The 57671-nt window shown below is 45.3% G+C and carries 48 protein-coding genes and 2 pseudogenes (2 of these 50 cut by a window edge); 24 read left to right on the top strand and 26 right to left on the bottom strand.

Translation table 11 applies throughout. The annotated features are described in order from the left end of the window. Together iadA and AC1HDP_RS16260 are read right to left on the bottom strand one after the other, a co-directional pair. Positions 1-1012 carry the 5' portion of a beta-aspartyl-peptidase gene (gene iadA, locus AC1HDP_RS16265; protein ID WP_479639547.1) on the bottom strand. Its footprint begins 161 nt before the window's first position, so only the first 1012 of its 1173 coding nucleotides appear in the window; it begins with the start codon at positions 1010-1012; the stop codon falls past the left edge of the window. Between the two features lie 96 nt (positions 1013-1108). Next, on the bottom strand, positions 1109-1492 hold the full coding sequence (locus tag AC1HDP_RS16260) for an MAPEG family protein (RefSeq protein WP_479639546.1): 384 nt from the start codon (positions 1490-1492) through the stop codon (positions 1109-1111). A 156-nt stretch (positions 1493-1648) separates the two neighbouring features. On the opposite strand from AC1HDP_RS16260, the gene AC1HDP_RS16255 reads away from it, so the two are divergent. Together AC1HDP_RS16255 and AC1HDP_RS16250 are read left to right on the top strand one after the other, a co-directional pair. Beyond that, positions 1649-2614, top strand: a complete 966-nt coding sequence (locus tag AC1HDP_RS16255) for a patatin-like phospholipase family protein (RefSeq protein ID WP_479639545.1) — start codon at positions 1649-1651, stop codon at positions 2612-2614. 135 nt (positions 2615-2749) lie between these two features. Next, the gene (locus AC1HDP_RS16250; protein WP_479639544.1) at positions 2750-5149 is read left to right on the top strand and encodes a Lon protease family protein; all 2400 of its coding nucleotides are present in this window, start codon (positions 2750-2752) and stop codon (positions 5147-5149) included. A 660-nt stretch (positions 5150-5809) separates the two neighbouring features. Here AC1HDP_RS16250 and mtgA read toward each other — a convergent pair. Beyond that, positions 5810-6547 (bottom strand): monofunctional biosynthetic peptidoglycan transglycosylase, encoded by a 738-nt coding sequence (mtgA, locus tag AC1HDP_RS16245; RefSeq protein WP_479639543.1) that lies wholly within the window; start codon positions 6545-6547, stop codon positions 5810-5812. Between the two features lie 421 nt (positions 6548-6968). Here mtgA and AC1HDP_RS16240 point away from each other — a divergent pair, with 421 nt between their 5' ends. The 3 genes from AC1HDP_RS16240 (at position 6969) to AC1HDP_RS16230 (ending at position 11042) form a co-directional block, all read left to right on the top strand. Beyond that, complete coding sequence (locus tag AC1HDP_RS16240) at positions 6969-9164, top strand: FUSC family membrane protein (RefSeq protein ID WP_479639542.1); 2196 nt, start codon at positions 6969-6971, stop codon at positions 9162-9164. Positions 9165-9426: 262 nt separating this feature from the next. Next, entirely contained in the window at positions 9427-9594 is a 168-nt protein-coding gene (locus AC1HDP_RS16235) for a hypothetical protein (protein ID WP_479639541.1), read from the top strand. 11 nt (positions 9595-9605) lie between these two features. Further along, positions 9606-11042: a disulfide bond formation protein B gene (locus tag AC1HDP_RS16230; RefSeq protein WP_479639540.1), complete on the top strand. Its 1437-nt coding sequence runs from the start codon at positions 9606-9608 to the stop codon at positions 11040-11042. 130 nt (positions 11043-11172) lie between these two features. On the opposite strand, the gene AC1HDP_RS16225 is transcribed toward AC1HDP_RS16230, so the two are convergent. Then, positions 11173-12438: a glycerol-3-phosphate dehydrogenase/oxidase gene (locus AC1HDP_RS16225; RefSeq protein ID WP_479639539.1), complete on the bottom strand. Its 1266-nt coding sequence runs from the start codon at positions 12436-12438 to the stop codon at positions 11173-11175. A 205-nt stretch (positions 12439-12643) separates the two neighbouring features. Between AC1HDP_RS16225 and AC1HDP_RS16220 the strand changes: the two genes are divergently transcribed. The 3 genes from AC1HDP_RS16220 (at position 12644) to AC1HDP_RS16210 (ending at position 14895) form a co-directional block, all read left to right on the top strand. Beyond that, a complete protein-coding gene (locus AC1HDP_RS16220; RefSeq protein ID WP_479639538.1) occupies positions 12644-13054 on the top strand; it encodes a hypothetical protein in 411 nt (136 codons plus the stop codon). Between the two features lie 125 nt (positions 13055-13179). After that, positions 13180-14565 (top strand): cytochrome C biosynthesis protein, encoded by a 1386-nt coding sequence (locus AC1HDP_RS16215; RefSeq protein WP_479639537.1) that lies wholly within the window; start codon positions 13180-13182, stop codon positions 14563-14565. A gap of 144 nt (positions 14566-14709) precedes the next feature. Further along, entirely contained in the window at positions 14710-14895 is a 186-nt protein-coding gene (locus AC1HDP_RS16210) for a cytoplasmic protein (protein ID WP_479639536.1), read from the top strand. Between the two features lie 73 nt (positions 14896-14968). Here AC1HDP_RS16210 and AC1HDP_RS16205 read toward each other — a convergent pair whose 3' ends face one another. Continuing rightward, a complete protein-coding gene (locus AC1HDP_RS16205; RefSeq protein WP_479639535.1) occupies positions 14969-15850 on the bottom strand; it encodes a glucosaminidase domain-containing protein in 882 nt (293 codons plus the stop codon). Between the two features lie 247 nt (positions 15851-16097). Between AC1HDP_RS16205 and AC1HDP_RS16200 the strand changes: the two genes are divergently transcribed. From AC1HDP_RS16200 to AC1HDP_RS16185, 4 genes and pseudogenes are all read left to right on the top strand, one after another. After that, positions 16098-16727 carry an MliC family protein gene (locus AC1HDP_RS16200; protein ID WP_479639534.1) on the top strand — a complete coding sequence of 210 codons (630 nt, stop codon included), beginning with the start codon at positions 16098-16100 and terminating at the stop codon, positions 16725-16727. A 108-nt stretch (positions 16728-16835) separates the two neighbouring features. Then, on the top strand, positions 16836-17219 hold the full coding sequence (gene crcB / locus AC1HDP_RS16195; RefSeq protein WP_479639533.1) for a fluoride efflux transporter CrcB: 384 nt from the start codon (positions 16836-16838) through the stop codon (positions 17217-17219). 9 nt (positions 17220-17228) lie between these two features. Next, on the top strand, positions 17229-17636 hold the full coding sequence (locus AC1HDP_RS16190; RefSeq protein WP_479639532.1) for a CrcB family protein: 408 nt from the start codon (positions 17229-17231) through the stop codon (positions 17634-17636). Between the two features lie 135 nt (positions 17637-17771). Beyond that, positions 17772-18455 (top strand): annotated as a pseudogene (locus tag AC1HDP_RS16185) (urea transporter); the annotation flags it as partial. Positions 18456-18467: 12 nt separating this feature from the next. Here AC1HDP_RS16185 and tnpC read toward each other — a convergent pair. The 6 genes and pseudogenes from tnpC to AC1HDP_RS16155 all read right to left on the bottom strand — a co-directional run bounded on the left by tnpC (position 18468) and on the right by AC1HDP_RS16155 (position 25234). Then, positions 18468-20110 (bottom strand): annotated as a pseudogene (tnpC, locus tag AC1HDP_RS16180) (IS66 family transposase). An 83-nt stretch (positions 20111-20193) separates the two neighbouring features. Beyond that, positions 20194-20541 carry an IS66 family insertion sequence element accessory protein TnpB gene (gene tnpB, locus AC1HDP_RS16175; RefSeq protein WP_479639531.1) on the bottom strand — a complete coding sequence of 116 codons (348 nt, stop codon included), beginning with the start codon at positions 20539-20541 and terminating at the stop codon, positions 20194-20196. After that, positions 20535-20864: an IS66 family insertion sequence element accessory protein TnpA gene (gene tnpA, locus AC1HDP_RS16170; RefSeq protein ID WP_479639530.1), complete on the bottom strand. Its 330-nt coding sequence runs from the start codon at positions 20862-20864 to the stop codon at positions 20535-20537. Before tnpA ends, tnpB begins: the two co-directional genes overlap by 7 nt. 394 nt (positions 20865-21258) lie before the next feature. Further along, positions 21259-22800, bottom strand: coding sequence for an alkyl hydroperoxide reductase subunit F (gene ahpF / locus AC1HDP_RS16165; protein ID WP_479639529.1), 1542 nt, complete (start codon positions 22798-22800; stop codon positions 21259-21261). Between the two features lie 112 nt (positions 22801-22912). Next, the gene (ahpC, locus tag AC1HDP_RS16160) at positions 22913-23482 is read right to left on the bottom strand and encodes an alkyl hydroperoxide reductase subunit C (protein WP_479639528.1); all 570 of its coding nucleotides are present in this window, start codon (positions 23480-23482) and stop codon (positions 22913-22915) included. Positions 23483-23719: 237 nt separating this feature from the next. After that, entirely contained in the window at positions 23720-25234 is a 1515-nt protein-coding gene (locus AC1HDP_RS16155; RefSeq protein ID WP_479639527.1) for a leucyl aminopeptidase, read from the bottom strand. 938 nt (positions 25235-26172) lie between these two features. Between AC1HDP_RS16155 and AC1HDP_RS16150 the strand changes: the two genes are divergently transcribed. After that, on the top strand, positions 26173-27564 hold the full coding sequence (locus tag AC1HDP_RS16150) for an aminotransferase class V-fold PLP-dependent enzyme (RefSeq protein ID WP_479639526.1): 1392 nt from the start codon (positions 26173-26175) through the stop codon (positions 27562-27564). A gap of 29 nt (positions 27565-27593) precedes the next feature. On the opposite strand, the gene AC1HDP_RS16145 is transcribed toward AC1HDP_RS16150, so the two are convergent. The 3 genes from AC1HDP_RS16145 to AC1HDP_RS16135 all read right to left on the bottom strand — a co-directional run bounded on the left by AC1HDP_RS16145 (position 27594) and on the right by AC1HDP_RS16135 (position 32674). Then, a complete protein-coding gene (locus AC1HDP_RS16145; protein WP_479639525.1) occupies positions 27594-29909 on the bottom strand; it encodes a putative bifunctional diguanylate cyclase/phosphodiesterase in 2316 nt (771 codons plus the stop codon). Then, positions 29899-30801, bottom strand: coding sequence for a transporter substrate-binding domain-containing protein (locus AC1HDP_RS16140; protein WP_479639524.1), 903 nt, complete (start codon positions 30799-30801; stop codon positions 29899-29901). Before AC1HDP_RS16140 ends, AC1HDP_RS16145 begins: the two co-directional genes overlap by 11 nt. 775 nt (positions 30802-31576) lie before the next feature. Then, on the bottom strand, positions 31577-32674 hold the full coding sequence (locus tag AC1HDP_RS16135; protein WP_479639523.1) for a peptidase C39 family protein: 1098 nt from the start codon (positions 32672-32674) through the stop codon (positions 31577-31579). A 73-nt stretch (positions 32675-32747) separates the two neighbouring features. Between AC1HDP_RS16135 and AC1HDP_RS16130 the strand changes: the two genes are divergently transcribed. After that, complete coding sequence (locus tag AC1HDP_RS16130) at positions 32748-34199, top strand: RimK family protein (protein ID WP_479639522.1); 1452 nt, start codon at positions 32748-32750, stop codon at positions 34197-34199. 78 nt (positions 34200-34277) lie between these two features. On the opposite strand, the gene AC1HDP_RS16125 is transcribed toward AC1HDP_RS16130, so the two are convergent. Together AC1HDP_RS16125 and AC1HDP_RS16120 are read right to left on the bottom strand one after the other, a co-directional pair. Beyond that, a complete protein-coding gene (locus tag AC1HDP_RS16125) occupies positions 34278-34859 on the bottom strand; it encodes a DUF2390 domain-containing protein (protein ID WP_479639521.1) in 582 nt (193 codons plus the stop codon). 3 nt (positions 34860-34862) lie between these two features. Then, positions 34863-36758, bottom strand: coding sequence for an ABC transporter ATP-binding protein (locus AC1HDP_RS16120; protein WP_479639520.1), 1896 nt, complete (start codon positions 36756-36758; stop codon positions 34863-34865). Between the two features lie 125 nt (positions 36759-36883). On the opposite strand from AC1HDP_RS16120, the gene AC1HDP_RS16115 reads away from it, so the two are divergent. The 3 genes from AC1HDP_RS16115 (at position 36884) to AC1HDP_RS16105 (ending at position 38037) form a co-directional block, all read left to right on the top strand. Continuing rightward, the gene (locus AC1HDP_RS16115; RefSeq protein WP_140931053.1) at positions 36884-37081 is read left to right on the top strand and encodes a YheV family putative zinc ribbon protein; all 198 of its coding nucleotides are present in this window, start codon (positions 36884-36886) and stop codon (positions 37079-37081) included. 136 nt (positions 37082-37217) lie between these two features. Next, a complete protein-coding gene (locus AC1HDP_RS16110; RefSeq protein ID WP_479639519.1) occupies positions 37218-37841 on the top strand; it encodes a cysteine hydrolase family protein in 624 nt (207 codons plus the stop codon). Between the two features lie 10 nt (positions 37842-37851). Next, a complete protein-coding gene (locus AC1HDP_RS16105) occupies positions 37852-38037 on the top strand; it encodes a hypothetical protein (protein ID WP_140931049.1) in 186 nt (61 codons plus the stop codon). A 57-nt stretch (positions 38038-38094) separates the two neighbouring features. Here the strand turns inward: AC1HDP_RS16105 and AC1HDP_RS16100 are convergent, their stop codons facing one another. After that, positions 38095-39684 (bottom strand): GMC family oxidoreductase, encoded by a 1590-nt coding sequence (locus AC1HDP_RS16100; protein WP_479639518.1) that lies wholly within the window; start codon positions 39682-39684, stop codon positions 38095-38097. Then, on the bottom strand, positions 39681-40199 hold the full coding sequence (locus tag AC1HDP_RS16095) for a TAT leader-containing periplasmic protein (RefSeq protein WP_479639517.1): 519 nt from the start codon (positions 40197-40199) through the stop codon (positions 39681-39683). Before AC1HDP_RS16095 ends, AC1HDP_RS16100 begins: the two co-directional genes overlap by 4 nt. 332 nt (positions 40200-40531) lie before the next feature. Between AC1HDP_RS16095 and AC1HDP_RS16090 the strand changes: the two genes are divergently transcribed. The 3 genes from AC1HDP_RS16090 to AC1HDP_RS16080 all read left to right on the top strand — a co-directional run bounded on the left by AC1HDP_RS16090 (position 40532) and on the right by AC1HDP_RS16080 (position 42694). Further along, the gene (locus tag AC1HDP_RS16090; RefSeq protein WP_479639516.1) at positions 40532-41509 is read left to right on the top strand and encodes a hydrolase; all 978 of its coding nucleotides are present in this window, start codon (positions 40532-40534) and stop codon (positions 41507-41509) included. Continuing rightward, complete coding sequence (locus tag AC1HDP_RS16085) at positions 41493-41726, top strand: YheU family protein (RefSeq protein WP_479639515.1); 234 nt, start codon at positions 41493-41495, stop codon at positions 41724-41726. The genes AC1HDP_RS16090 and AC1HDP_RS16085 overlap by 17 nt, the downstream gene beginning before the upstream one ends. A gap of 80 nt (positions 41727-41806) precedes the next feature. After that, positions 41807-42694 (top strand): phosphoribulokinase, encoded by an 888-nt coding sequence (locus AC1HDP_RS16080; protein ID WP_140931039.1) that lies wholly within the window; start codon positions 41807-41809, stop codon positions 42692-42694. A 329-nt stretch (positions 42695-43023) separates the two neighbouring features. On the opposite strand, the gene AC1HDP_RS16075 is transcribed toward AC1HDP_RS16080, so the two are convergent. Continuing rightward, positions 43024-43803 carry a tetratricopeptide repeat protein gene (locus AC1HDP_RS16075; protein WP_479639514.1) on the bottom strand — a complete coding sequence of 260 codons (780 nt, stop codon included), beginning with the start codon at positions 43801-43803 and terminating at the stop codon, positions 43024-43026. 492 nt (positions 43804-44295) lie between these two features. Between AC1HDP_RS16075 and crp the strand changes: the two genes are divergently transcribed. The 4 genes from crp (at position 44296) to AC1HDP_RS16055 (ending at position 47369) form a co-directional block, all read left to right on the top strand. Continuing rightward, positions 44296-44931, top strand: a complete 636-nt coding sequence (gene crp, locus AC1HDP_RS16070; RefSeq protein ID WP_140931035.1) for a cAMP-activated global transcriptional regulator CRP — start codon at positions 44296-44298, stop codon at positions 44929-44931. Between the two features lie 89 nt (positions 44932-45020). Further along, positions 45021-45368 (top strand): PepSY domain-containing protein, encoded by a 348-nt coding sequence (locus tag AC1HDP_RS16065; protein WP_479639513.1) that lies wholly within the window; start codon positions 45021-45023, stop codon positions 45366-45368. Beyond that, complete coding sequence (locus tag AC1HDP_RS16060) at positions 45349-46035, top strand: response regulator transcription factor (protein WP_479639512.1); 687 nt, start codon at positions 45349-45351, stop codon at positions 46033-46035. Before AC1HDP_RS16065 ends, AC1HDP_RS16060 begins: the two co-directional genes overlap by 20 nt. Next, on the top strand, positions 46035-47369 hold the full coding sequence (locus AC1HDP_RS16055) for an ATP-binding protein (RefSeq protein WP_479639511.1): 1335 nt from the start codon (positions 46035-46037) through the stop codon (positions 47367-47369). The genes AC1HDP_RS16060 and AC1HDP_RS16055 overlap by 1 nt, the downstream gene beginning before the upstream one ends. Before the next feature lie 62 nt (positions 47370-47431). Here AC1HDP_RS16055 and AC1HDP_RS16050 read toward each other — a convergent pair whose 3' ends face one another. The 7 genes from AC1HDP_RS16050 to AC1HDP_RS16020 form a co-directional block, all read right to left on the bottom strand. Further along, the gene (locus AC1HDP_RS16050) at positions 47432-48229 is read right to left on the bottom strand and encodes a 2-oxoadipate dioxygenase/decarboxylase family protein (protein WP_479639510.1); all 798 of its coding nucleotides are present in this window, start codon (positions 48227-48229) and stop codon (positions 47432-47434) included. Positions 48230-48362: 133 nt separating this feature from the next. Continuing rightward, the gene (gene astD, locus AC1HDP_RS16045) at positions 48363-49823 is read right to left on the bottom strand and encodes a succinylglutamate-semialdehyde dehydrogenase (RefSeq protein WP_479639509.1); all 1461 of its coding nucleotides are present in this window, start codon (positions 49821-49823) and stop codon (positions 48363-48365) included. A gap of 10 nt (positions 49824-49833) precedes the next feature. Then, the gene (astA, locus tag AC1HDP_RS16040) at positions 49834-50868 is read right to left on the bottom strand and encodes an arginine N-succinyltransferase (protein ID WP_479639508.1); all 1035 of its coding nucleotides are present in this window, start codon (positions 50866-50868) and stop codon (positions 49834-49836) included. 55 nt (positions 50869-50923) lie between these two features. Next, a complete protein-coding gene (locus tag AC1HDP_RS16035; protein ID WP_479639507.1) occupies positions 50924-52138 on the bottom strand; it encodes an aspartate aminotransferase family protein in 1215 nt (404 codons plus the stop codon). A 312-nt stretch (positions 52139-52450) separates the two neighbouring features. Next, on the bottom strand, positions 52451-53602 hold the full coding sequence (locus AC1HDP_RS16030; protein WP_479639506.1) for an HDOD domain-containing protein: 1152 nt from the start codon (positions 53600-53602) through the stop codon (positions 52451-52453). Positions 53603-54001: 399 nt separating this feature from the next. Then, complete coding sequence (locus AC1HDP_RS16025; RefSeq protein ID WP_479639505.1) at positions 54002-55279, bottom strand: nucleotide sugar dehydrogenase; 1278 nt, start codon at positions 55277-55279, stop codon at positions 54002-54004. Positions 55280-55649: 370 nt separating this feature from the next. Then, a protein-coding gene (locus AC1HDP_RS16020; RefSeq protein ID WP_479639504.1) for a S9 family peptidase crosses the window boundary here: on the bottom strand, positions 55650-57671 show its 3' portion. 462 nt of this gene lie beyond the right edge of the window; 2022 of the gene's 2484 nt are visible here — the last part of the coding sequence; its start codon lies beyond the right edge, outside the window; the stop codon is at positions 55650-55652.

The raw sequence follows: 57671 nt of genomic DNA, 5'->3' as shown, positions 1-57671 counted from the left end.
TTGCCGCATTAGTGCTCACTAACTTAATAGCATCAGACAATGGCAGGTTAGCTTGCACTAACTCACAAAAGGTTTCGTATAAACTCGCAATGCGGCCCATTTCTAACCCAATTAACTGACCTAACTCATTAAATACTGGCAGGCTGGCATGGCCATCAGAACTTAAGCTGATGTTGTTTATGCTAACGCCAGCATCAAGCGCCTGAAACACCGCGTCTACTACTGCCACTTCACCACTGTCTAAACAGGCTTGATTGGTTGAGGTGGTAAAATCAATCACGCCGCCCGCTTTGGCAAAAGTGAAACCTTGCTCTAAAAGAGCTTGGCTGCGATTAATATGGGTGGGATAAAACTGCTGCAACGGAATATCTGTCTCGCTCGCCACTTGATGTAAAGGTTGTAATCCGCCCTTACCATCCCCTACATGCACAAAAACCTTGCCGGCCTTATTGGATAACATGCCGCCCACTCGCGCTTCAGAAGCCACGCGCGCCAGTTCAGTGGTAGTTAACTGCGAGCCGCGGTGATCGCTAATAGCGATTTCACCTATGCCTATCATGTTATCAATCAACATTAAATCGCGGCTAATAGAGCCTGTTAATGTCACCACAGGATAGGCGTAAGAGCCGGTATAACAAAAGACATTCAGCCCTTCATGCTCAAGCCCTTTGGCTTTAGCCAGCATATCTTCTAAGGTGCGACTAATGGCATCAGTGCCTAATGCGGCCACTAAGGTCGTGACGCCATAGCAACTAGCATCGGTTAACTCCATTGCCCTGGTGCGGGTATGATAACCACCCTCGCCGCCGCCACCTGTGATGTGCACTAATGGGTCAACTAAGCCTGGGATCAATAACTTACCCTGTGCATCTAAGGTGTGATGCACGTTACCGCTAATCGCTAAGTCTTTACCTATGGCGATTATTGTAGAGCCTGCCACCAGCACGTCCACGCAGCCTAAAGGCTCTGGGCTGTATACATCAGCATTTTTTATTAACAACAATGAGGCCATCTTGCCATCCCTTTTCTTACGTTGCGCTGAGCCTAGCGGCCAGGCGCTTAAAAGTCATCTAGCGACGAGTGGAGTGTGGTGGATATCACCAAAGTCTTACATGGCTTGGGCGAAAATCCAAAAGGTAGCAATAATGCCAATAAACCAGCTAAGGCTACGCAGCTTATCTAAATTGCATAAGTAACAAGCTTGATAGGCAAGACGCGCTAGCAAATACACCACGGCCGCAACTTCAGCCTGCGAATTAATAGTATTTGTAGCAATCACTAATAGTACCGCTGGCGCAAATAAGATTAAAGATTCAAAGGCGTTTTGATGGGCAGCTAGCGCTCGCGCGCCCAAACCAGTTAAACGCGCTTGCTGGGCGCGCGGATGAGCATTGTCATATCGCCCCTCTTTTGCCATCGCCCAACCTAGCGGTATTTTGGCAAAATAAGGTAGTAACATGGCTATGAGTAAACAGATGATGAGCACTGACATAATTATCCTTTGTTATTATTGGTATAAGATGATGATTTCTTAGAATTGAGCGCAGATCCTACACTATTAATCCGCCTAGATTAACTGCCATTAATTGGTCTAGCTAGCGCCGCAGAGGTACATTAATCGCCTTCGCAAAAGTAATGTCGCCGCCTTATGGCATTTCTAGCTCAGATCAACAATACTGGTACTTCCTTTAGTCATGGTAGTTTTCAACACTATAGCAAACCTATGCATTCACCTAGCCGCAAACATATAGTTGCTGGGACTGCGCTGATAGTTGAGGGAGGTGGGCAAAGAGGGATTTTTGGTGCAGGTATTCTCGACAGCTGGTTAAAGGCCGACTTTAACCCTTTTAAAATCCTCATAGGTACATCCGCTGGGGCGCAAAACATTAGTGCATATCTCTCTGGCCAACACGGTTATGCCAAGCAATGTATTCAGGTACTTTCTCGCGATAAACACTTTTTCAATGTCAGTCGCCGCTTACTTGGCAAAAGCATGTTGGATTTAGATTGGTACTTTGCCCAAGCTAAAGAAAAAGGCATGGAGCTCGACTTGCAGCAAGCCAGCCTTAACAGCCAAGACCGCCAAGTCTTATTTACTGCCACTCGCGCCGCGGGGCTGAAAGCAGAATACCACCAACCTCAGGCTCACAATTGGTATGATGTGCTCAAAGCCAGTAGCGCCTTGCCATTTCTTTATAACCAAGATGCCATGTTAAGTGGGCGCAAGTATTTTGATGGCGGCGTTACCGCGCCGCTCCCAGTAAGAAAAGCCTATGAATTAGGCGCACGTAAAATTGTGGTCATTCGCTCTACCAACGCCCAATATCAAGCCAACTCACCTGCCTTACATCATTTAAAAGAATGGTTGTGTCAGCATGGCTCTTGCCCTGCCCCCATAGGCCTACTTGATATGCATGAGCAGTCTTATCGTCAGGAACTCGATTTTATTGAGCATAAACCCAAAGATGCTGACATCATCCAAATCTTTGCAAGGGAGCCGCTAGAATCCAGTTTAATCGGCAGCCAATTGCTGCAACTAGAACATGACTATCAGCATGGCGCTGAGCAAGGCCGACAAGTATTGGCGCAGCTCAAGCAACACCTTTGCAGCTAACATTGGTCAAAGGTTAGCGTTTACGCCTGATTGATATGTCATTAAATATCGCCGATAGATACATTTATTCTTTGCCTTAATCAACTGGCTATCTTATTGTCATTGTTAAGGTTATTGCATAAATAAGGACATGCTATGGCGATACAACTCTTAAGCGGCGAGCAAGTATACCGCAAGACTAAGCTCACAAACGCCCATACTGTTCCAACCCATTCAGATATTGCCTCCAGCGCCGATTTTTTAGCGATTGATGAAATCTTAGGTCAGCAGCGCGCGCGCCAAGCGCTTGAATTTGCTATGTCGATTAAAGATAAGGGCTATAATATTTATGCCATAGGTGAAAATGGCCTAGGCAAGCGCACTATGGCGCTGCGTTATTTAACTAACCACACGGCGCCCTCTAGCCCATTATTTGACTGGTGCTACATTAAAAACTTTGATGAAGAGCGCAGCCCCAGCGTATTAAAACTGCCACTTGGCAGCGCTAAACAATTTAGAAAAGACATAGAATCCCTGCTATTTAAACTCGTCAAAGCCCTGCCGCTGGCCTTTGATAATGACCTGTACCATAGCCGCGCCGACCAACTAAAAAGCCAGTTAGGTTTACAGCAAGAAACCTTAATGCAAGAGCTTAATGATGCCGCTAAAGCGCGCCACATTGAGCTCACCATTAGTAATCTCGGTGATTATCAGTTAACCGCGCTCAACGGCGAAGAAGCGCACACGGAAGAGAGCTACAACGCCTTAACTGAGGCGCAGCAAAAACAGTTTGAGCAAGATATTCAATATCTTGAAAAACAGTTACGCTCAGTAATTCGCACCTTAACAGAGTGGGAAGATGAGTTTAGTGAGAAACAAGATCAGCACGATGAGCAAGTGGCTAAAGGGGTATTAACCCATTATTTACGGCCTCTGAAAAAGCGTTATCGCGAGCAAACCAGTGTTCATGACTATCTCACCGCCATGGGCAAAGATATTCTAGAAAACTTAGATATATTTCTTGATGCCAATGAAGAAGACTACTCACTGGCACTCGCCTCATTAGAGAAAAAACTGCCGCGGCGCTATCAAGTCAATGTGTTAGTCGCTGGCGATAGCTCAGCTGGGCTGCCCATCATAGTGGAAGATAACCCTAACTATCACAGCCTCTTTGGCTATATCGAAAATGCGAGTTTTAAAGGCACTGTCTTTACCGACTTTACCCTTATTCGCCCCGGCAGTTTGCACAAGGCCAATGGCGGCGTATTAATGATGGATGCCATTAAGGTATTAGATCGCCCCTATGTGTGGGATGGCCTTAAGCGCGCCTTGCGCGCTAAACAGTTAGATTTAAGCTCCTTAGAGCGTGAAGTCAGTTTATCCGGCGCTATTTCTTTAGCACCTGAACCTATCCCATTAGAAGTAAAGATTATTTTGTTTGGTGATCGCCAAACTTATCAGTTATTGCAGCATTATGATCCGGATTTTTCCGAGCTCTTTAGAGTGACAGCTGACTTTGAACATACCATGACGCGCAATCAAGAGACTGAGCATCAATATGCGCGTTTTATTGCCTCCATCATTGAAGACAATCAGCTGTTGCCGTGTTCTATAGCAGCCATGGAGCGAGTCATAGAATTTAGTAGTAGGCGCGCCGAACATCAAAATAAACTGTCGCTCTATTCAGTAGAAGCCGCCAATTTACTGCGCGAAGCCAACTATTTTGCCCAGTTAGGCGCAGATAAGATGATCCACTCAGAGCACATCAGCCAAGCCATTAGCGCTCATGAATATCGAATATCAAGATTACGCAGCCAGATCATGGAATCCTTTGAAGATGGCACCACCTTAATTCAAGTCAGCGGCAGTAAAATTGGCCAAGTGAATGCGCTCTCGGTAATGAGTAGCGGCGATCATGAATTTGGTGTGCCTAATCGCATAACGGCAACTACCTCTTATGGCACAGGCGAGATTTTAGATATAGAAAACAAAGTCAAACTCAGTGGTAGCCTGCATTCCAAAGGCGTGTATATCTTAAGCGCTTATTTAAATACCATGCTTGCCAAAGAGCAGCAGTTACCGATTAACTGCCATCTGACCTTCGAGCAATCTTATGGCGGCATAGATGGAGATAGCGCCACTATGGCCGAATGTTGCGCCTTGCTATCAGCCATTAGTGAGCGCCCTATTAATCAACACATAGCCATCACAGGCTCTATGGATCAGTTTGGGGAAGCTCAGCCCATAGGCGGCGTGAATGAAAAAATCGAAGGCTTTTTTGATGTGTGTGCGCTTAAAGGCCGCACGCCTTTGCAAGGGGTCATAATACCGCGCACCAATGTGGCTAACTTAATGCTACGCAGTGACATAGTGGCCGCCATAGCCGCAGGCGACTTTCAGGTGTGGTGCGTAGATAACGTTATGGAGGCTATGAGTTTATTAGCTGGCACCCATAGCGATAGCCAGGGAGACATGCACATTTTAAAACTGGCAGAAGCCAAACTTAACCTTATTCGCGCGAATCAAGCTGAAAAAGAGTCAAAAAAAAGCCGCTGATAACAGCGGCAAACCTGGGTAAGAGAATCGGGCTATAAGCCCTAATAAAGGCAAGGAAATCATGATGTCAAACTTATCGAACATAAATAGGATGCCAAAGGTTTAGCCCTTGGTGTCCTTGAGCCTCAATTAATGGACAAGTAGTCACTACTAACCGATTGCCGCGCTGATGAGACGCCTGCCAAGTGTGTCTAAGGCTCAATTGCCTCCGGCGTCTTTGTCTGGCAAGTAACTGATGATGGGCAAATCGCACAAAGTGATGTCGAACCACTATCATTACTCCTGACAAATCCAGTCAAAAACAACTAAATTAACTTAAATCAATCAACCACTTAAATAGCTAATGAGTTAGAGTTCATTTCGATAACTGAAGATTACTCCCCACATAAGGCAGCGTAAACCCCTTGCCGGTTTGAATTAATCTTGCAGCCTTAATTCCCCTGTGCCGCCCTGATGTGAGCGGTTGCGATTTAGTTCATCACTCCTAAGCCATCAAGACTGCGCGCCGCCGGCCCATCAGGGTTTCAGGGCTATTTTTGGTCATCACTCAATATAAAAACCATCAACAGTAAACGCTAATGTAAACGCTTAACGTGAACTTGAGTTCATAAAGGATTCATTGCCGTTAACAAGGCAAACACGATGGACTCAGTCTTGCGCTTAAGGATGTGGGGCGATGCGGATTTGCTGCAATGGTTCATCCCCTAATTGGCGCATTTGTTTGCGTATCCACGCAGAGCGCTTAATCACATAAGGCGATGGCGGTTTAACCTTATAGCGCACCGGATTAGGTAAAATCGCCGCTAACAGTGAGGCTTGTTGGCTTGAGAGATTACGGGCAGAGACGCCAAAGTAGTGGCGAGCCGCATCTTCAACGCCATAAATATCTGGGCCTAATTGGACAATATTTAAATACAATTCCAGTATCCGCGACTTAGGTAAAATCGCCTCTATCCAGAGGGTTAACCAAGCGCCTAACGCCTTTCTAAAATAGCTGCGATCTGGCCAGAGAAATAAGTTTTTGGCTAATTGCTGGGTAATAGTGCTGCCGCCGCGAATTTGTTTACTGTGCTGATTATGCTCAAAGGCCGCAATCATTGCGGCATAATCAAAGCCGTCATTGCTGGCAAATGTTTGATCTTCGGCGGCAATCACAGCAAGCTGCATAGAGGGATTAATCTGACTCAGGCTCACCCAAGTGTGCGGCGCAGCATTAATGCCTTGCTGCTGTAAGCGCCAACTCCAAGTCGCTGGATCGCAAAACTTAATCCCTAGTACTAAGGCAAAAGTCAGCGCGATAAATGCCAGCAACAACCAATAAAGGCTATGCATTAGCGTGCGCGCAAGCGGGCGTTGACCCCGACCTTGTGACTCGTGATTAGCCAGAATGAACCTCATTCATCATCCAACACCTACTCCAATATTGTCAGCTCCCTTATGCATTCATAAGTGAGTCAACCGTGCGTTAACAAACCATTCGTTTCAAGCCTGCTCTTCCAAGAGCCGTGCAAATATTCAAGTTCATCATAAATATCATCTTTTACACTGGCGAGCCATGCTATTTGTTTAGCTAGTAACGCAATTGTTACTAATAAGCTTTGAGGCGGGATGGGCCGATTGACAACTAAAATACAAACAAGAGGGAAGCAAGAGAGACACAACTAGCGAAATGAGTTGCGATACCGCCCCCATTGACGCTTAAGACTCTGTAAATCGGTACCATGCAGCAATCATCGCAGCAATAGTTACAAAAAACTTGCCCGCCCACTAAGCATTTGCGGCTAAAGTAAATAGACTAACTCACTGAGATAACTCAACTATGCATAAGTTTCGCGACTGGTTATCGTCATTCAAGCAGCCGGCATTATGGCGCTACAGCATGAATATTCGCGCCAATGTCGCCGCATTGAGTTTTATTTCGTGTACATTGCCGCTGTTTTATATAAACCAAGTGACCTTAGGCATAGCGGCGTCGCTTGGGTCAATTGCTTGCGGTTTAGCCGATAGCGCTACCTTAACTCGCCATAGATATCGTGATATCTCCCTTGCCATAGTGGTATTTTTTTTCGCGGCGCTGGCAGTCACTTTACTCTTTCCCCACACCTTAGTGTTTGTGGCTTATCTCGCCCTCAGCAGCTTTGGCTTATTAATGCTAGCCGCCTTATCGCCACGCTTAGGCGCTCTGGGGTTTGCCAGTATTTTGCTCGGCATTTACGCCATGATTTTATATTCAGCCAAGCAAGCGCCTTGGCATATTCCACTGATGTTAGCCCTCGGCGCGCTCTGGTATGGATTGTGGCAAGGGTTGGCAAGCTTAGTGTTCCCCCATCAGCAAGACAAAGATTTATTGTTTGATGTCTATCGTCAGCTGGCCAAAAAATATCAGGCCCATGCCGCGCCACTCAATGAATACCCAAGCCAACAGACCCATGCCAAGCTAGGCAGTAGCGCAACTCGCTTCGGGCCTAAGGTCTTTATCGATACCGCCAAGGCGCGTTCACGCTTTACGCAATCGTTTAATGAATTAAGCCATCGCCTCTATCAAAAAATGAGTGCGGGCGAAATAAACCTCGCCTTAACTCAGTTGCAAAGTCAGTTAGATCTCGCCGCTATGCTGGCGGAACATAGCCGCCTGCTGGACTTTATTCCATCGATTGAATTTAGAAGCCAATACCCAGTGCAACTGGCGCAAATGCATAAAGCTTGCAGCGCGATTGCCGATTACATCAGTCGCGGCGCCACTCATGATAAGCGCCCGCTTGAAGCCATAGATATTCATGGGTTGCAACTTTGGGCGGCGCGTCAGCAGGCAGCTCTTATAAACGCCCAACTTAATCCACAAGCTATGGCTGATTTGCAGGCTGAGCTGCAATTAGCAAAAAACTTTATTGAGCAACTCGCCCTCATTATCAATTTATTAACTCAGCGCGAGCCGGGGGCAAATTATCACACGCCAAGCCATTACCAGCCGCAAGTCAGCAGCAATAATTGGCAAAATCAATGGCAGAAATTTATTCATCAATGTCACTGGCAATCAAACGTGTTTCGCCATGCCATTCGCGGCGCCTTATGCTTGGCTTCAGGCTTAATACTGGTGCGCACCTTTGATTTAGAGTTTGGCTTTTGGACCTTAATGACGAGCTTATTAGTGCTAAAACCTAATGTGGCTATGACATGGAAGCGATTGTTAGACCGCTTTATTGGCACTATGGCAGGCTTATTGTTAGTGGCTGTTATGCTTAAATGGCAGGCGCCTATGGGGCTGCTGCCTTGGGTGTTTTGCTTAGCTGCTACGCTATTTTTTCATACTTCTGCGCGCCATTATGCGGTGGCAGTTTGCTGCGTGACCTTATTTGTATTTTGCGGGTTTTCCCTGAATGGCGAAGGCGACATCATCTTATTGCCGCGCCTTGAAAATACCTTACTAGGGATTTTATTGCCGCTTGTCTGGGTAATTATCATAGCGCCAGGTTGGCACAAGCATGACTTCCCTAAGCAGTTGCACTTAACCTTAGTGGGATATCAGCAATTGTTAACTCAATTACAAGGGATGCTAGATGCCAGCGATAACAACCACCAAGCACAATTAACCGCGAGCCTTAATACTTGCGTGAGTAATGACGTCAATCTATTTGATTTATGGCAAGGCTATTTGGCTGAACCCAATCGCAATACTCGCATCATTGAGTCCATGCTAGTGTGCAGTTACAGCAGTAATTTAATGCTGCGCTTACTGACTAGATTACAATCTCGCGCCCATGAGTTAGCAAGCGCTGAAGGTCGCAAAGAACTACAAGCCACCATTAGCTTAATTGCCAAAGCCGAAACACGTTTGGCACATTTGAGCAAGTCACGATTATTTTATCCCTATATTGCCCGCCACCATCAGCAAGTCCATGGTCAGCTTGAGGCCATGATTAAACAAGGCGATCTTAACGCTTTAGCATTACTTAAGTTATTGCAGGCCGAAATCAACAGTTTTACCTTGCTTCACCCCGCCAAAAACCGTGTTTGATCACGCTAATATTAAACGCAAGCCGCAACAACTCACACTTTTGCATCGTTTGAAATTATTCTTCACAGTTTACGCAAAACACCAACTACTACTTTAGGGTTATGCGACATCCCCCCCATTTTGGTAGTTAGCATCCTGCTAATTTAGCTACATGGTTGCGCCGTGAAATTAATTTAATACAGCACGGTCGACATTTATTACTAGGCACTGGCCATTGGGTGTTAGCCATTTTCTAGCCATTAACCTTGCAACGGAGAGAACCGTGGAGTTTCTATTATTTTGCATTATTTTTGTGACAGCACTGCTAGTCGCCTTAAAACCACAAAAACAAAAGCTGGCTCATATTTTATTGACTATCAGTATCTTATTAAGTCTTTTCATTTGGTTAATCGCGACTTGGGGCATGTTAGTCCCGGCTGGTAATCTGTAAGGGAACTCATCATGAACGAAATTATATTAAATCGTATAGTGTCCTTCGCAGCACTGGTCTTAATCGCTTTCCCTGTGGGTATTGCCTGTATCATTTTAGGCTTTGGCATGGGTGATACCCCATGTATTTTATGCTGGCAAGAGCGTACCGCCATGGTACTGGTGTCCTTGATTGCCTTATTCATCATGCGCTACGGCCTTAAGCCTAAATATATAGGCGCGTTGATCTTAACTGCCGTCTACGGTTTATGGGCTGGCTATCGCCACAGCTCAAACCACATTATCCGCGATATTGGCCAAGGCTTTGGTCCTGCCATTTTCGGCGTACATACCTATGTATGGGTAATTGTAGTATTTGCCATTATCTTATTGTTCGCTGGCGCATTATTGCTGCTGCAAGGTGACAAGCTGAGCGACAAGCCGGCGCCATGGAGCCTGTTTAACAAGGTAACCATCAACACTTTCTTAGTGATCATTGCCTTCAACATAGTGCAAGCCTTCACCCAAACTGGCCCGTTCCCATTCATTGGTCAGAGCGATCCGGTGCGCATGAGCTTTAATAGCGACAACATCATTTGGTCAACGGCTAACTGGCCGAGCCCATCTAAGTTGTCTGTTCGTGGTGCTTATACCATTGAAAAGCCAGACTTTGCCGCTATGACTAGCGATATGGCGACCAAAATGAACAGCGATAAGTCGCTATCTGCTAGCCAACAATTAAGCTTGCCTGCGGCCATTGAAGGCGTTGTTACTGGTATTTCTTATCAAGCAAGTTCAGGTTTATATGCCTTAGTCACCAGTGATAACTGGGTGTATTTCTTATCTACCGATTTGAATACTATTTTGGCGCAAGTAAAAATTGACGCGGCCTTCTCAACTGAAATCTCAAACTTAGCTGGTGTGGCTTTTGATGGTGATAACAGCGTGATTGTGACTGCCGATCACAAGAGCTATGCTCGCGTGGCTTACGATCCAAGCGCTAAGATTGCTAATTACTATGCCAACTTTATGGCTGGTACCGATGGCGTGAAAGAATTACGTCGCGGCCGCTTTGAAACCACTCGCGCCAAGTTCAACTATATAGGTGACATTGGTTATGATGCTGACAAGCAAGAATACCTGATGGTGACCTTGCCAGTGGCTGCCCGCAATAACTTAGTCGTGACTCGCATGAGCGCTAACGATCTTAAGTTAAACAGCGAAGCCGTGATTGGTTTTGATGGCAATACGTTACCACAAGTAACTGGTATCGCTTTGGATAGCACTAACATCTACCTGCTGAGCCGTTCAGGTGAGCAAGTATTAGTGATGAACCGCGATAACCAAGTGGTAGAAGCTATCAACTTAACGGCGACGTCTAACCCACAAGCCATGGCACTGGTTAATGGTCAATTGGCCGTAGTAAATGCCAAAGAAGGCCAAAACAGCATCAGCTTTTACGCCCTGTAAGCTCAAATTTTATGAGTTAACAGCTTAATAGCTGCCTCTGTTGGTAATAAAAAAGCGCGATAGTTTATATCGCGCTTTTTTTATATCTAATCATTAGCCTTTATATCGTCTTTATAGCTAACACGGCCCGCTAGATAGCAAGCTCTTGAACTATGCCATCAGCACTATCGTTGCTTACTGTCACTCCAGCGCTACTGGTGCGGCGAGTAAAAAAATCTGCGGCAACACTATCAATAACGCGGGTATTCACATCAGTAATAGCGCTGCGTTTGCCAAGCTGCGTCTTAATCAGCGCCAATGTATCGGCAGCTATCGGCATAAACTCAGTTAATTTGCCACCATAAATACTCACTAGCCTTGGGCTATTAGCTTGCTGCACTAACAAGGTGTCACGCGGGCGACTAAAGGCGCTGCCTTCATTTTTAGGTAAAGCGCGCACGCCGCAAAAATGGCCAAGGATTAATCCTGCTAAACTCGCGCGGTTATGATCTGAAAAATAATGATGATAGTTAGTCAGTAAATATTCTTGCTCTGCCGGAGTGATTTGCGGCTGCGGCGGCATCACAGCTAATGGTACTTCGGTCGTTCCCACTAAGGTTTTACCCTGCCAAGGCATCACAAAAAACAGTCGCTCATCGAGCTGAGATTGCAAATAATACACCCCAGGGGGCGCCGGAATATCTAACCAAAGATGCGAGCCTTGCACCCAATCGACCGCCGGCGGCAGTTGTTTAGGGGTAACATGTTCTAATAAATCATTGGCCCAAGGGCCGGCGGCATTAATCACCATACTTGCACGCACACTGCCTTCATTCCCTAAAGGGTCGCTATAGCACACTTGGCACACGCGCGCGCCATGATAAATTTCAACGACTTGTCTATGTTGATGTATGTCTGCGCCAAGTTTTTCAGCGTCCGCCGCCACTGCTAATGTCAACGCCTTGTCATCGGTTTGTGCGTCCCAATATTGCAGCATATGGCGTAAGTTATGCTGATTTAGGCCTTGATGATCATCTGTTTCATTCAATTTCACTTTAGTGAATTTCGCCAGCGCATCCCCTTGAGCCAATAAGGCATATAAGCCTAAACCCGCGGTTAAGGTCATCAGGCCGCGCTGACTGTCCCTATAAATCGGAATATAAAAAGGGACTGGCTTAACTAGGCTTGGGGCTAATTGCAGTAATTGTCGCCGCGCTTGCAGGCAGCGCCGCACTAAGGATAACTGACCGGATTCTAAATACCTGAGGCCGCCATGAATTAACTTACTGGAATGCGATGAGGTGCCGCTTGCTATCTCGTCGCGCTCCCATAAGGCCACAGAATATCCAGCAGCCGCCGCAGCCTGCGCTATACCAACGCCTGTGATCCCGCCGCCAATGACCAGCACATCCAACATAACCTTCTCCTTAATGCCGCGTTTACAGCCGCTAACTCACTGAATTAACTGTAACAGGCTTTAGCTTATACTGCCGTTTTTTAGTCGCGAAAACTTAACTGCGGCGCCATCATCAAGCGTTAGCTTTAGCGCTAATAATCTGGTTTGCATTTAAGTAAGCTTTGCCTTAGATTAATCGGCTTTAATGCTTATAACGATAATAACTATGCGCATCTTTTCTGTTTTATTGGCTTGTGTGGCCATGTCAGCCAATGCCTCTTGCCTTAATGGCGAGCATCTTGGCGAAGTCGAATTTAGTATCAACAGTTCCTATTTTTCTGGCCAAGGGCAACAACTGTTAAATCAAGTCAATAGCCCGACGGCCAGTAAAGCTAGCGCCGATGGTTATTTATTACTGCAATTTTCAGCCGGCCTAGACACCAGCGATGAAAAACTAAAAGACTATAACAAGTGGCTCGCCCAGCGCCGCATTGAGCGCATCAAACACTACCTCACCACTCAGGCTTTTAATGCCCCGATTATTAGCCGAATTTTAACGGTGAAAAACACCCAAGAGCGCAGCGTTCAATTGTATTGGTGCCCAGCATTAGCGCCTGACATATCGCTGGCGGAATAAGTTCCCTCGCAGATGATTAATTCTGACAATTTGGAGCTAGCTAACATTTCCTTAATAGCAAGATGAGCTGCCTCACTGATAAGCGTAATCTAACGTTATGAAAATAAAGTTATTACGGTTTTATTATGCGGAACATTTATACCTTTTTGTTAGTTGCCATCATGGCTATCTTCAGCGGAACTAGCTCAGCTGACACCCTAGCGTGGCAACAGACGGATGCCAAAGGCCAAGTCACTATTCCCGTCTATTTTTTCTGGTCACAAACTTGCCCACATTGCGCTAAAGCCCATCCATTTGTAGATAAGTTAGCGGCTCATTACCCTTGGCTAGCGCTGCAATCGTATAAAGTGACCGACCCTGGCGCCTTGGCCTTATGGCAACAAGTGGCTGAAGCTACTGGACAAAAAACTACCTCGGTTCCCTTTTTTGCGTTCTGCGGCCAATCAAGCGTGGGTTACTCGAGCGATGAAGTCTCGGGCGCCTTTATTGAGCAGCAATTACGCCAATGTTATCAAGCGGCGGGCGGCACTATTAGCCAAGATAATATGCTATCGCCTGCGGTCATAGAGCAAACCTCAGGTACTAATGAAGCCCCGCTATTTGCCACTTGCAGCCAAAATAGCCTTGCCGGCGCAGGTAGCTGCGACGCCCCAGCTATTACCTCAGTGCAACCTGTGACTATTCCTTTTATTGGTACTATCGCTCCAGAGACCTTATCGCTGCCACTACTCACAGTGGCATTAGCGGGGGTCGATGCTTTTAACCCTTGCGCCTTCTTTGTGTTGTTGTTTTTACTCTCAATCATGGTTAACGCCAAAAGCCGCGCACGCATGTTGTTAGTCGGCGGGATTTTTGTGTTCTTCTCTGGCTTTATTTATTTTTTATTCATGATTGCTTGGCTCAATATTTTTGAGCTGCTTGGCGCCGGCGGTGATGGCGGCACCATAATTTTAATTGCAGGCTTATTGGCCTTGGTGGCTGGCGTTATCAATATCAAAGAATTCTTCGGTCAGAAAGGAAAAATTAGCTTATCTATGTCCGCCAATAACCGCACGGGCCTGATTAAACGCATGGGTAAATTATCCAGCGCTACCTCATTAGGCGCCATGATAGTCGGCACTACTGTGCTTGCCATTTTAGCCAATGCCTATGAGCTGTTATGTACTGCAGGCTTTCCTATGATTTATACCAGCGTGCTCAGCATGCATGACTTAAGTAGCCTTGAGCGCTACTTATACTTAGTGCTTTATAACTTAGTGTATGTGATACCACTGGCCGTCATTGTGATTGTATTTAGCTTAACCTTAGGCAAACGTAAGCTCAGCGAGAAAGAAGGCGAAGGTCTAAAGCTGATGTCTGGAATTATGATGCTAGGTTTAGGCAGCATGTTGGTGTTTGACCCGACGTCAATGCAAAATCCTGTGCTCGCTATTGGCCTCATTATTGGCGCAATATCCCTGACGTGTAGCATTATCTGGCTGCGAAAATGGCGAGCTAAGTTCACTCGTTAACTGTAATAACTAAGCTTGCTCGTTAAGGACCAATGATGCGTTTGAGGCTGGCGTGAATACGTGAGTAAATGCCACTAAACTTAATGGCAAAGCCGCCGATAAGCTAGATACCGCTTATCGGTAAGACAACCTAAGGAATAGACAATGGCAGATATTAGCAGCATAAGCCAAAACAACACTGTGGCTCACATCAGCAAAGTGGCGCAAATGGGTAAGGAGCAACAGCAAGCCGAAGGCAAGATCGTTATGGATTTGATTGCCGCGGCCGATGCGCCAGCGCCAAGCCCGCCATCCGCCAGTGTCGGCCAAAACATTAACACCCGCGCCTAACTAAGCCACCTTCTAAGTTCACAGTTAACAGCCCCACGGGGCTGTTAATCATTCACTTACCCTAGCACTACCTCTAGCGACTAAATTCAATCCACTGCCATTGATGACTCGATAATTTAGCCTTGTTATAACTATCTAAATGATGGTGTCTTATTAAAGCTTTAAGATCATTCGCATAGTGCCAGCCGCGAATCGAGTAATGCTGTAAACCATCCACCAATTGATACCCAGTCGCGCCGCCTCGCGCTGAATATTCAGCGCGTAATCGTCGCAGCTCGGCATAACTCACTTGGGTATTAATGTTATACATGTAAGCAGCAACGCCTTGATAAACAGTGTTATATGCCGCCAATTTGATGCGGCCATGATCGGTTGAAATATAATGCGGCCAGCCCCGAGGTAGATGCTCACCAAATATAGCGTCCCCTTGGCGTGCAAAACGGCTGCGCCCCCAGCCACTTTCATCTATGGCTTGCGCGAGCACCATACCAATAGGCAAGCTATTCACATGATTCAGTAGCTGTTTTATATCAACCTGCTGCAAGCCGTAATGCTGAGCTAATTTTTGCAGCCACGCCTGCTCATCGGGTGTGTAATCGCCAGCGCGCTGCTGTAAGTCAACTAATGCTTGGCGCACCAGTAACAGTTGATCATTGACTGCTATGACGCTTGGCAAAATTAACTGAATAAAACCTAAATCCGCCTTGGTTGTTGATAACCGGCGTGAATTTTCAGGTAAATTCTTGGTTAATATTGGCGGAACTAAATTGCTCGAAGCTAAGGGAAGTTGATAATTTAGCTGTGTAAAATACTCATTCATGGCGGCGCCACCTGCGAGCATTTGGGCATTAGTGACTGGCATTGCCAGCAATTCTGGTGGCAGTGGCAAGGCATCATCAGCATAAGCCCAGGCACTCATAAGCCAAACTAAAAATATTAATGTTCTATTTTTCATGAACTTACCCATCTTGTCGGCAAAATTATAATACTTAAGTTTACTGATAAAGCGCGCAATACTCCAACGAGGCGCCAAAGTCGGCCTTAAGCTTGGGCGCACGCTCAATAAACACGCGCACTTATTGAGCAAAGTCAAAGATAAAAATACCTTAATTTTTATCTTTTTAGGCTCTTAAAGGGCGATTGCATTATAACGGCCGTTTGCTAGTCTAAAGAACTATCCCTCCCCTTTAAGGAAGTGTGCAATGCTCAAATCCGTTTCATCTATCGCGCTTATCGCAACCAGCCTACTATGTAGTGTTAATGCTAATGCCGCCGCATTTGATTGCAGTAAAGCTCAAGGGGCTGTTGAAGATTATATTTGCCAACATCCTGAATTACGGCAATTAGATAGCAAGCTCAATGACAGTTTTAGCCACTTACTCAGTCAACTTAAAGGCGCCGAGCAATCAACCGCCGAAGCGATTCAGCGCGGTTGGGTTAAAGGCCGCAACGACTGCTGGAAAAGCGATAACTTAGGTCAGTGCATTAACGATAGCTACCAAAGCCGCATCACTGAATTGCAAATTGCCGGCGGCAAAGTCGTGGTACCGGCGCCGGTATTTTACCAATGCAATCAAGCCCAACTGGAAGTGTACTTTTACAATGACACTGAAGTGCCAGCCGCCGTTATCAATCTATTACCTAAAGGCCAAAGTGATGAGCAGCTAATAGCAATGCTAACTCGCGCTGCCTCTGGCGCTAAATATGAGGCTCAAAATTTAACCCTTTGGACCAAAGGCGATGAAGCCACTTTGATTCAATACGGTAAAAGTGATGAGCAGTGCCGCGCCCTTGATGCTAAAGCCTTAGTCGATACTAAAATCCCAAATTGAGTGTAAGCCGCTAAAACACATTCGCGCGCACAAGTAATTTTACTCATGCCGATTAATTAACGGTAATAAGCAAAACAAAGGCAAGCCTAATCGATGTTGGAGCACACTATGACTGCGTTAGATGTGATGTGGGTAGGGATAGGTGGCGGCATAGGGACTGTAATACGTTGGCTAGTCGGTAAGTGGGTTGCGGCGCGCTTTTCTTCTAGTTTCCCCATAGCGACTTTTGGCCTCAATATCACCGGCGCCTTTGTGATTGCTTTCTTGTCGGTACTTATGAGTATCCACTGGCAATCGCGATTCGGCGAGCCGCTTAATGCCTTGATCATCACAGGTATTTTAGGCGGTTATACCACGTTTAGCTCAATGCAAATGGACGCCCTTAAATACGTTGAAGCAGGTCACATGGCTAAAGCGTTAGGGTATCTGTTGCTATCGACAGTGGCTGGGGTAATAGCGGCATTTTTAGGCATTGCGCTTGCGAGTATTTAGGGAGGCACTATGTACAGCACTATGATTTTGGTTTTTCTTGGCGGCGCTTTTGGCGCTATGGTGCGAGAATTTATTATGCTGCTGATCCCAAGTATGCATAACGGTTTTCCGCTAGATATTCTGGTGGCAAACGTGATTGCCGCTTTTCTGCTAGGGCTTGCCACCGCCCACCATCGCTTAAAAAACTTATCCGATGATGTCATCTTACTGTTTGGCACAGGCGCGCTTGGCGGTATGTCGACCTTTTCAAGCTTTGCCTATGGCGTGGCGCACGAAAGCATGCAACCTGGCGGCATGTTAGTGTCACTCTGTTATGTCATTATTAGCTTAGTGCTTGGATTTATTGCCGTATGGCTGGGGCTAACTATGGCTAACCGCCTTAGTAACTCAAAACAACCGCCCAATTCACCGCAGTAAAAGCTAAATCACAACAGAAATACCAAAACCCAGTTCCAAAACAATAAGCGCCACAATCAATAAGTACCGCAAACACATAGCCAAACCTGAGCCGCAGCCAATATGTCTCGTCATTTTTAAACCACTACGCTTGTTAGCGTGAGCCAGATTTTCTTTATTAAGCAACCTGTGACTGGGTTGCTATTTTTATTGGCGATTAGCTATAACGCTTGGCTCAACCATCATTGGCTGCTTTTATTTGGCGCGCTTATCGCAACCTTAGTCGCTAACAGTTATGCCAATTTTCGCCGCTTTGATGGCGATATGGTTATTTCAGGCCTGTATGGCTTTAATGGCGCGCTCATAGGTTTAGTCTTAACGACTTTTCTGCAACCTAGCCCGACTCTCTGGGGCTATCTTATCCTTAGCGCTATCGTTAGCACTGAACTTACCGCCCTCTTTACACGCAGTCAGCGGCCATTGGCTATTGCCGCATCCACGGGACCCTTTGTACTAACTACTTGGTTAGCTTTGCTATTAGCTGATGGCTTGCACTTAATGCCCGCTATCACGCCAGCCGTAACTGGCGATTCAGTCGCAGATACCATCACTCAGATAAACATGTCGCAATTAATGGCAGCATGTATATCCACCCTCTTTAATAATATTGCGCAGGTGATGCTACTTAATAATCCCATAAGTGGCGCCATGATTTGGCTCGCAATACTGCTGGCTGATAAACGCGCCGCCCTAGCAGCAATACTGGGCTCAAGCGCCGCTTTACTTCTTGCCTTTAACGTCACCGGCATAACGCCAGCCATGACATCAGGCTTATTGTAAACGTCCGGTGATCTACACCTTGCCTAGATCAACCTGCCAAGGTAAGAGGCTATTGAGGTCGCAGTGAGGGTGAGATAATTGCTCTAAACAGTGTTCAATGTAATCGAATGGCGTTAGCCCATTTGCCTTGGCCGTTTCTATGATGCTGTATAAAATAGCACTCGCCTCAGCACCACGATGGTTGTGGTTAAACAGCCAGTTCTTACGCCCTATCACAAACGGTTTTACTGCGCGTTCGGCACGGTTGTTGTCGATATTCAGTCGGCCGTCTTCTGTATAAAGACTCAGCTTTGACCATTGATTGAGGCTGTAATGGATGGCTTGGCCTAGAGGGCTTTGCTTTGACACTTGCTGCGCTGATTTATCCAGCCATTGCTTAAATAACGCCAGTTGGGCAGCTGAGTGCGTGCGCCTAAAATACAGCCGTTCCTGTAAACTCAGTGATTGTATTTGCGTTTCAATCCGGTACAGCTTGGCTATCATGCTCAGTGCCATATCTGCTTTACTGACTTTGCCTGTTTTGTTTTTTCCTTGTGCCACTATCGCTTCTTTGAACTTACGCCGCGCGTGTGCCCACGACTGCATGGATGCAGGAGGTAGAGCGACTCAGGAGACTAAGCCCAACAGCCCACAAGTTTATGACTTACCTGCTGGTAAGCTGCGTAACCATCGACCTGTAAATAACCATTAAACACCGTTTGCTCGGTGGCAAGAAAATGACTCACGTACGAGCTCGCACGGCTACCGTCTTGATAGTCGTACAGTACAATGCTGCGTAAACCTTGATATCTAGGCTCAGTGCTTGGTCCATCCGCACCAGCGCAATACACCCACATATAGGATTTTACCCGCTCATCGTTAATCACGTTGAGCGTGGTTTCGTCCACATGGATGACTTCTTGTGTTAACAAATGCTGGTGCAGTAAATCATATAAGGGTTTAAACAGCGCGGCCGATTTCATCATCCAATCTGCCATGGTTTGCCGACTTAAGGCGATACCATGTTGCTTGAACAAGGTTTCTTGCCGGTACAGTGGTAACGCATATTGGTATTTGCTAGTAATAAGTTGGCTTAATAGACTTGCCGTGGCAAAGCTTTTAGGAATAGGGCTGGCTGGCACCGGCGCTTGTTTGATATTGGCCTGAGTGCCTTGCGTTTCGCAATGCTTGCAGCTGTATTTTAATCTAACGTGTTCAATCACACTGATTTGTGCCGGAATAAACTGAAGCTTCTCGCTGCTATCTTGGCCCATTAACGCCAGCTGATGTCCACAGCAATCACACTGCTTATCTTCATCACTGATGTCATGGATAATAATTTCTCGCGGCAGGTCTTTAGGCAATAATTTACGCTTGGCCCGTTGTTTAGACGGTACTGACACATCAGCATCTGCCGTTAATTCAGCGGGCTCATCAACCGTGACTTCAACTTCGTTAAACAACTCACCTTGATAATCATGGCTTTCACTGCTGGCACCAAAACGCTTTTGCTGGGCTAACCTAAATTGCTCAAGTAACCGTTGCACCGATTGTTTGAGCGCCGCGATTTCCGCCTCTTTTAACGCGAGAGCCTTATCGTTAGCCGCCAACGTCTCAAGCAATAATTGCTTAAGTAAATCAACGTCGTTGGGTAGGTTTTCAGGGCTTAATTTCATGGTGTGATTGTACCAAAACGCTCCTTAGATAAGGGTGGAACAGTGATCTAATTATGGGAAACAGCATACGTAATGGCGATCAATTAACTGTAACTCAAGCCCTTAATATGCTGATGGCCTAATACGTCAAATCCTGAAAGTAGCCAATGAAACTGCTGCTCAGATAAGCGCATACACTCATCTTCGCTTTGAGTTGGCCACTTGAATTTAGCCTGCTCTAGGCGCTTGTACCACAGTGCAAAACCGGTGTTATCACAATACAAAATCTTGAGTTTGTCACGGGCTTTATTACAAAACACAAACACACTGCCATCGGTGGCTGATAGCGACAATTGTTGCTCAACGATAACGGCTAAGCCATTTATTGATTGACGAAAATCCACTGGCGCTCGATGCAGGTACACGCGAGGAAGCTCACGAAACATCAACATGCTTGCAGGCCTTTGATGATATCAAGCAAATAAGTTGCGGGTAATGAACAGGGAAAAGTCCATAAACCTGTTTGATGTTGTAAGCAGATACTTTGTTGAGGAGGGCCAGGTTGAGCTTGGGTCGTCATCGCTGTCGGCGAGGTCACGGTGGCCTGAACAAACGGCGTAACCTTTGGACTGCTTGTTTTAGTCATATCGGCTTTACGGGCGTAAAATCCGCTAAGACTAAGCTTATACTGACGGCAAAAAGCGGTAATCGTTAAGCCGCTAGCGGGTTGCTGTTGTATCAAAACAGCCCAGTCTTCATGGGAACGTTTAGCCATATTAACTCCTGATATAATAGTCAGTCGTTAAGATAGAGGTTCAACGATATAAGCTGAAGATGTACTTGCCCGGACGCTTACGGCTTATTAGGATTTAGCTGCGTATTAACCGCTATGGCCATAGGACAAGTGTTTTAGATACCAAGTTGGCGGCAATCCCTATGGGCATTAGTAGCCTTGCTAATGACCTTTGGCTTAGTGATGACTGCTGAGCTTTGGTTTAAATCGAACTTGCCTTTGTTAACCGCGCCTTATGTAATCACCTTATACCTCTTTGGTTTAATCCATTTTTTATGGCAAAAATTCAGGCGCTTTAGCCCAAAAATCTAAGCGCCAAAAACAAACAAGGCCCTAAATGGGCCTTGTGGTTTTATTGAGTTAAGCGAATCGCTGATTAACTATTACGAATAAGATAATCAAAGGCGCCTAAAGATGCTGTTGCGCCGCTCCCCATGGCAATAATAATCTGCTTATAAGCAGAATTAGTCACATCGCCTGCCGCAAATACACCTGGCAGAGAAGTTTGGCCATGATTATCAACGATAATTTCGCCGCGAGCAGTCATCTCAATGGTGCCTCTTAACCATTCACTGTTAGGCACTAAACCAATCTGCACGAAGATACCGGCTAAGGCCACATGATGGCTTTCATTGGTGGCGCGATCGGTATAGTTTAAGCCGGTAACGCGCTGACCATCACCAACTACATCGGTAGTCATGGCTTGAGTAATAATGGTGATATTACCCATAGAGGCGGCTTTACGTTGCAACACGTCATCGGCGCGCAGCTTGCTATCAAATTCCAGCACAGTCACATGCTCAACTATGTTGGCTAAATCAATGGCGGCTTCAATACCTGAGTTACCACCACCAATTACCGCAACGCGCTTACCCTTAAATAATGGGCCATCGCAATGTGGGCAGTAAGCCACACCTTTACCGCGGTATTCTTTCTCACCAGGCACATTCATTTCGCGCCAGCGGGCGCCGGTAGCCAGTAATACGGTTTTAGTTTTCAGTACTGCGCCGTTCGCCAGTTCAACCTGATATAAACCGTCTTGCTTCAAAGACACGGCCTTTTGGTTGTCCATGATATCAACGTCATATTCGCGAACATGAGCTTCAAGATTGGCGACTAACTTAGGGCCTTCGGTTGCTTTCACTGAAATAAAGTTTTCAATGCCCACAGTTTCTGATACTTGGCCACCGAACTTATCGGCTAACACGCCAGTACGCAGACCTTTACGTGCGGCATAGATAGCCGCTGATGCGCCAGCTGGGCCGCCGCCAATCACTAACACTTCATAAGGCGCTTTTTCTGACAAGGCTTCGGCTTGACGAGCCTCGGCGCCGCTATCTAAACGGTTGAGTATTTCTGCCAAGCTAATGCGGCCTTGAGCAAAAATTTCGCCATTTAAATACACAGAAGGCACGGCCATGATGTTGCGATCGGTCACTTCCTCTTGGAACAAGGCACCATCAATCATCACGTTGGTAATGTTAGGGTTAATCGCCGCCATCATGTTGATAGCTTGCACTACATCAGGGCAGTTTTGGCAGCTTAAAGACACGTAGGTCTCAAACTTGAATTGGCCTTGCAGACTCGCGATTTGCGCTATCTGCTCAGCAGTAATTTTGATTGGGTGACCACCCGTGTGCAGCAGTGCTAACACTAACGAGGTGAATTCATGTCCCATAGGTAAACCAGCAAAGCTAATATTGCTGCCAGTGTCTGGGCTGATAACTTGCATTGACGGCGTGCGCTGACTGGTAACACGTTTAACTGTCACCAAGGCAGATAAGGAGGCAATATCGTCTGCTAAGCTAATGATTTCTAGGCTCTTTGGAGCATCGTCAGCCGATACGAGCAGCTCAACAGGCCGCTTGAGATTCTGTAAATAAGTTTGCAGTTGTTGTTTTAAGTTCGCATCTAACATGATGACTCCTAATATTCGAAAATGTCTAATACACAACAGAAAAAAAAAGCCCGGATAGTTAGGGGAGATCCGGGCCTTAGGAGAATAATGAATCTAGTTAACTAGTGGAAAATTAAATTTTACCAACTAAGTCTAACGATGGAGCTAAAGTCGCTTCACCTGGCTGCCATTTAGCAGGACATACTTCACCATCGTGAGCTGCTACATACTGAGCCGCTTGAACTTTACGTACTAATTCAGAAGCGCTGCGACCAATACCTAAGTCATGGATTTCAGCTACTTTAACTTGGCCTTCTGGGTTGATTACGAAGGTACCACGCAGTGCCAAACCTTCTTCTTCAATCATCACGCCGAAGTTACGAGTGATAGCGCCAGTTGGGTCACCAATCATAGGGAACTGAATTTTCTTGATGGTGTCAGAAGTGTCGTGCCACGCTTTGTGAGTAAAGTGAGTGTCAGTTGACACTGAATACACTTCAACGCCCATGGTTTGTAACTTCTCGTAATGATCAGCCATGTCGCCTAATTCAGTTGGGCAAACAAAGGTAAAATCGGCTGGGTAGAAGAATACTACAGACCACTTGCCTAACAGGTTCTGCTCAGACACTGGTACAAATTCACCATGGTGGAAAGCAGTGGCTTTGAAAGGCTTGATTAGGCTGTTGATGATTGACTGAGTCATGTAAATCTCCATTTAATTTACTAAGTAATTTATTGTTCAGGACCTAGTGCCCTGTCGTTGATGAGCATAATAGCCAATCGACAGAACCAATTAAAGCGAATAAAAACTATAGCCGCAATCGGTTGTGGCGATTACTCGTGACAATTGAGTAACTTAAGGCAAGTGAGGTGTGCTCACCGCTTAAGCAACCCATTTGCCAGCAGATAGCTATCAGGCCTAAATCTTCTGGCTTGGCCATTATTGCGCTTGCGTTAACCAATAGCTAAGTAAGCGAACACCATAACCTGTTGCGCCAACAGGGGCAACCGCTAACGGCTTGGAAGTTAATGCATTTCCGGCAATATCAAGATGCACCCAATCTTGGCCATCGTTGACAAAAGCCTTTAAAAACATCGCCGCGGATGACGCGCCAGCGCTGCCTTCTGCGCCAGTATTTTTAAGGTCGGCAATCTGTGATTCAAGCTCAGCGCCAAAGCTACTATCAAGTGGTAAACGCCATAAACGCTCACCCACTTGTGAGCCTGCAAAAGTCAGTTCATTCACATACTGGTTTGAATCACTAAAGATGCCCGCAAATTCTCGCCCTAAGGCTCCGACTTTAGCCCCTGTTAAGGTGGCAATATCAACTATCACCCGCGGTTGATATCTCTCTTGCGCGTACCAAATCGCATCGGCTAACACTAATCGACCTTCTGCGTCGGTATTCATCACTTCTACCGTTTTACCTGCGGCAGTGGTAACCACATCACCAGGGCGCAACGCATCCCCTGAAATCATATTTTCTGCCATGGGCATAATGGCCACGACATTCACTGGCGCTTTTTGGAGTGCCATGGCTTTAACTGTGCCAAGAATCGTGGCAGCGCCCGCCATGTCAGACTTCATGTGCGAAATCGAAGTCCCCGTGGCTTTAATATTGTATCCACCAGAATCAAAAGTAATGCCTTTGCCCACCAAAGCAATTGGCGCATCGTTACTGCCTTGCCAATGCGCCACCACTAAGCGCGGCCCGCGATCACTGCCCTTACCAACACTCAATAACGCGCCCATGTTTGACTTCATTAATGAGCTTTCATCGAGTACTGTGACTTTTACCCCAAGCTTCTTAAGCTCTTGCGCCGCTGCGGCAAAGCTTTCAGGGTACAGATCGCCTGCAGTCGTATTAGTTAGATCGCGCGCTAAAAACACACCGGCCTCAACGGCTTGCAACTGACTATGCATATCTCTCGCCTTGGTATCATCACTGACAAAGTGATAATGCTTAACCGCTGCAGTTGAAGGCTTGTAGCGCTCAAAGCGATAGCTCGCCAATTCAATGCCATGGGCAAGATTGGCCGCGAACTGCGCTTCATTGGGGATGTCATCCACCAGGAGTTGCACTTGCTGCTTAGGCAGCTTAGCCAATTGTTGCTGCAACTTTCCGCCGAGCGCCTGTATGTCACCAATATTCAGCTCATCACCACCAAGACCCAGCACCACAATTCTATCGGCTTCAACGCCAACCGGCGCTAACACTTCAACGATTTGGCCTTTGGCGCCCTTAAACTCGGCGGCCGCCATAGCTTTAATCAGTTGTTCTTGAGTCGACTGTGGCAACTGTGTAAATGAATACACAGGGCTAGATGCCGTTTGAAACAAAACTAAGCTTTGCGCTTCCTCCTTTTTGCCAAAGCTAAAGGTTTCCGCCAATAGGTTTGGACTTATGAGTAGGCTGAGACTCAGGGCCAGCAAAGATTTTTTATAATTATTCATTATTCGCATCGCAACTTGTTGATTGAGGTCAAGATACTAACAAATTACACCCAAATAATTAATAGAATTGGCGTGATAGCAACAATCAGTTACCTTTTAATGCTGCAGCTTTCAATGGCGCGCTCTAAATCCATAGCTTTTAATACCGTACCTGTTAATACAGCACCTTGGCATTAGTTATGTCGCCATTAGCCACTCCCTTGCCTGTTGTTTAAGGCTTGGCTAGCCTAGCGATAACTGACACTGACCATTCATCACTTTGCACATGACCCTGGTTCACTCAGGCGGCTAAACATGTCGTAGCAGCCATGCTAATGAATCTAACACTGTATCTGTTTGCGGTTATTATCTGCAATCTGGCTTAGGTGCTTAGGGCTAAGCCTGCACCAATGGATAGATGAATAAATATTGGCACCTAGATTAACGCCAATGTCGAAATTAATATCGGAACCAATATCAGAATCAATATCAGAACCAATATAAAACTGGCATAGGTACTAATATAAGAGTTTAGATAGACACTGGTTTTGGAGCAGGTATTAAAATCATTTCTCGTAATTGAATATTTATCATTCAATTAGCAAGTGTTAGCGCATATTATATAAGCTAACAACAATATATGTCCGGACAACATATTTATGTTTACTCAAATATCGCCACCATGGTTTCTACGCTTGGATACTCACGATTAAACTCTCGACTTGGTATCATCGCATACTATTTACGCAGTCAATATTTTGGCGAGCGTCAAAGTTTTAAATACATTGCAGCTAACTAATTAACCAAACATGGTTTGGGATCACATTTTTACGTTTAATTTCCCAACATCCCGCTTATTTCACTATTATCTTTAACAACCAGTATTAACAAAAGGTTATCTTACTGCCGACGGTTTATACCTATGTCATTTTTTTACTAACAATAATATCGAGAATGAAATGGATCAAAGTTTAATGGAACAAGAACACACAAATATTGAACGACGTCGATTTTTAAAAACTACCAGTGGATTAACATTAGCAGGTGTCGGCGCTTTGGCATTTCCTCAGGCCGCCTTGGCCAGTGACAATGAGCGCCAACCGACTAGTTTCCATGGCCAACAAGCTAACGAAAAGTTTTGGAAGAAAGTACGCAAAGAGTTCGTGCTAAATAAACGCACCACTTACATGAACGTAGGTACCTCAGGTTCAATGCCAGAGCAAGTACTTGAGAACTTTGAAGACTATAACGAAGCTATTTCAGAAAACCCATGGCAGAGCAATATTCCCACTATCGATTTAGCCAAGCAAGTGGCGCATAGTTTTGGCGCCGACCAACACGAATTAGTGTTAAGCCGCAACACCACTGACGGCATGTGCTCAATTCTTAATGGTCTGCAATTTGAAGCGGGCGACATTATTTTAACCACACACCATGAACATGGCGGCGCCTTATCACCACTGAGGCAAGTGCGTGAGCGTTATGATGTTGAAGTGATTGAACTGTCTATCCCAGTGCATACTCGTGACCACGAAATTAGCGCCGATGATTTTGTGAATATTTTTGCTGATGCTGTGGCGCTGTATGGTAGCCGCGTACGTTTAATCACTTTCTCTCACGTGACCTATACCACAGGTACCCGTTTACCCGCTAAGCGTATCTGTCAAGAAGTCGCCATTCCAAACCGTATTCCAACCTTGATTGATGGCGCCCATACGCCAGGCATGCTCAACTTAGATTTCCACGATATTGATTGTGACTTCTATTCAGGTGCAGGCCATAAGTGGCAGTGCGGACCAGGCGCAACCGGTATTTTATATATACGCGATAATGCCGAGCGTTTAAAAGAATTCTGGAGCGATAGAGCAACACCGCTATGGTGTATTAACTCATCATCGTCATCTAGCCTACTGCAAGCCCGCTTCCAATCCGTTGGCCAAGATAATTACCCAGCCAAGCGCGCGTTAGTCGATGCTTGCCACATGTGGGATGATATCGGTCGCGATAAGATTGAAAAGCGCGTACTGGACTTAAGCGAGTTGTGTAAAGATGAGTTGCTGCGTCACTTCCCACACGCTCATTACTTTGCCCCTAATGAACGTGAACTGGCCAGTGGTTTAAGCACCTTTAACCCATTTGACGATCAGTTTGATGGCGATTTAGTGTTGCAATTCCGCGATCGTTTACACAAAGAATACGGTTACATTGTTCGTACCATTTCATTCTTGTTACATGCAGATGATACGCACAAGACTCACGCCATTCGAGTGTCGACCCATTTATTCCACAATCCAGATGATGTCACTGGGTTAGCGAAAGCCCTGCAGCGCTTATATCGCACTATGGCATAATCCCTTGCCATAGCTTAACTACCGAGCCATTACGCCTGTTGGCGCAATAGCTCGGTAAATTCATTTGCCGCTAGCGGCCGACTAAACAAATATCCTTGACCAAACTCACAACCCTGTTGCTGCAGAAAATCTGCTTGATGCTCAGCTTCAATCCCCTCAGCGACCACCTTCATGCCTAAGGCTTTGGCCATCGCTAAAATGGCTGTCACTAGCGCTCTATCAGAATCACTGGTGCTCATGCGGTCAATAAAGGCGCGATCAATTTTTAACTTAGCAAAGGCAAATTTTTGCAAGTAACTTAACGATGAATAGCCAGTACCAAAATCATCAATGGACAATTCAATCCCTTGCTTGCGGAAATAAGAGAACATCGCGGCTAAACGCGGATCTTGCTCCATCAACAAGCTTTCAGTAACTTCGATTTCCAATCGATGCGCCGGTAAGCCCGCACTCGCTAGCCCTTGAATAATTTTGGCCTGTAATTGCTCGCAATAGCGAAATTGCACACTTGAGATATTCACCGCAATTTTTAATGGCCCAAATTGCTGCCAAGCGGCCATTTGATGACACGCCTTATCGAGTACAAATTCGCCGAGGCGATGGATTAAGCCATTTTTTTCAGCCAATGGGATAAATTCATCTGGTGAAATAACGCCTAAGACACTGTCTGTCCAACGCAATAAGGCTTCAGCACCTATGATTTTACCCGTGGTTAAATCAATGATTGGCTGATAATAGACCTCAAATTGATTGTAATTAAGCGCTTGATGCAAACGCACATTTAAAGCTAACTTCCGCAGCACATCACTGTTCATACTGTCATCAAAAAAGCTAAAGCCGTTGCGACCCGCTTCCTTGACCCGGTACAAGGCGGTATCAGCTTTCTTAAGCAAATCAGCTACATCGTCGCCATCTTGCGGATACACTGACATGCCAATACTGGTAGTAATAAAAAACTCTTGTTCATCAATCACGAAAGGCTTTTCAAATAACGACAAAATTGAAATTGCCATGATTTTAGCCATTTCTTGACTACGCAGCTCAGGTATCACTACCACAAACTCATCACCACCAAAGCGTGACACAGTATCACTCTCTCGCACGACTTTGAGTAAGCGCTCACTGGTTTGTTGCAATAAAATGTCGCCAGCATGATGGCCAACGGTATCGTTAATCTGCTTAAAATTATCTAAATCTAAAAAGACCACTAATACCTGATTATTATTACGCTGAGCACGAATAATGGCATTATTAAGTTGCTGAATACTGTAGGTTCGATTCACTAGCCCAGTTAACTCATCATGAGTTGCTTGGTATTCCAGCCTCTTTTCAGATTCGATTCTTTTGGTGATTTCATTACTTAATAAGGCATTTTTTTCAGCTAACTTTATTTGCTGATCGGCTGATAATTCAACTTCAGTTTGCAATACTATGTTGGCATTATTAATTCGCATCAACATGCTCAAACCATAGAGCACAGGCAATGCTAATAGCGAAATAGCGACAATAAACCAAGCCGAGGTGAATATCTCTTGCTCATTTAATGGCGCAAACCAGCTAATCAATTTTAATGGCGTGCCACTGACTACTTCTTCAAAATAAATATGTTTATCTAATTCTTTAGCATGTGAATCCGTTTCCCAATAGTCACCATGATGATCATGTTTAAGAGAATCCCACACCAATAATTGAGCTGTCGGGGTCACTAACTTTAAGCGACTCCCAAAACCTTGGTGCTCTTGCATAGTTAACTGACGGATAAGCACGTCATTATTAACTTCAGCAACCAATAGCCCGACGGCCTTATATTGATAATAAATGGTATGAACATGTTTGATTTCAGGGATGCCGTCGTGCGAGGACACCAGAATTTGAAACGGCTTACTCGCGAGCTGTTTTAGCGACAAAGGTTCAAACTCAAACGGAATATTATCAAGCGTATCTACAATGACTGTGCCAGCAATGCCAATAACTGTGATGCGATCATAAATAGGCAGTGTTTCTATTTTTCGGCTACTAATGAACTGCTCTAAGCCTTTATTCAACTCAAATAAACTTGAACCCAAGCCATACTGCAGCGACATACCGGCAGCGCGATTAGAAAAATAAGTGTTAATAACACTATCATCAGCAAAATTAGCCAGGTTGGTTGCATTAGCATCAAAAAACAAACTTAAATTATTCGCATAGCTATTAATTTTAAGCTGCATCATGCTGCTTTGCGATGTTTGTAATTTACTTTGACCTAAATTGGCAACGGCGAGGATCAACATTAAGTACGCTGTTAATAACATGCCTGCGCCAATAATAGCCGTGCGACTATTCAACCATTTTTTAATGTTCATTATTTGATTTTTCTATGACTGATTCGAAGTAGTTTTCGTAATAATTAAATACACTTGGGTAATACTTTTCAACCAAGGCTAAATAAGTGCCATCTCGACGGATTTGTTGTAAGTAATCATTAAATGCTTGCCTTAAGTATGGAGAATCTTTTCTAAATCCCACGCCCATGCGCTGTTCTTCAGAAATGGGGCCTATGACTTTAATTTGGTTAGGCCATTTTTGTAGTGCAATTAAAGAGTCGGCCAAATCTAATAGGGTCGCTTCTGCTTCACCATTGAGCATGGCGGGCACCATTTCATTTAACTGCAATTCTTGAGTCGGCCAAATGATGTTAACTTTGCTTTCATGCAGATTATAAAGATCAGGGTCTAAGCACGATTGCTTCATTGCCAATACATTTTTATCGTAGAGCAAGCCCTTGACCTTCACTATGTCACTTTTGAGTAAGCCTGTGGGTGTGATAGGCGTTAAGTCAGAATAGGTTTTGGCCACCAGCCATACGGTTGATGGAAAATAATCATCAGAGAAATCAACCAGTTGCTGGCGCCAATCGAGTATGGTCACACCATGAGCCATAACATCACCTTCAATTTCCTGTCTGTGGCCAAGCTTGACCTGATGATTGATGAATTTTCCATGTTGGCCGGTGAGCTTGCCAAACACATTGCCCCAATTCGCGGCAATAAATTGATAATCAACGCCAATATACTTAGCAAACCCCTGCATCAACTCGATATCTAAACCACTGTAGCTAACTTGATCGTCTTCACTGAAACGAAAAACAAAATTAGCGTAAGGAATGCCTAAATGACGCAGCATACCTGCCTTTTTGACTTCTTCCAGATCGCGAGCACTGACGCTGTGTGACACACAAACAAGAATAACCGTCATAAGACATTGCTTAATACAATGTTTGACATTAAAGAGTTTCATAATGAGTTCTTATTATTTGGCTAGTATGTAGAATATTGCGCGGACAATTATACCTAGAGCCATAAAAATCACATATTACGTAAGTCACATTTCTAGTAATTATTCAAAGACAATCACACTCAGGCAGCATTAGCTTTTTTATTAACCATTAATTGCAGATTAAACCCCTTGCCCGGCAAGACAACACGTTAATTATTATTAGCTGCCCCAACAATGCCTGTAAGCATTAGGCTATAGCTTTAGTTAGATAGCATTTTATTCATTAATGCTTGAAAGCATTGATTAAAACCAAAATAACTAGAACCACCTCCTATCCATATATTAAAACAACCTTAATACATTGCGTTTTTCACCATACTGATAATGCTTCCTAAGTGTTCAACCTTAGCTAAAATATAAGCTCAACTAAACGCCAAACACCTACAAATAGTGACCTGCTTATTGCCATTGTTATTCATCAGAGCGACTAAACAGTCTCCCTAATGACAAAATGACAATTCCAAAATAAACGTTTGAATTATTATCTGTTCAATGATAAGAAGTGCAAAATATCACACTAAACACCTAACTAAACATCTCACTAAATATCTCACTAAATATCTCACTAAATATTAGCCTCAACATATTTGATACAGGCGCGAAAACTGAGCCATTACATTCATGGCGTTAACCGTTAATTCAGTGAGGCTGCGAACGCGCTATGATAGCTAGCGCATCGATTACTTGACCAAGGTTAAGATTTAGCCTCAGGGCGCACCACCACACAAGCCACATGCTTTTGCTTACCAAAGCCCATGATTTGGTTAATGGCGGATTTATTAATAGGCACGAAACTGGCGCCAACACTAGCATCAGCGTGCTGAACTTCGGGGTCATGGAAGTAAAAGAACAACTCACTCATGCCCGATAAAATAATCCAGTGGGGCTCTTTATTGCCGTTAAAGCGATAGGTGCTTATCAGCATCAAGACACAAGCGCCTTCGGCTATCCAGGTTTCTAACATGGCGATAGTGGGCACAGATTCATGAATGGCAACCTTGGCCTCACGCAATTGGCTATCAAAATTATCGTGCACTAAGGTAATCACATCTTTTTTGTCTTGCGAGCGCACGCTATCAATAAAAGGTACGCCATCAGCACGGCTAAATAATTCGACATTAAAACCGCGCTTATGGGCGGCTAACGCTAACCCGCGACCACTACAACCGCCATGTCCTGCCGCCATATAGATGGTGGTAGCTTCACGCCATAACTGAATTTCTTCATTGCGACTTGGCTTAAAAGATGAGCGCAAATAGGCAAATGCCATCAATAAACATGCCGCCCCGCAGGTAAATGGCGTGGTTTGCACATATAAGGGCAAAGTTAATAATTGCTTAGGGGATGGCGCACCTAAACGCTTTTGTAAACGCACACCGCTGGCTAGGTCATCATAATAATGAACTAAGGTTTTCAATGATTTATAACCTAGTTGCTGATATAAGGTCTTAGCCGAGATATTATCTTCTCTAACCTCAAGTCTTATCGTAATATAACCTTGGTTTACAGCTGCATGCTCAACCTTAGCTAACAATGCTTTGGCATAGCCGCGGCCCTGAAAATGAGGGCTAATGGCAATCGAGTAAATCCGGCTAAGTTGGGTTCCGCGATGAAACAGAAGTAAGGCATAACCTGCCAGTTGGTTATCGACTTCCATCACTAATAACAAACTTTGGCTAGAGCTAATAAAGCGTTTCATTTGCCGTGAAGTGATGAGATCTGAGACAAATACTTGCTGCTCTAATTGCAGTAAGGCGGGTAAATCTTCAGGAGTAGCAACACGAATATCCATATGGGGTGCTCTTAAGGGCCGTTGGAATATTAAAACTGAATTGTGATAAAAGTACCACAGGAGGGTAAGTCACATGGCAAATATAGTTGTGGTCATTGACGACGATAGGCAATGGCAAGACTATTTTCACTCAGACCAAGTGATGACGGTTGAGCAATATTTAGAGTCAGGCGCCAATTTACAGCACAAAGCGACATCCGTGTTAAATCTCTGTCGCAGCTATCAATACATGAGTAATGGTTATTACTGCTCGCTACTGGCTGAGGCTCGTGGCCACAGGATCATGCCGCGAGTCATGACCATCAATGATTTGGCTCAACCTATGCTGATTAATTTCCGTCAGCAAGATTTGGATAAGCACTTCAGTGCCCAAGCCGAGATCAGCGGTAAAATCTTCTTTGGCAAGACCCAGTTACCTGGCTTTGAGAAAGTTGCGCGCCAATTATTTGAAAAATTCATGGTGCCGGTACTGGATGTCAAGCTCACTAAGGTCAATGGCCGCTGGCAGTTAAATCAACTCAATAGCTTTGCCTTTCAAGATCTCAATGATGCTGAGCAAACCTTCTTTGCCGAATCTCTCGAGCAATTTTCCACTAAGGTGTGGCGCAGTAAATCTCTTAATCGCAAGTACCGCTATGACGTGGCTGTATTAATCGATCCGGAGGAAAAATTCCCGCCCTCAGACCCCCAAGCAATTAAGCGCTTTGTTAAAGCGGCTAATCGCCTCGGCATGAGCATGGAAGTCATAGGCCCCCAAGACATTTCCCGTCTAGGTGAGTTTGATGGTTTATTTATTCGGGCCACCACCAATATTGGTAATTTCACTTATCGCTTTGCTAAAGCGGCCGAAAACCTCGGGTTAGTCGTCATGGACGATCCTGAGTCCATTATGAAATGTACCAATAAGGTGTTTTTAACTGAGTTATTAAATCAACAAAAAGTACCTATGCCGCAAAGCGCGATTATCCGCGCTAAGTCGCTGCCATCCATTGCCCACGCCGAGCAAACCATAGGCTTTCCTATGGTGCTTAAAATTCCTGATGGCGCATTCTCAGTGGGCGTAACTAAGGTTAAAAGCAGCGAAGAGCTCTATCAGCAGTGCCAACGCATTGGTGAGCAAAGCGCCCTGATTTTAGCCCAAGAATTCCTACCCACAGATTTTGACTGGCGAGTCGGCATACTCAATCGTCAGCCTATCTTTGTCTGTCGCTATTTTATGAGCCGGGGTCACTGGCAAATTTATCAGCATCATCAAAGCGGTAAAGTCTCATCCGGTGATTTTGATTGTGTGGACATCAAGCAAACACCAAAAGCTGTGATAGATGCAGCCCTCAAGGCGGCTAACCTTATTGGTTCTGGTCTTTACGGGGTGGATGTTAAAGAAAGAAATGGCAAAGCTTATGTCATTGAAGTTAATGATAACCCTAGCATTGATAGCAAGGTTGAAGACTTATTTTTAGGTGATTTACTCTATGACAGAGTAGTCACTGAGTTCTTGCGCCGCATTCAACTGCGCGGTCTATAACGGTTACTTATCTAGCAATAATTAGTAATAAAATTAAGCCCTTGAATCTTCAAGGGCTTATTATTTGTGAGCCAAGAGTTAAGGCATGGCTAATTGAGAGAATTGCTGCGGCGCGAGCCCAAAAAGCCCTAAGTAATGGCTTAGATTGGCTTGGCTCTTATTTGCGCTCGGATCCATGCTTTGATTAGCGCCCTGATTGGTTGCCAGAGCAGTGTGCTTATCGCTAGCCACCAACCCATCCATCTGCTTAATCAGCACTAAAATATGTCGCTGCGATTTACGCTCAAGCATCAATTCTAGCGCCAACATCTGCTGATATTCATCCGTTTCTAGCAAGCATTTACTTGATTGGCGCAGCCCGCGAAACGGCAATAACAAGACATCTTCCCAAGCTTTTACATCAAGCTGCAATTGCTGCCACTGCATGGGGGTTAATCCCAATCCATGCTCATCACACCAATAAGCCAGCAAGAGCAAGTTAACGCACACGCCATGCTGCTGTTGCAATTGCAGGCATAAAGGCTGCAACTTGGCATAAAGCAAATCACAATCTTGCCAAAGCGCCGCACTATTTAGCGAAGTATGTAGCGCAGTTGTCGCTTGGGCATTAACAGCAGCGCCAGCATCCATATCTGTAACGGTATCCTTAGCGCGGCTCATGAATTAGCAGCTCATTTCTAATTCATCAATGCTTTCTTGTAACTCAAGCCACTGCATTTCGCTGTCTTCCAGCGCTTGGCCTAAGGTGTTTCTATCGTTAAGCACCTGAGTTAATTTGGTCTTGTTAGCCTCATCGTATAAGGTTAAATCCGTTAATTGCAGCTCTAAGGCCGCCAATTTTTGCTGCAAACTCGTTTGGGTTTGCTCAAGTTTGGCTTGCTGCTTTTTAAAAGGAGATAACTTTTGACGCAGCTCAGCTTCTAAGCGTTTTTGCTGCTTTTTATCAACGCTGGCTTTATCACCGTTAGCGCCGCCTTCAAGCACTGGCTTATTAACTTCTAATAACCACTGATGATAATCCTCTAAGTCACCATCAAACGCCGCCACTTGGCCATTATCTACTAAATAATAATCGCTACAGGTGAGTCGCAGTAAATGACGATCGTGAGATACCACCACCATAGCACCACTAAAATCTTGCAGCGCCATAGTTAATGCATGACGCATTTCTAAGTCTAAATGGTTGGTAGGCTCATCGAGCAGCAGCAAATTCGGGCGCTGCCATACCAGCAGGGCCAACACTAAGCGCGCTTTTTCACCGCCCGAGAAGGGTCGCACGGGTGCCAGCGCCATATCGCCCACAAATCCAAAGCCGCCTAAGAAATCCCGTAATTCTTGCTCACGGGCTAAAGGCGCTAACCGTACTAAGTGCTGCAGCGGCGAATCATCTAATGATAAGAATTCGATTTGATGCTGCGCAAAGTAGCCGATTTTAAGTCCAGGATTAGGCTCATACACACCACTTTGCGGTGGTAACTGCTCAGATAACAATTTGATTAAGGTCGATTTACCGGCGCCATTGCGACCAAGTAAACCAATACGTGAACCTGGTACCAGATTTAAATGCACCTTGCTAAGAATTGGCGTGTCACCATAGCCTACGCTCACTTGCTCCATGACTACTAATGGATTTGGCAAGGCATCGGGTTCACGAAAGCTCATATAAAACGGACTATCGGCTTTCGATGGCAGTAACTCAGCCATTCTTTCTAAGGCTTTTAAGCGGCTCTGGGCTTGCTTAGCTTTACTGGCTTTGTAACGGAAACGGTCAACAAAGGATTGCATATGCGCGCGCTCTTTTTGCTGGCGCTCAAATGCCACTTGTTGCTGCGCCATACGCTCAGCACGAATGCGCTCAAAGGCACTGTAATTGCCTTTGTAAAAATTGAGTTTTTGATGCTCGACATGCACAATTTCATCAACAATTTCATCGATAAAATCGCGATCATGACTGATTAGGACTAAGGTGCCTTGATAGGCTTTAATCCAGTTTTCCAACCAGTACATGGTATCTAAGTCCAAGTGGTTGGTCGGTTCATCAAGGAGTAACAAGTCTGAGCGACATAACAAGGCTTGAGCTAAGTTCAGCCGCATCCGCCAACCACCGGAAAAGGATTTAACGGGTTGGCTTTGTTCTGACTCTTTAAAGCCAAGGCCGGCCAATAAGCTACCTGCGCGCGCGCGGATACTGTAACCGCCAATGGCATCTAGTTTGCCATGAAGTTCAGCTATGCTGTGGCCATTGTTGGCAGCTTCAGCCGCAGCGAGCTCGCTTTCTAATTGACGAAATTCATGATCGCCATCAAGTACGTATTCAAGAGCCGGTTTATCAAGCGCTGGGGTTTCCTGCGCCACTTGCGCTAACGCCCATTGCTGTGGCACTCGTACTTCGCCTTTATCCAAGCTAATGGTGCCACTCAGCAAGGCCAACAATGAAGATTTACCTGTGCCGTTGGCACCCACTAATCCGATTTTATGACCTGGATAAATAGTGAGGTTAGCCTCATCGAGCAACACTTTACTGCCTCGAATAAGTTGTGCTTGAGATACTGTGATCATGTAACTGGGTCAACCGCTATGACGACTAAAATGGGCTCTGAGTGTACCGCATGTGAGTTAAATTGACTATGTTGGCTTGTGCTCGCACAATGGCAACCTGATAAGAGTAATGGTAGGGATAACCAATGACAAAAATAAAAAAACGCTTCGTGGCTGGCGCTCGCTGCCCTAAGTGTCAGGCGCAAGACTCGATTTTATTATTCAAAGAGCATGGCATTGAAACCGTGGAATGCACTGAATGCGATTACCGCGACCAACAAACCGACGCTAAAGTGACTAAACAAGCCAGTGGCGCCGTCATCGGGGTGTTCAAGCCAGAATAGAAGCATTCAAGCCTAAATAGAAGTATTCAAACCTAAATAAGAGTATTCAAACTAGGGTAAAGCAACTCGGCCAATCAATACCTAAGTTGGGCAATAACAACTAAGCTTATGCCACGTTTGTGAGTGGAGTTAACCTATGCCCAGCCTCAGCCAAAGCCGTAATAGCAGCGCTAGTCATAAAGCCTTAGTGGTTATCGATTTAATCAATGAAATGCTTGACCCTAATGGCAAGATGTCGAGTGCATTTTGCCAGTATGAGCAGCAACATCAATCCCTCAAGTGCGTGGCAAAATTACTGTCCTTTGCAAGGCAGCATGATTGGACCGTCATCCATGTTCGCGTTGGCTTTAGTGATGATTACCGCGAAGTGGCTGCCAACTCGCCGCTGTTTAGCAGCGCCATAACCCATGGCGCATTAACACTCTCGAGTTGGGGCTGTGAGTTTCACCCTAAAGTCGCCCCGTTAGCCCATGAAGCCATAGTGGTTAAGCGCCGCGTCAATGCCTTTTATCAAACTGAGCTCGCACTCTTGTTAAACCTAGCTAAGGTCACTGATATTTATTTGACTGGGGTTTCCCTGCAAATGGCCATACAAAGTACGGCGCGCGAAGCTCATGATCGCGACTTTACTGTCCATGTAGTTACCGATGCCTGTATTTCAGCCACCGATATTGAGCAACAGCAAAATTTGCCAGCCCTTGAGCGTATAGCTAAGCTGATTACAGTTGCCAACATCACTCACAATCACAAAGATCACTAACGCAGCCCCTATGATAAAACTCCAATCCTACCGACAAGGACGTAGGGTTCATGAAACCATAGTCATAGATGACACTTATGTGTGTGATAAGCGCTACTGCGAAGAAAGGCGCCAACGCCCACTCAAGCGCCGCCCTTATTACGAGCAGCGCCAACAGGCCAATCGTCGCCATCATCCCGTTGATATTTGGCTGTAAGCGTTAATTCGGAAAACTGCCATTAACTGTTTTTTAGCGCAAATTTTCATGGCGAGATCAGCTCACATTGCTAAGCTCATCGGCCAATAAATTAGCGTTTCTTGCTGTGATTGCATAAATGCTTAATTGCGGATTGGCCCCAAGGCTAGTTGGGAATATTGAGCCATCCATGACAGATAAGTTCTCAAGGTAATGGCTGCGGCCATCACTACTGACCATGGCATTACGCTTCTCCTCCCCAAAAGCGCAGCCCCCCATCACATGAGCCGAGGCCACTATGGTTTTTAAGGGTTGCAATGGCATCTTGGTTATTGCGGCTTTGGCCTCTGCCCACGAAGATAAGTAACTCATACCATCATTGATGGGTAATACTTTTTTAGCGCCTGCTGCAAACTGCAATTCCGCCATGCTCAAATAAGCGTGGCGCGCTGCCTGCCAAAATGCAGGGGTTAACTGATAATCAAGCTCAAATCCTGAGTCGGTGAGCTGCATTTGCCCACCTTGACTATCGCGATTAAAGCCATCGCGCACTAAGGCTATGGTCACTTGTAAGTGATTAAATTGCGCCATCAATTCGGCATGGCTTACCCCGTAACCTATGGTTTTAGAGGCAATTAAGATTGGGTGCACGGGTGGCACCTCAAGCTTGTAGCCAAGCTCTCCATCAGCGCCATCACGCCATACAAATTGATCGGAATAGATAGTTTGCGGCGCGCCGCTATGGGCTTGAATATTTTCATCAAAAATAGCGCCGCTTAATAAGGTGGGATGCAAGAAGATACGCTTACCTAGCAATTGATAAGGATCGGGCACTTGCGATCGCATCATTAAGTGCGGCGTATGAATTGAGCCACCGCTTAAAATGTAATGTCGCCCCACCAGCTCAACTTCTATGCCAGTGGGTTGCAGGCTTTCATTTAAGGCCTGAGCTTTAATCGCGCTTATTTTATCTTGCTTAACAACCAGCTCAACCGCTTTTACACGGCTTAATAAGCTTGCCCCTAAGGATAATGCTGCGGGAATGGTAGTGACTAACATAGATTGCTTGGCATTGACTGGGCAGCCCATACCGCAATAGCCAGAGTTCCAACACCCAAGAACGTTGCGTTTAATTCGAGTAAATTGCCAACCTAATTGCTCGCAGCCGCGCTGCAGCGCCGCATTATTTGGGTTAGGTGGCACGGGCCATTCACTGATATGTAAGCGCTGCTCCATGGTTTCAAACCAAGGCAGCAAGCTTTGCGCGGAAAGTTTTACGCCCTTGTGCGCCTGCCAATATTCTAAGGTTAAGTCTGGGGTGCGAATGGAGGTGGTCCAATTGACTGTGGTTGAGCCGCCAACACTGCGTCCTTGGAAAATACCAATGGCTTTATCTTTAGTCTTCATTGCTGCCGCTTGATGATAAAGATTGGGGTAAGCCGTACGCTCTTCCATACTGAAATCTTGCGAAGTCTTGAGCGCGCCGCCTTCCACTAAAATAACCGATAACCCACGTTTCGCTAAAATCTCAGCGGCAGTGCCGCCACCCGCGCCAGAGCCAATAATAATAACATCAGCTTCAAAGCGCTGATTACTGGTTAATTGACTGCCATCAGTATGCGACCAGCCCGCCGCAATCCCTACCACCATAGGATCCACTATGCTCATTTGGCCTCCGTGGCGTCAGGGGTTAACAACTGCGGCTTTTTATAGCCAAGCCCAGCCCAGTGCTCTGGCAGTGCATAGAAACTAGCTAAGATCACATCTTTAAGGCCGAGATAGGCTTGAACTTGCACATCCATAGACGCAAGTCGCCAACTTTCAAGCACTTGTGCCAGACTACTAGGCTCACGCATGATTAACGGAGTCACAGAACCTGTCAGTAGCCACAAGCTTAAACGGTTATTGAGCGCCCATAATAGGCTAGCTAATTCATCCTGCTGCGTTAGTGGCAAGACACTGATAGTGGCATGAATGGAGTCCAGAGTGCGATTAAGCGCCATCTTTTGAGGTTCAGGCATATTAGGTAAAGCGCCTTCCAGAATAACCGGCATAAAGGTCAGCCACACCAGATCGTATTGCTGATCTATATCGCGATTGTGCAGGACGAGATAACCACCAACGCCCGCGCCGGCCGCTATCGTAGCAACCCCTGCTCCCATCAAAAATGTACGTCGTTTCATCCTGACTCCGGCGAGCTAGCTTCACTCTGGCTGCTGACTCAACTATTTATGCTGGCAATGGGCGCCTGCTATGTTGCACCATGGTATCAATCAGTTAAGCTATCAGCTAAGCGACTGCACTGATGACTTAGCCTTGAGTTACATGCATTAAGTAACTTGAATCTATCTTTCATATTAAGCAGTTAATTTAGTCACTTAGATAAGAAACCAAGCACAGACTCGCATGAATCAGTGCTGATAATTAACAACTTCGCGGCCATGTGTTTAATAATTAAACACATGTTTGATTATTAAACAAGCCATGACAAACACCTCAGACCAAAGTTGAATTCATGACGACTGTCTATAACCCGCCTTGGTGGGCGAGAAACCCGCATTTACAAACCATATTGCCGGTATTTAGCCGCTATAAAGACGTGCCTTTGTGGCGGCAACGCTTGGAATTATCTGATGGTGATTTTATTGATGTAGACTGGCTCAACTATCAACAGCGCCACCAAGGAGTATTGCTGTTAATTCATGGGCTTGAAGGCAGCAGCCAATCTCACTATATCAAGCGTATGCTGCATCACTGCCAACAGCTGGGACTATGCGCACTAGTGCACCATCACCGCAGTTGCTCTGGCGAAATGAACCGCCTTGCTCGCAGTTACCACAGTGGCGATACGGCGGATTTACGCCAAAGTTTAGTGCATATTGCCGGCGAAACTAACCATGCCCCCATTTATGCCTGTGGTTACTCCCTTGGCGGTAACATGCTGGCTAAATACCTTGGTGAGAGTGGCGGCAATAGCCAAATCACGCGCGCCGTGGTGGTATCGGCGCCGCTGCAACTAGCCTCTTGCGCTAAGCGTTTAACCCGCGGATTTTCACAAGTATATCAAGCGCATTTACTTAAGCGGTTACGGATTAAAACCCAGCAAAAACTCAGCCTGCACCCCCATGCAATTAAGGCCAGCCAACTTAATATGCTCACTAGTTTTTATCAGTTTGATGATGAGATAACCGCGCCCCTGCATGGCTTTAAAGGCGCCGATGATTATTACCAGCAATCCAGTGCCCTTCATTATTTAAAAGCGATTAACACCCCCACTTTAGTGATGCATGCCAAAGATGATCCTTTTATGGGGCAAGAAGTGATACCCACTAACGCTCAGTTAGCTAACCAAGTAGAATATGAGCTTCACTCCTTTGGGGGCCACGTAGGTTTTATTGATGGCGGCACCCCATGGCAGCCCAGTTTTTATCTTGAAAAACGTGTGCTGTCTTTTTTACAACTGCTGAAGGCCAACCATGCTTGTACCTTATGAATCGCTGCAACAACTACCCAGCGAAACCGTCGATAACTTAATTAAAGAATACTTGTTTGCCCAAGTTGAAGACGGCGGCTTTGGTGAGCTCGATAGTGAAGCGCTAAAGCATGCAGTTGCTCGTTGCCATCAGGCATTAAAGCGTCGCGAACTAGTGATTGAATACAGTGAAGCAGAAGAGAGTATCGCTATTCGTTTAGCGCAGAATTGTGTCTAAGGGGAAGCGCTGCGATTTGACCCCCTAAGCAATGACAGGTATAACATTTAGTAATCATAAAGATAACATTTGGTCTATCCATGTCAGCTAAACATCCCATCATTGCAGTGACAGGCTCATCGGGGGCTGGCACCACCACCACCACCACCGCCTTTAATCACATATTTAGGCAGCTTGGGATTAAGGCCGCGTGCTTAGAGGGCGATAGCTTTCATAACTACACCCGCGTCGAAATGGAAGCGTTGATCCGCAAGGCTCAAAAAGAGAAGCTAAATATTAGCTACTTTGGCAGCCAAGCCAATGATTTCGCAAAACTTGAGCAATGTTTTAGCCAGTATGGTCTCACAGGCCAAGGCGAAACCCGCCGCTATCTCCACACTTTTGATGAAGCAGTGCCTTTTAATCAAATGCCCGGCACTTTCACCCAATGGCAAGCGCTTGAACCCGATACCGATATGCTGTTTTACGAAGGCCTACATGGCGGCGTAGTTATTGATGATATCAATATTGCTAAGCATGTAGATTTGCTCATAGGCATGGTGCCCATAGTCAACTTAGAGTGGATCCAAAAGATAGTTCGCGATACCACAGAGCGCGGCCATAGCCGTGAAAAAGTGACTAAAACCATAGTGCGGAGCATGGATGATTATATTAATTGCATCACGCCGCAGTTTTCGCGCACCCATATAAACTTTCAGCGGGTGCCGACGGTTGATACCTCCAATCCCTTTAGCGCGAAAGAGATACCAAGCCTAGATGAAAGTTTTGTGGTGATACGTTTTAATGGCGTAGGCGCAGTGGATTTCCCTACTTACCTTAATATGATCCACGGCTCATTTATGTCGAGAATGGATACTATGGTGGTGCCTGGCGGCAAGATGTCGCTAGCGATGAAGCTCATTCTTACGCCGCTTATTCGCGACTTATTTGAAAAAAGAAAACTGCTGTTAAAACCAGTCGATGAATAGCTAGCGGATAGAAAACATCTGCCTCAAACCGAGCAAAAAAACAGGCGTGGATGCGCCAAGATTAAGATTAACTTCAGCGAGTTAGATTAGGATTTATGTTGTTAGCGATTGCTGACAACAGCCGTCTGACGCTTGCTAGTTAAATTCCCCCAACTTGATCTATTTACCTTCAAGTGACAGACGCGCCCCTTCTATCTCGCCCAAATAACGAACCTAACTAACCTAACTCGATTTTCCAGCTGCAACATTAAGATTAGCCAACGGTAGGCATCAATTTAAATGACATAAGCCTACGCTTGCGATCTCTTTCTATGCTGATGTTAAGCAAGTTATTTTAGCGGCAGAGCCTCGCGATAAGCTTGGCGATTTAAGTAAGAAATTAACCGTAAACGAAACTCAGTGGCGTGCTGCTCAAAACTGGGGTTTTGACTTAACGCATCAATGGCTTGCTGCTGAACTTTCACCGCGGCGCCAAAATCCCCCATTTCAGCGTAAGCCGCCGCCAGGTTATCCAGTATCGATGGGTCGTGTTGATTGTTTTGCAATAACTCTAAACCAAGTTTTATCGCCCGCGCGCCATCTCTGTGCTTAGCTTCTGGGCAAGTCGATAATATCCACACCACATTGCCCAAAGAAACAGTATCACCCACTTGGGTGAACTCATGGACAGCGCGGCCGCAATCGCGCGGCACACCTTCACCGCCAGCGGCATAAATTAATCCAACCCGAAATCTTGCTAACTCATGGCCTTGAGTGACTAACTGCTGGTAGGCCGTTAACGCTTGGCTCAAGTCACGCGGCACCAATTTACCGTCATAGTAAATATCGGCTAACGCCTGCAGCGCTTTCGGGTGCTGCTGAGCAGCCGCTTGTTGCAGCCTTTTTATGCCCTCATCTTTATCAATTGGGACAAAACGTCCTGAAATTGACATAAGCCCGAGTAAAAACTGCGCCTCAGCATCACCTGAATCTGCATTTAACTGAATAAATGCCACTTTAGTGGCCGCGACTTCCTCTTTAGGTTGTGGCGAGGAGAATGCCTGCACTGGCGAGATAACTGACAGGCAAGCAATAAAAAACACAGAATGAAACCAAGGTGTTACCTGCAAACTAACCTCCTAAAAAAACCACGACCAGCTATTAATTGATTCTGCCAGCATTTACCTGCAAAGTCACATTTGGCGTAAACCTTAGGACAAAATGACCCACTCACCAGCAAATTCGACCATGTATTCTTAAAAAAAGTTCACCAATAGACGTATCTCTAAGTTTTACTAGGTGAATTAGACTACTAGAACGCATAATAAGCAGTAGATATATTTATTTTGCAGGTAAATCTAAGTAAATAATGCTTAATTTAACAGCAAGATGTGACATGGTTTGCAGAGTTCATTTAATTAAAGTGGCTTTAACCTGCCGACAGTTGACATGTATCACTAAAGTAGCAGAATAGCGGTCAATTAAAATAAGTCTTCGCCGTTATACTCAAGTAAACCATTTACCTTAACCGGCTAATGGTGAAAACTAAGCGAGTATCGTTGGCGGTAGAGATTTATTTAGCATATTCTTATTTTCGTTTTAATCAATCGAGGAACATAGGCATGGCGCTGATTGGTAAGCCAAAACCAGATCCAACCTTGGAGTGGTTTTTATCACACTGTCACATCCACAAGTACCCAGCCAAAAGCACTCTGATCCATGCAGGTGAAGATTCAGACACTTTATATTACATAGTTAAAGGTTCTGTCGCTGTATTGATTAAAGATGAAGAAGGTAAAGAAATGATCCTGTCTTATTTGAATCAGGGTGATTTCATCGGTGAACTGGGTCTGTTTGAAGAGCAAGCTGAGCGTACTGCTTGGGTTCGAGCTAAACAGGCTTGTGAGATTGCCGAAATTTCTTATAAGAAATTCAAGCAGCTGATCCAAGTTAATCCAGAAATTCTGATGAAGCTTGCCTCACAAATGGCTTACCGCTTACAAAGCACTAGCCAGAAAGTAGGTAACTTAGCTTTCTTAGACGTAGCTGGTCGTATTGCCCAAACATTACTGCATTTGGCCAAACAGCCTGATGCTATGACGCATCCAGATGGCATGCAAATCAAGATCACCCGTCAAGAGATCGGCCAGATTGTTGGTTGTTCACGCGAAACCGTTGGGCGTATCCTGAAAATGCTAGAAGAGCAAAGCCTTATTCAAGCGCATGGTAAAACCATAGTTGTCTATGGTACTCGCTAATAGTTAAGGCGATGTTCAGCTTAGTTTAAGCCATAAAAGCTAGAGTGGTTCAGAAGTAATTCTGAACCACTTTTTTTATAGGAGCGTCGATGATTAGGCTGGTGAGTCGATGTCTATTCAATCTCAGCATTTTGATGTTAAGCAGCCAAGTCTTTAGTCAAGACACGGAATTACATCATTATCAAGCTAAGCAACTCGTAGCGAGTGGCCATATTCTGTCACTTGATGATACTTTGACTTTGGTCAGCCAATATTGCGATGGCAAATTGATCGACGCCCACCTCTATCAACAGCAAGATAAATGGCGTTATGATTTACAACTAAAACTCAATGCTGGTCAATTGATCGACCTCAGTATCGATGCCAAAACTGGTCAGCCAAGCAGTCTCACACCTTTACCTAGTGAATGCCAAAATCATGAAACTGTTACTCGTTGAAGATAATCACCTGTTAGTAAAAGAACTCCAAAAACAACTTAAGCAAGCGGGATACATTACCGACACCACAGATAAAGCCGCCGAAGCCGACTACCTGATTAAAGAAACTCAGTATGACTGCGTGATTTTAGATATTGGTTTGCCTGACGGTAATGGCTTAGAGCTATTAACCAATTGGCGCCATCAAGGGGTGAATACTCCTGTGATTATGCTCACAGCGCGCAGCCAATGGCATGAAAAAGTTGAAGGCTTTAACGCCGGCGCCGATGATTACTTAGCCAAACCTTTCCATGCGCAAGAGCTGTTAGCACGGATTTCGGCGCTAATTCAACGCGCCAGTGGCCGCATGAATAGCCCAGAGAAAAAGCTAACCGTGGCTGGCGTGACCTTAGATGAAGATGAGCAAACAGTTACAGTCAACGAGACCTTGTTTGAGCTGACGGCGATGGAATTTAGACTGCTTAAAATCTTTTTATTATCCCCTAAAAAGCTGCTGTCTAAGAGCCAGTTAACCGACAAGCTTTATCAATTTGATGATGAAAAAGAAAGCAACGTGGTTGAAGTATATGTGACTCATTTACGTAAAAAATTAGGTAAAAGTGCCATCGAGACTCGCCGCGGCCAAGGCTATATTTTCCATGGCAACGAGAGTGGTGAACCGCGCTAATGATGTCCATTCGCAGTAAGCTCAGTCTTTGGCTGACTGCACTCGTTATATTAGCCACCATCCTTGGCATGCTCTTGTTTGAATCTATGCTGAGGCAGGCTTTTCACGACTCCATTATTAACCGCTTACAAGAAGATCTTGAGCACGTGATCATGGCCACCGAAATCAAGGATGGCCAGATCAGCATTAACGAGTCCAAGCTCTCGAGTTTTTATACGCCGGTGTTTTCGGGGCGCTATTTCCAACTGAATCTAGGCGATGAAGAAATTCGCTCGCGATCTTTGTGGGATCAGCAGCTCAATATCAAGCCGCTAGCCAAAGGCGAAGTACGGGTATGGCAAGCCCGCGGTCCTAAAAAGCATGACATGCAGTTATTGTCTGTGGGGCTTACATCCAATAAAGCTTATCACTCAGGCACGCTCACAGTGGCGCAAGACTTAAGTATTGGCCGCCAAGTCTTTAGTGAAATTTACGGCACTAAGTTACTCATTAATTTAGCTATGCTGCTTACCATGATCTGCGGCATATTTTTAGTGCTGCGCCAATCATTTAGGCCAATCAATAAGATAAAACAAGCATTAACACGTCTGCGCAATGGCGATAGCCAAACCTTAGAGTTAGAAGGTATTCCACCAGAATTATTGCCTCTTGCAACCACTTATAACGAACTGCTGGATTACACTAGCAATCAAATCGAGCGTAGCCGCCACAATCTTGGCAACCTCAGCCACGGCCTCAAGACGCCGCTCGCAGTCATGCAGCAGCAAGTGGAAGTGTTAGGCTTAACAGACCCCCAGACGGCTGAGGCTTTAACTCAGCAGCTTGAGCTCATTCGCCACATGATTGAACGTAAGCTCGCTGTCGCTAGGATCACAGGCAATATGCTGCCTGCGGCGCAAATGAACATTCCAAAAGATATCGACAGCCTGACTATGACCTTAGCTAAGGTTTATCATTACAAGGCCATAGAGTGCGAATTACAGCTAAGCGCTGACATCACCCGCTTACCTATTCATAGGGAAGATGGCATGGAGCTAGTCGGTAACTTGCTCGACAATGCCTTTAAGTGGGCAAATACTAAAGTCATCATAGAAATCACTATGTTGAGCTCGCAGGTGCGCATTAGCATTACCGATGATGGCAAAGGGGTCGATACCCAGCAATTAGCCTTGCTGACGCAGCGCGGTAAACGCCTTGATGAAAGCGTGATGGGCCATGGCTTAGGGCTTTCTATCGTTAAAGAGATTTGTGAGCAATATGATATCGGCCTGCAATTTACTCATGGCGAAACTCTGCCTGGGCTACAGGTTAATTTATGGATGAACTTGTCGTAGTACAGATAAAAACAAATGGGCTCATTCGAGCCCATTTTGCTATTTATCATTGGCTTTGGCACTTACATAGCATTGGTCGATTCAAAAATCTTATCGGCAGAAGCTTCCACAAAGCCGGTATACAAGTGGCCATTGGCTTTGGGGTAGCGCAGTGCAAATTCATAAAAGCAGCTCGGGATAGCTAAGGTTTTATCGCTAAAAGCCACCTCTATTACATCAGCCATAGTGGCAGACTGCTCTAGCATGACTTCTCTATCGCCTTTAATTTCACCGCCCACACTGTTAAGAATAAAGCCCGCCTGCTTAAGCGCGCTATTTACTTCAGCGACAGTGTTAAAGCCAGCTAAATCATTAATAGACACAGTAAAGTGATTAGCGCGATAACCAAAGGCTGCTACCCACGCGGCATATTCACTTTCAGCGAGTAATGCCTGATAACTGGCGCTATCAATCTGCCAGTACCGCCCTGAATACAGGAAGTTATCAGCCGTGGTGGCCGCAGGCTGCATTTGCGCCAGTAAAGCATCGACTATCACCCCAAGCTCAGGGCTACATTGCTCCACCAGCAACTCAGAGATAAACACCTTAGGTAAACGCGGATTAGCATGCTCAAAATGCTTAGCGATTAACTTTTTCTTAGTAAACACATAGTCGCCACAACTCACATAACCTAAGGCCTCAAAATGCGCAGCGAGCACCGCAAGTCCCACACCGCCGCGATTAAAAGTGCGCAGCGCAATATGATCGTTAATGATGTCTTGGCCGCCGCCAAGTAATTGATGAACCTTAGCGGCAGACGGGGTCAGCTTTAGATAATCTAGCCATAACTGCTGAAATAGCTCGTTGACATCTGAGTGCATGGATTGCTCCTATTAAGAGTACTAAGGGCGTACTAGTGGTTAATTTTGATTATCGTTGTTAACTGGTTTTCAAACAGACGACACCAATTCTTAAGCCTGCGGCAAAGCTTGATATCGCTCATGGTTACATGGGCTAAAGCACTAAGCCTGGGCTTAAAGTATCAGGAATACTTAAGCTATCCGCTTCCATCGATGCAACCGGATAAGCGCAGTAATCCGCAGCGTAAAAGGCGCTCGCCCTGTGATTACCCGAGGCACCAACGCCGCCAAATGGCGCCGCGCCAGAAGCGCCGGTAATTTGTTTATTCCAATTGACTATGCCGGCGCGAATTCGCATTAAGAAGTACTCAAAATCGGCACGATCATCGGCGAGTAATCCTGCCGACAAGCCATAACGGCTGCTATTGGCAAGCTCTATAGCCTCATCAAAATCTTGATAACGCACAATTTGCAGCAAAGGGCCAAAATACTCTTCATCGGGTAACTCGCTTATCGCGGTAACATTCATAAGCCCTGGGCTTACTAGGCCAGTGTTGTCATCAAGATGCTTCAAGCTCACTAAAGATTTGGCACCCAATGCAATCAGCTTTGCCTGCGCCGCCACCATGCCTTTAGCCGCCGCCACTGAAATCATAGAGCCCATAAATGGCTGCGGCGTCGCAAAGGCAGAATTAACCGCGATACGCTCAACCGCTGCAACTAACGCACTTATCAAGGCATCACCCGCGGCGCCGACTTCAATGTAAAGACGGCGCGCACAAGTGCAACGCTGCCCTGATGAGATATACGCCGATTGAATAATGTCATGCACAGCCGCGCGGATATTGGCGACGTTTTTAACGATTAACGGATTATTGCCCCCCATTTCTAGGGCTAGAATTTTGCCGGGATCGCCTGCAAATTGTTGATGCAATAAATGGCCAGTACGCGAGCTGCCAGTAAAAAACAAGCCATCTAACTGCGGATGCGCCGCCAAGGCTTTACCGGTTGCCACTTCGCCTTGCACTAAGTTAAGTACGCCCGCAGGCAGCTTGGCTTTATCCCACAAAGTCACCATTAATTCGGCAACTTTGGGGGTTAATTCTGAGGGTTTAAAAATGACAGTATTGCCTGCCAATAAGGCCGGAACTATATGGCCATTAGGTAAATGCCCAGGGAAATTATAAGGACCAAAAACAGCCACAACGCCATGGGGTTTATGCCGTAAAACAGCGCGCCCAGATGCGGTTTCACTATGGGTTTCGCCAGTGCGCTGATGATAGGCGCTCACAGACAAAGCTATCTTGCCTATCATGGCTGCCGCTTCCGTTTGTGTTTCCCATAAAGGCTTACCTGTTTCGGCCGCTATGGTTTCTGCCAGCAGTTGTTTATTGCCTTCAAGCTGATTGCGATACGCTTCGACTATGGCTAAGCGCCCAGCAAAGCCTAAAGCAAACCACGTAAATTGCGCCGCGCGCGCCGCCAGCACGGCGGCATTAACTTGTTCAGCACCAGCGCTATTACCCTGCCAAATCACTTGGTTTAATCCAGGATCTAAGGATTGCATGGCTGGCCCATTACCAGCTAGCCATTGGCCATTAATGTATTGAGTCATTATTATTTTCCTACATGGCTAAAATGCGAATAGTCTCACCGTCTTGCAGTAACAAGGCACTGGCAAGCTCAGGCGAAATATCAACAGTTTGTAGATCATCGGTGATCGCCAATTTAGCTTCACAGACTCTGAAGTTATCAAGGCGAATATTAGACACTATGTAGCTCTTAACAGGGTCGCTGATAGGCGCGTCATTGTTAGTGACGATATTGACGCTCACAAGACGGCTTTCACAAACCGCGCGGATGTCAGATAAATGGCATTCAACCGTAGGGCCGCCATCAAAAATATCGACATAACCCCGGTGCCTAAAACCTTCGGCGTGGAGCAAGCGTACTGCTGGGCGAGTATTGGCATGCACTTCACCAATCACATCTTGAGCTTCTTGCGGCAAAAGCGCGACATAGATAGGGTTTCTTGGCATCATTTCGGCCATAAAGCCTTTTTGACCTATGCCCGAAAGATAATCGGCATACACAAAATCAATGCCAATAAAATGCTTTTGCAACCAACCGTAAAATGGCGATTCACCTTGCTCATTCGACACCCCACGCATTTCTGCAATGACCCGTTCACCAAAGCGCTTAGGAAATTGCGCTAAGAATAAAAAGCGACTGCGCGATAAAGTGCGGCCATTATTACCTTTGCGGTAATCATCTTTTAAAAACAAGGTACAAAGTTCAGCGGCGCCCGTGTAGTCATGGCATAAGGTTAAGGTTTCAACTTCATTACGCACATCAATTTGTTCAGAATGATAAACTTCCGTCCCTAAGCGGTAATGATAGAAAGCATCATCCATACCAACCGCCGCCTCAAGACCACAAGTACCCACCACTTGCTGGCTAACAGTATCCTCTAAGACAAATAAGTAACCTTCATCCCTTGCCTTAACCACATCTTTAAGAAATGATGCTTCTGAGCGCGCTATTTTGCTGCTAAGTAATTCATCATTAACAGGCAACGACGTAAAACCATGACCAGAATCAATTGCAATTTGCTTAAGCGCAGTAAAATCACTGGCGCGAATTGGACGAATAACGAGCATAGATAGTCTCCTGAAAGAAAGGCACCCGAAGGCGCCTATCTACTCCCGCCCCAAATTAAGCAACCACACTCGCAACTGCGCGCTCAAAGCGAGCTAAGCCTTCGGCAATATCGGTTTCAGGAATAATGAGTGACGGCGCAAACCGCACCACATTAGGGCCAGCAATCAGACTCATCAATCCTTGATCTATGCTGGCGAGTAAGAAGTCACGGCTGCGACCCGCGTATTGCTCATTGAGCACTGCGCCTAACAGTAAGCCCTGGCCACGCACCGTACTAAACACATGATATTTTTCGTTAATCGCCGCTAAACCGGCACGAAATAGTTGCTCACGCTGGCGCACGCCATCTAACACTTGCGGCAGACACACTTGGCCTAACACTGCATTCGCCACAGCGCAAGCAAGTGGATTACCGCCATAAGTTGAGCCATGGGTACCGACTTTAAAGTGGGCGGCAATTGCCGTGGTAGTGAGCATAGCGGCTATCGGGAAGCCGCCGCCAAGAGATTTAGCTGTGGTTAAAATATCCGGCACTATATTCGTGTGCATGTATGCGTACAGCTTGCCTGTGCGGCCAACGCCAGTTTGCACTTCATCATAAATCACCAGCGCATTATGTTTATCCGCTAAACGGCGCACCGCACTTAAGAACTCAGGGGTGGCGTTAATGATGCCGCCTTCGCCTTGCAAAGGTTCCAGCATAATCGCGCAAGTTTTATCTGAAACTTGAGCTTCTAGCGCAGCGATATCGTTATACGGCAAGTGCGTCACGCCTTGCGGCTTAGGGCCAAAGCCATCGGAATAGGCCGCTTGTCCACCTACTGTTACAGCAAAGAAAGTGCGGCCATGGAAGGCTTGGTTAAAGGCTATGATTTCAATTTTATCGCTAGAAAACTTATCTTGGGCATAACGACGAGCAAGCTTTAAGGCCGCTTCGTTCGCTTCGGTACCTGAGTTGGCAAAGTAAACTTTTTCAGCAAAAGTGTGCTCAATCAAGGTAGTTGCTAATGCGAGGGCGGGTTCATTAGTCATCACATTAGATAAATGCCATAACTTATTGCCTTGCTCCATTAAGGCCGCAGTAAGTGCTGGATGACAATGACCTAAACAGTTAACGGCAATTCCACCTGCAAAATCAATAAATTCTCGACCTTGCTGCTCCCATACCCGACTGCCCTCTCCCCGCACAGGAATGATATTGGCTGGGGCATAGTTAGGCACCATAACATGATCGAATTGTGCGCGTTGCAACGACGGCTTGTTACTCATGCTTTGCATCCTTTTTATATTTAACGTACGAGCTTTCAGGCTCACATCCAACGCCGACGTTAATAATTGGAGGTTTTTTCGGCGCCAGCTTATTTATATAACACCATTATTAGCGAATTTATGATCGAAACACCAGTTTTTAACAACAAATGAGCAACGCGCTAGCTACATCAAGGTTTGCTCTTGCTCACTCTTGCGAATAAAACCGATAAATGCGCTCACTTTGCATAGCTATGGTCCCTAAAAACCTATGTTGACCACTATTTCGCTAACCATGCACAATAACAGCATAATAATACAATCGCGAGTGGATTACATAATTTCTAATTTTCGGAAATTTTGCTTAGATAACAAAGCGACTTCATGCTTAGTTAGGTGATAGTAGCTATGCATGGCATGGATTTCTTCAGGACTAATTTGTCGCATTTCTTGCAGCAATAACCCCTTAGCAAAACAACTAGCACGGGCGACGATAGCCGCTTGTGGAGATAAACCTTCATAGGTGCGAGTTTCAGCCAACTCTTTAAGTACCTGAGTAAACAGACTTTCTTCAAATTCGAGTAAACTCAGTAACTCCCAGTTGAGCGAGGCGCTGCGATTAAGCACTTGCTCATAAACAGCCTCCGCCGGAAATTCAGTGGCAATCACCGCATCGTAAATTTCTTTATCACGGCTTTGATTGGCTTCTCGCAGCCAATGCCCCCAAATACCGTCAAAAATCATCGAGCTATTGCTTAAAATGGCCGAAGTCCCCAGTTGCGACAATAACGAACAGGTATAAACAAAGGCGCCATCAAGCCCTTGCTCTTTAGCCAATATTTGCGCCGCGGTTGCCGTCACTAACATGTAGCGCCACAATTTACGCGTAGTCCAAATCATGTTGGCTCGCCCTGTGGGTAGCCAAGTGCGAATACATAGATAAGGCACCAGCACTTGTAAGTTTTCAATGCCGATAAAATTAAGGACTAATTTAATATCTTTAACGCGAATATCTGAGGCGCGCTGCGGTTTGCGATGGCGAAAACTTGGACTGTTGACCATGTTGATGAGCTCGCGGCTCAACCATTCCATTTTTTCTATTTGGGGTCTTAATTTCGGTAATTCGGCATTGGTGCTTTGCAGCATTTCCATTAAAGTCAGCTGCTTGCTGGTAAGCCCTGCATGTTTAAGGGTTTCAAGCGGGTCATCAAGCTGAAATAAAATAGATTGGATTAAGGTGTATACCAGTTGCCCAGAAACATCTTCAAACACTCGCCTAGCTTCTTTCTTTTTGGCTAAACGATCAAACACCGCCTGACGCTCGATATCCAGTTTGAAAGACTCGGCCTCAACCTCAGCATCCATGCCATCAAGCATATCGTCCTGTTTTTGTTTACCTACAATCAATTGATAATAGAAGCGATTCTCTAATTCAATCACAGCAGCGTAACTGGTCTCAGCAGTAGTTTCGATAGTATCTGTCACTGTATATCCCTTAAAGCCATATCATCCATGCAAGACACTTAGGCAAACTCCATCGGCATGCCTTGGCGCGACTATTTAATGCTCAAGATAGCAACTAACACACTAAAACAATATCAATAAGTTAAGTTTAGCGTCTCCATCAAAAACCGCCTAAAAGACTGATTAAATTCAACGTCAAGCAAGGGCTAGCAGTGTTATACACCAGCCTCGGCTGCATGCTTAGTGTATTTATCTGCAGGAAATTTGTTTTGCTCGACATTTATGCTAGAGATAGGGTGTTAAAAGGGCGCGACAAGTAAAGAGCTAAGGGAAAATAAACCAGATAAAAAGGAGATAATTAATGCTGACTAATGAAGAAATCACTAGAGGTTAATAATTAACCTCTAGTGATTAAGTCTATTACATTCTGGTATCGACAAGATGTCTTGGCCATACGCCTTTAACATCAAAAATTACTGATTTCTTTTTCTGTAAACTTTTAATTTTTTCTTCGCTAAAGGCTAAAAACTCATTATGAGGAACTGCCAAAATAATGGCCTCATATTTTTTATCCGTAAGTTCAGTTAATAGCTGTCTGCCATTTTCTTTCATACATTCATCAATATCACACCAAGGATCATAGATATCGACATTAATGTTATGTGTTTCAAGCTCAGAAATTAACTCTTCGACTTTAGAGTTTCGTATATCCGGGCAATTTTCCTTAAAGGTATAACCCAGTACTAATACATTAGAATCTAGTACAAATATTTTTTTATTATTCATCAACTTGGTCAGTCGATAAGCAATATGAGCGACCATACTTTCGTTAGTTCTGCGACCAGATAGGATCATTTGTGGATGAAAACCAACCGATTCTGCTTTATGCGCTAAATAATAAGGGTCGACACCAATACAATGGCCCCCCACTAAACCAGGCTTTAATTTAATAAAATTCCATTTAGTGGCAGCAGCATCCAATACATCATTAGTATCTATATCTAAGCGCTCAAAAATCAACGACAATTCATTGACCAAGGCAATATTAATATCGCGCTGAGTATTTTCAATCACCTTAGCCGCTTCCGCCACTTTAATTGACGGTGCTAAATGGGTGCCGGCAACAATAATAGATTTATACAATTCATCGACAAACTGACCAATCTCAGGGGTTGAACCTGAGGTTACTTTCAAAATGTTAGTAAGTGTATGGCTCTTGTCACCAGGGTTTATTCGCTCTGGACTATAACCCACAAAGAAGTCTTGGTTGAATCTCATGCCTGACTGTTTTTCTATTTCAGGTACCGCCACTTCTTCAGTCGCACCTGGGTAAACTGTTGATTCATAAATAACGATATCGTTAAGCTTAATAAGCTTACCGATCATTTTACTTGCATTGATGACAGGAGATAAGTCTGGAGCTTTGAATTTATTAATGGGCGTTGGTACTGTCACTATATAAACATTGCAGTCGCTAATATCGTCAAGATTTGAAGATATGGCTAATTGATGAGAAGCTTTAAGCTCTTCAGAAGTAACTTCTAAGGTTAAATCAATACCATCATTTAACTCTCTAACTCGTTGAGAGTTAATATCAAAGCCAACAGTGTTGAATTTTTTACCAAATTCAACGGCTAATGGTAACCCGACATATCCCAAGCCGATAATAGCAATCTTGGTATTGTTAACATCAATCATAGTATTTCCCAATTCAAACTAAGGATAAATAAATCAATGCTTAATTAGTTGCACAGACTATCCTCAGACAATTCCATTTACATCATATAGCCGACTGTTCACGGTCACATTTCTGGTGAAATTTCAATCGACAACCACAAAAAGCACTTACTACACAACAATTCTGCCAACGATATTAACACTGAGAAACCTACTTTCAAAGCAGTGCTCACAAATACTCTGCAAGATAGATATTTAATTAACTATGTAAGCAAATAACTCCAAGCAGATGTTCTATGACGTCTCTGCTTGAAGTTTTACATTGGGTTTAATTCAGTGTTGATTTAGCTAAGTGCTAACTTCGATGAGCATACGTTGACTGAAAGTTAGCTCACTTTAGATTTTGCTCAAAGAGTGCATAAATACGGCGGTATTCATCCAGCCAACTAGAAGGCTGCTTAAAACCGTGAGCTTCCACAGGATAAATGGCGGTTTCAAACATAGATTTTTCTAGTTCGATGAGCCGCTGCACTAAACGCACGCTATCTTGAAAAAAGACGTTGTCATCTAGCACACCTGTCATGATTAATAGCGGCTTTTGTAAGCCTTGCGCATGCTCTATCGGTGAACTGCGCTCATAAGCTATGGGGTCAATATCCGGAGTATTTAAGATATTAGAGGTATAAGGCGCATTGTAATGCGCCCAGTCAGTTACAGGGCGTAATGCCGCGCCAGCTTGGAATAATTCTGGCTGAGTAAATAACGCCATAAAAGTTAAGAACCCGCCGTAAGAGCCACCATAGGTTCCCACTTTACCGGCGTCCACATTAGCATTGGCTTGCATCCATTTTATGCCATCACTCAAATCATCGACTTCAGGATGCCCCATTTGCCGATAAACCGCCGTGCGCCAATCACGGCCATATCCTTTAGAGCCGCGAAAATCCATGTCCATCACCACATAGCCTTGCTGAGCTAATAAGTTATGAAACATAAACTCGCGAAAATACCCAGAAAATCCGTAGTCAGCGTTTTGCAGGTAACCAGCGCCATGATTAAAAATTACGGCGGGATACTTAGCGGCTTGGCTGGCATCAAACCCTTGGGGCAAATACACCCGCGCATAGATAGCTTTAGCGCCATGGGTCGATGGCACAGCCACAACTGGCGGCGCTTGCCATGGATAAGCTTTAAATTCTGCGCTGGTAAAATCGGTAAGTTGGGTGAGATCGCCGCCAATCACCTGTAAAAACAACTCGTTCGGTTCAGTGCGACGCGAGGCGGTTAATAGTAAGGATTGGCCATCAGGGCTTAATTGATAATCAAGGTTACCCTCCCAGTCGGTCACGGCTTCATCCACACCTGTGGCAATATTGACACGATAAACGTTATAAATACCTGGGTGAGTTTTATTAGCTTTGTAGTACAGATACTGCTTGTCAGGGCTTAGGCTGATGTCACTGACCACATATTGCCCTTGAGTTAGGGCGCGAATCTTGCCGGTAAGAGGCTTAAAATAAAGCTGCGAATAACCGCTGCTTTCAGATAAAAAATATAAGCTGTCGTTTAGCCAGCCAAACTGGTTATAGTCATAATTGACCCACGCATCATCATGCAGGCGCTCTTGCGTAGTTAACTTACCGCGCTCAAGATCAACCGTTGCTAGCCAGCGGTCTTTATTATCTAAGGCTTCTATCATGAGGGCGACTTTAGGCTCGCTGTCATGCCATTGAATCGCGCTTTGATCCCAGCTCCAATCTTGCATTAGTTGCAGCTTACGAACTTGCTTTTCGCTTTTATAGCGCTCGCTCTTAGCCTTAGCATTCTCATCTTTTACGGCGGCGAGCACATCTTCATCAAACCCAATCAGCCCTTCAATCGTAATAGGAATTTGTTGATGAGTTTTTAAGTTGAGTAATATAAATTCTTGGCCAACATCTGGCGCCACGGCTACTCGCGGGCGCACTGGGATGGCATCAACATAGCCATCTTTACCAAGATAGTTAGGCATAATGTCGCGCTCTTTTCCAAGAGACTTGGGATCACTTACGTCAGTCACAGCCAAGATAATGAATTGGCCATCAGGGGATAAGCTTTTATCAACTAAACGTTTATTGTCACCTAAATACCAAGGCGTAGGCGCTAAGGCTGCGTCATGTGCTTGCAACTGTGCTTGATGGTCAGCGCTATCTTTAGCGCGCTTATGCTCTGCGGCCACAAAATCAATTAAGCGCTGCTGCTGTTTTGCCAAATAAGTCTCTGGCTCTTGCACCCCACTAGGGGCCGCTTGCCACTGTAATTGAGCTAATTGCCGCGTAATACCAGAGCTTAAATCCAGCGCATATAAAGTATCTTGCTGCCAATAAGCAAGCTCGCCACTCGTTAAAAACTGAATGGAAGCAATGCCATTAGA

It is taken from the genome of Shewanella sp. ISS20 (assembly GCF_056522965.1).
This window is presented reverse-complemented; position numbering and strand designations above follow the sequence as displayed.

What these genes read in the sequence shown, in the direction of transcription:
- AC1HDP_RS16130 (WP_479639522.1), top strand. Translation starts at nt 32,748, where the DNA reads ATGGCAAATATAGTTGTGGTCATTGACGACGATAGGCAATGGCAAGAC.
- AC1HDP_RS16110 (WP_479639519.1), top strand. Translation starts at nt 37,218, where the DNA reads ATGCCCAGCCTCAGCCAAAGCCGTAATAGCAGCGCTAGTCATAAAGCC.
- AC1HDP_RS16255 (WP_479639545.1), top strand. Translation starts at nt 1,649, where the DNA reads ATGGCATTTCTAGCTCAGATCAACAATACTGGTACTTCCTTTAGTCAT.
- tnpA (WP_479639530.1), bottom strand. Translation starts at nt 20,864, where the DNA reads ATGGCTAAACGTTCCCATGAAGACTGGGCTGTTTTGATACAACAGCAA.
- AC1HDP_RS16190 (WP_479639532.1), top strand. Translation starts at nt 17,229, where the DNA reads ATGTACAGCACTATGATTTTGGTTTTTCTTGGCGGCGCTTTTGGCGCT.
- AC1HDP_RS16145 (WP_479639525.1), bottom strand. Translation starts at nt 29,909, where the DNA reads ATGAACATTAAAAAATGGTTGAATAGTCGCACGGCTATTATTGGCGCA.
- AC1HDP_RS16205 (WP_479639535.1), bottom strand. Translation starts at nt 15,850, where the DNA reads ATGAAAAATAGAACATTAATATTTTTAGTTTGGCTTATGAGTGCCTGG.
- AC1HDP_RS16220 (WP_479639538.1), top strand. Translation starts at nt 12,644, where the DNA reads ATGCGCATCTTTTCTGTTTTATTGGCTTGTGTGGCCATGTCAGCCAAT.
- AC1HDP_RS16230 (WP_479639540.1), top strand. Translation starts at nt 9,606, where the DNA reads ATGAACGAAATTATATTAAATCGTATAGTGTCCTTCGCAGCACTGGTC.
- AC1HDP_RS16215 (WP_479639537.1), top strand. Translation starts at nt 13,180, where the DNA reads ATGCGGAACATTTATACCTTTTTGTTAGTTGCCATCATGGCTATCTTC.
- AC1HDP_RS16200 (WP_479639534.1), top strand. Translation starts at nt 16,098, where the DNA reads ATGCTCAAATCCGTTTCATCTATCGCGCTTATCGCAACCAGCCTACTA.
- ahpC (WP_479639528.1), bottom strand. Translation starts at nt 23,482, where the DNA reads ATGACTCAGTCAATCATCAACAGCCTAATCAAGCCTTTCAAAGCCACT.
- ahpF (WP_479639529.1), bottom strand. Translation starts at nt 22,800, where the DNA reads ATGTTAGATGCGAACTTAAAACAACAACTGCAAACTTATTTACAGAAT.
- AC1HDP_RS16155 (WP_479639527.1), bottom strand. Translation starts at nt 25,234, where the DNA reads ATGAATAATTATAAAAAATCTTTGCTGGCCCTGAGTCTCAGCCTACTC.
- AC1HDP_RS16140 (WP_479639524.1), bottom strand. Translation starts at nt 30,801, where the DNA reads ATGACGGTTATTCTTGTTTGTGTGTCACACAGCGTCAGTGCTCGCGAT.
- mtgA (WP_479639543.1), bottom strand. Translation starts at nt 6,547, where the DNA reads ATGAGGTTCATTCTGGCTAATCACGAGTCACAAGGTCGGGGTCAACGC.
- AC1HDP_RS16105 (WP_140931049.1), top strand. Translation starts at nt 37,852, where the DNA reads ATGATAAAACTCCAATCCTACCGACAAGGACGTAGGGTTCATGAAACC.
- AC1HDP_RS16240 (WP_479639542.1), top strand. Translation starts at nt 6,969, where the DNA reads ATGCATAAGTTTCGCGACTGGTTATCGTCATTCAAGCAGCCGGCATTA.
- AC1HDP_RS16150 (WP_479639526.1), top strand. Translation starts at nt 26,173, where the DNA reads ATGGATCAAAGTTTAATGGAACAAGAACACACAAATATTGAACGACGT.
- AC1HDP_RS16090 (WP_479639516.1), top strand. Translation starts at nt 40,532, where the DNA reads ATGACGACTGTCTATAACCCGCCTTGGTGGGCGAGAAACCCGCATTTA.
- AC1HDP_RS16085 (WP_479639515.1), top strand. Translation starts at nt 41,493, where the DNA reads ATGCTTGTACCTTATGAATCGCTGCAACAACTACCCAGCGAAACCGTC.
- AC1HDP_RS16025 (WP_479639505.1), bottom strand. Translation starts at nt 55,279, where the DNA reads ATGATTGATGTTAACAATACCAAGATTGCTATTATCGGCTTGGGATAT.
- AC1HDP_RS16060 (WP_479639512.1), top strand. Translation starts at nt 45,349, where the DNA reads ATGAAACTGTTACTCGTTGAAGATAATCACCTGTTAGTAAAAGAACTC.
- crp (WP_140931035.1), top strand. Translation starts at nt 44,296, where the DNA reads ATGGCGCTGATTGGTAAGCCAAAACCAGATCCAACCTTGGAGTGGTTT.
- AC1HDP_RS16115 (WP_140931053.1), top strand. Translation starts at nt 36,884, where the DNA reads ATGACAAAAATAAAAAAACGCTTCGTGGCTGGCGCTCGCTGCCCTAAG.
- AC1HDP_RS16095 (WP_479639517.1), bottom strand. Translation starts at nt 40,199, where the DNA reads ATGAAACGACGTACATTTTTGATGGGAGCAGGGGTTGCTACGATAGCG.
- AC1HDP_RS16260 (WP_479639546.1), bottom strand. Translation starts at nt 1,492, where the DNA reads ATGTCAGTGCTCATCATCTGTTTACTCATAGCCATGTTACTACCTTAT.
- AC1HDP_RS16055 (WP_479639511.1), top strand. Translation starts at nt 46,035, where the DNA reads ATGATGTCCATTCGCAGTAAGCTCAGTCTTTGGCTGACTGCACTCGTT.
- AC1HDP_RS16050 (WP_479639510.1), bottom strand. Translation starts at nt 48,229, where the DNA reads ATGCACTCAGATGTCAACGAGCTATTTCAGCAGTTATGGCTAGATTAT.
- AC1HDP_RS16120 (WP_479639520.1), bottom strand. Translation starts at nt 36,758, where the DNA reads ATGATCACAGTATCTCAAGCACAACTTATTCGAGGCAGTAAAGTGTTG.
- AC1HDP_RS16035 (WP_479639507.1), bottom strand. Translation starts at nt 52,138, where the DNA reads ATGAGTAACAAGCCGTCGTTGCAACGCGCACAATTCGATCATGTTATG.
- AC1HDP_RS16080 (WP_140931039.1), top strand. Translation starts at nt 41,807, where the DNA reads ATGTCAGCTAAACATCCCATCATTGCAGTGACAGGCTCATCGGGGGCT.
- crcB (WP_479639533.1), top strand. Translation starts at nt 16,836, where the DNA reads ATGACTGCGTTAGATGTGATGTGGGTAGGGATAGGTGGCGGCATAGGG.
- AC1HDP_RS16065 (WP_479639513.1), top strand. Translation starts at nt 45,021, where the DNA reads ATGATTAGGCTGGTGAGTCGATGTCTATTCAATCTCAGCATTTTGATG.
- AC1HDP_RS16225 (WP_479639539.1), bottom strand. Translation starts at nt 12,438, where the DNA reads ATGTTGGATGTGCTGGTCATTGGCGGCGGGATCACAGGCGTTGGTATA.
- AC1HDP_RS16210 (WP_479639536.1), top strand. Translation starts at nt 14,710, where the DNA reads ATGGCAGATATTAGCAGCATAAGCCAAAACAACACTGTGGCTCACATC.
- tnpB (WP_479639531.1), bottom strand. Translation starts at nt 20,541, where the DNA reads ATGTTGATGTTTCGTGAGCTTCCTCGCGTGTACCTGCATCGAGCGCCA.
- AC1HDP_RS16135 (WP_479639523.1), bottom strand. Translation starts at nt 32,674, where the DNA reads ATGGATATTCGTGTTGCTACTCCTGAAGATTTACCCGCCTTACTGCAA.
- astA (WP_479639508.1), bottom strand. Translation starts at nt 50,868, where the DNA reads ATGCTCGTTATTCGTCCAATTCGCGCCAGTGATTTTACTGCGCTTAAG.
- astD (WP_479639509.1), bottom strand. Translation starts at nt 49,823, where the DNA reads ATGACTCAATACATTAATGGCCAATGGCTAGCTGGTAATGGGCCAGCC.
- AC1HDP_RS16100 (WP_479639518.1), bottom strand. Translation starts at nt 39,684, where the DNA reads ATGAGCATAGTGGATCCTATGGTGGTAGGGATTGCGGCGGGCTGGTCG.
- AC1HDP_RS16250 (WP_479639544.1), top strand. Translation starts at nt 2,750, where the DNA reads ATGGCGATACAACTCTTAAGCGGCGAGCAAGTATACCGCAAGACTAAG.
- AC1HDP_RS16125 (WP_479639521.1), bottom strand. Translation starts at nt 34,859, where the DNA reads ATGAGCCGCGCTAAGGATACCGTTACAGATATGGATGCTGGCGCTGCT.